53 protein-coding genes, 2 pseudogenes and 1 riboswitch (2 of these 56 only partly in view) are annotated in these 56,064 nt (G+C 72.2%); of the genes and pseudogenes, 6 read left to right on the plus strand and 49 right to left on the minus strand.

Annotated features, from left to right (window positions below):
* The 5 genes from JSQ78_RS04800 to JSQ78_RS04820 form a co-directional block, all read right to left on the minus strand.
* On the minus strand, positions 1–2,855 hold the 5' portion of the coding sequence (locus tag JSQ78_RS04800) for a fibronectin type III domain-containing protein (RefSeq protein ID WP_211449818.1). Its footprint begins 2,836 nt before the window's first position; only the first 2,855 of its 5,691 coding nucleotides appear in the window; the start codon lies at positions 2,853–2,855; its stop codon lies off the left edge, out of view.
* The gene (locus JSQ78_RS04805; protein WP_211449820.1) at positions 2,852–4,213 is read right to left on the minus strand and encodes a serine/threonine-protein kinase; all 1,362 of its coding nucleotides are present in this window, start codon (positions 4,211–4,213) and stop codon (positions 2,852–2,854) included. Before JSQ78_RS04805 ends, JSQ78_RS04800 begins: the two co-directional genes overlap by 4 nt.
* Positions 4,213–5,055, minus strand: coding sequence for a PP2C family protein-serine/threonine phosphatase (locus JSQ78_RS04810; RefSeq protein ID WP_249295926.1), 843 nt, complete (start codon positions 5,053–5,055; stop codon positions 4,213–4,215). The genes JSQ78_RS04805 and JSQ78_RS04810 overlap by 1 nt, the downstream gene beginning before the upstream one ends.
* Positions 5,056–5,125: 70 nt before the next feature.
* Positions 5,126–6,316 carry an NAD(P)/FAD-dependent oxidoreductase gene (locus JSQ78_RS04815; RefSeq protein WP_211449822.1) on the minus strand — a complete coding sequence of 397 codons (1,191 nt, stop codon included), beginning with the start codon at positions 6,314–6,316 and terminating at the stop codon, positions 5,126–5,128.
* Positions 6,317–6,325: 9 nt separating this feature from the next.
* Positions 6,326–7,396 (minus strand): DUF4192 family protein, encoded by a 1,071-nt coding sequence (locus tag JSQ78_RS04820; protein WP_211449824.1) that lies wholly within the window; start codon positions 7,394–7,396, stop codon positions 6,326–6,328.
* Between the two features lie 112 nt (positions 7,397–7,508).
* Between JSQ78_RS04820 and JSQ78_RS04825 the strand changes: the two genes are divergently transcribed.
* Positions 7,509–9,752, plus strand: a complete 2,244-nt coding sequence (locus tag JSQ78_RS04825; protein ID WP_211449826.1) for a heavy metal translocating P-type ATPase — start codon at positions 7,509–7,511, stop codon at positions 9,750–9,752.
* Between the two features lie 74 nt (positions 9,753–9,826).
* A pseudogene (locus tag JSQ78_RS04830) lies at positions 9,827–11,425 on the plus strand (gamma-glutamyltransferase family protein); the annotation flags it as partial.
* A 72-nt stretch (positions 11,426–11,497) separates the two neighbouring features.
* Here the strand turns inward: JSQ78_RS04830 and JSQ78_RS04835 are convergent.
* From JSQ78_RS04835 to prmC, 19 genes are all read right to left on the minus strand, one after another.
* Positions 11,498–12,451, minus strand: coding sequence for an aldo/keto reductase (locus JSQ78_RS04835; protein WP_211449827.1), 954 nt, complete (start codon positions 12,449–12,451; stop codon positions 11,498–11,500).
* A gap of 42 nt (positions 12,452–12,493) precedes the next feature.
* Positions 12,494–12,841 (minus strand): TfoX/Sxy family protein, encoded by a 348-nt coding sequence (locus JSQ78_RS04840; protein WP_211449829.1) that lies wholly within the window; start codon positions 12,839–12,841, stop codon positions 12,494–12,496.
* A gap of 32 nt (positions 12,842–12,873) precedes the next feature.
* Positions 12,874–14,565 (minus strand): RecQ family ATP-dependent DNA helicase, encoded by a 1,692-nt coding sequence (locus JSQ78_RS04845; protein ID WP_211449831.1) that lies wholly within the window; start codon positions 14,563–14,565, stop codon positions 12,874–12,876.
* Between the two features lie 69 nt (positions 14,566–14,634).
* Positions 14,635–14,967, minus strand: coding sequence for a hypothetical protein (locus tag JSQ78_RS04850; RefSeq protein ID WP_211449833.1), 333 nt, complete (start codon positions 14,965–14,967; stop codon positions 14,635–14,637).
* Between the two features lie 105 nt (positions 14,968–15,072).
* Positions 15,073–16,671, minus strand: coding sequence for a transposase (locus JSQ78_RS04855; RefSeq protein ID WP_211449835.1), 1,599 nt, complete (start codon positions 16,669–16,671; stop codon positions 15,073–15,075).
* Positions 16,595–18,106: an HNH endonuclease signature motif containing protein gene (locus JSQ78_RS04860; RefSeq protein WP_211449836.1), complete on the minus strand. Its 1,512-nt coding sequence runs from the start codon at positions 18,104–18,106 to the stop codon at positions 16,595–16,597. The genes JSQ78_RS04855 and JSQ78_RS04860 overlap by 77 nt, the downstream gene beginning before the upstream one ends.
* Before the next feature lie 54 nt (positions 18,107–18,160).
* A complete protein-coding gene (yaaA, locus tag JSQ78_RS04865) occupies positions 18,161–18,880 on the minus strand; it encodes a peroxide stress protein YaaA (RefSeq protein ID WP_211449838.1) in 720 nt (239 codons plus the stop codon).
* Positions 18,877–19,134, minus strand: a complete 258-nt coding sequence (locus JSQ78_RS04870) for a F0F1 ATP synthase subunit epsilon (protein WP_021011161.1) — start codon at positions 19,132–19,134, stop codon at positions 18,877–18,879. The genes yaaA and JSQ78_RS04870 overlap by 4 nt, the downstream gene beginning before the upstream one ends.
* Entirely contained in the window at positions 19,134–20,594 is a 1,461-nt protein-coding gene (gene atpD / locus JSQ78_RS04875) for a F0F1 ATP synthase subunit beta (RefSeq protein WP_211449840.1), read from the minus strand. The genes JSQ78_RS04870 and atpD overlap by 1 nt, the downstream gene beginning before the upstream one ends.
* Before the next feature lie 17 nt (positions 20,595–20,611).
* Positions 20,612–21,496, minus strand: coding sequence for a F0F1 ATP synthase subunit gamma (locus tag JSQ78_RS04880; protein WP_211449842.1), 885 nt, complete (start codon positions 21,494–21,496; stop codon positions 20,612–20,614).
* 23 nt (positions 21,497–21,519) lie between these two features.
* Positions 21,520–23,154, minus strand: a complete 1,635-nt coding sequence (atpA, locus tag JSQ78_RS04885; RefSeq protein WP_211449844.1) for a F0F1 ATP synthase subunit alpha — start codon at positions 23,152–23,154, stop codon at positions 21,520–21,522.
* 27 nt (positions 23,155–23,181) lie between these two features.
* On the minus strand, positions 23,182–23,964 hold the full coding sequence (locus tag JSQ78_RS04890) for a F0F1 ATP synthase subunit delta (RefSeq protein ID WP_211449846.1): 783 nt from the start codon (positions 23,962–23,964) through the stop codon (positions 23,182–23,184).
* Positions 23,964–24,515, minus strand: coding sequence for a F0F1 ATP synthase subunit B (locus tag JSQ78_RS04895; RefSeq protein WP_211449847.1), 552 nt, complete (start codon positions 24,513–24,515; stop codon positions 23,964–23,966). The genes JSQ78_RS04890 and JSQ78_RS04895 overlap by 1 nt, the downstream gene beginning before the upstream one ends.
* 7 nt (positions 24,516–24,522) lie before the next feature.
* Positions 24,523–24,759 (minus strand): ATP synthase F0 subunit C, encoded by a 237-nt coding sequence (atpE, locus tag JSQ78_RS04900; protein WP_092667153.1) that lies wholly within the window; start codon positions 24,757–24,759, stop codon positions 24,523–24,525.
* A 34-nt stretch (positions 24,760–24,793) separates the two neighbouring features.
* A complete protein-coding gene (atpB, locus tag JSQ78_RS04905; protein WP_211450517.1) occupies positions 24,794–25,615 on the minus strand; it encodes a F0F1 ATP synthase subunit A in 822 nt (273 codons plus the stop codon).
* Positions 25,616–25,781: 166 nt separating this feature from the next.
* Entirely contained in the window at positions 25,782–26,243 is a 462-nt protein-coding gene (locus tag JSQ78_RS04910) for a Cg1360 family ATP-synthase-associated protein (RefSeq protein WP_211449849.1), read from the minus strand.
* Positions 26,240–27,427, minus strand: a complete 1,188-nt coding sequence (locus JSQ78_RS04915) for an MraY family glycosyltransferase (RefSeq protein ID WP_211449851.1) — start codon at positions 27,425–27,427, stop codon at positions 26,240–26,242. Before JSQ78_RS04915 ends, JSQ78_RS04910 begins: the two co-directional genes overlap by 4 nt.
* Positions 27,428–27,431: 4 nt before the next feature.
* Complete coding sequence (locus JSQ78_RS04920; RefSeq protein ID WP_211449853.1) at positions 27,432–28,100, minus strand: L-threonylcarbamoyladenylate synthase; 669 nt, start codon at positions 28,098–28,100, stop codon at positions 27,432–27,434.
* A gap of 42 nt (positions 28,101–28,142) precedes the next feature.
* A complete protein-coding gene (prmC, locus tag JSQ78_RS04925; RefSeq protein ID WP_211449855.1) occupies positions 28,143–29,003 on the minus strand; it encodes a peptide chain release factor N(5)-glutamine methyltransferase in 861 nt (286 codons plus the stop codon).
* Positions 29,004–29,127: 124 nt separating this feature from the next.
* Between prmC and cysK the strand changes: the two genes are divergently transcribed.
* A complete protein-coding gene (gene cysK, locus JSQ78_RS04930; RefSeq protein ID WP_211449857.1) occupies positions 29,128–30,057 on the plus strand; it encodes a cysteine synthase A in 930 nt (309 codons plus the stop codon).
* 8 nt (positions 30,058–30,065) lie between these two features.
* Positions 30,066–30,620, plus strand: coding sequence for a serine O-acetyltransferase EpsC (gene epsC / locus JSQ78_RS04935; protein ID WP_211449858.1), 555 nt, complete (start codon positions 30,066–30,068; stop codon positions 30,618–30,620).
* Between the two features lie 323 nt (positions 30,621–30,943).
* Here epsC and JSQ78_RS04940 read toward each other — a convergent pair whose 3' ends face one another.
* The 12 genes from JSQ78_RS04940 to lysA form a co-directional block, all read right to left on the minus strand.
* Complete coding sequence (locus tag JSQ78_RS04940) at positions 30,944–31,336, minus strand: DMT family transporter (RefSeq protein ID WP_211449860.1); 393 nt, start codon at positions 31,334–31,336, stop codon at positions 30,944–30,946.
* A gap of 1 nt (position 31,337) precedes the next feature.
* A complete protein-coding gene (locus tag JSQ78_RS04945) occupies positions 31,338–31,652 on the minus strand; it encodes a DMT family transporter (RefSeq protein ID WP_211449862.1) in 315 nt (104 codons plus the stop codon).
* 11 nt (positions 31,653–31,663) lie between these two features.
* Positions 31,664–31,727, minus strand: a riboswitch (guanidine-III (ykkC-III) riboswitch).
* 21 nt (positions 31,728–31,748) lie between these two features.
* Positions 31,749–32,114 (minus strand): hypothetical protein, encoded by a 366-nt coding sequence (locus tag JSQ78_RS04950; protein WP_211449864.1) that lies wholly within the window; start codon positions 32,112–32,114, stop codon positions 31,749–31,751.
* Positions 32,115–32,131: 17 nt separating this feature from the next.
* Complete coding sequence (locus JSQ78_RS04955) at positions 32,132–32,779, minus strand: carboxymuconolactone decarboxylase family protein (protein ID WP_211449865.1); 648 nt, start codon at positions 32,777–32,779, stop codon at positions 32,132–32,134.
* Between the two features lie 15 nt (positions 32,780–32,794).
* The gene (locus tag JSQ78_RS04960) at positions 32,795–33,256 is read right to left on the minus strand and encodes a P-loop nucleotide/nucleoside kinase family protein (protein ID WP_211449867.1); all 462 of its coding nucleotides are present in this window, start codon (positions 33,254–33,256) and stop codon (positions 32,795–32,797) included.
* 39 nt (positions 33,257–33,295) lie between these two features.
* On the minus strand, positions 33,296–33,538 hold the full coding sequence (locus tag JSQ78_RS04965; RefSeq protein WP_211449869.1) for a PLDc N-terminal domain-containing protein: 243 nt from the start codon (positions 33,536–33,538) through the stop codon (positions 33,296–33,298).
* A gap of 150 nt (positions 33,539–33,688) precedes the next feature.
* Positions 33,689–34,768 (minus strand): peptide chain release factor 1, encoded by a 1,080-nt coding sequence (prfA, locus tag JSQ78_RS04970; protein ID WP_211449871.1) that lies wholly within the window; start codon positions 34,766–34,768, stop codon positions 33,689–33,691.
* A gap of 1 nt (position 34,769) precedes the next feature.
* On the minus strand, positions 34,770–36,848 hold the full coding sequence (rho, locus tag JSQ78_RS04975; RefSeq protein ID WP_249295928.1) for a transcription termination factor Rho: 2,079 nt from the start codon (positions 36,846–36,848) through the stop codon (positions 34,770–34,772).
* A gap of 139 nt (positions 36,849–36,987) precedes the next feature.
* Positions 36,988–37,962 carry a homoserine kinase gene (gene thrB, locus JSQ78_RS04980; protein WP_211450519.1) on the minus strand — a complete coding sequence of 325 codons (975 nt, stop codon included), beginning with the start codon at positions 37,960–37,962 and terminating at the stop codon, positions 36,988–36,990.
* A 17-nt stretch (positions 37,963–37,979) separates the two neighbouring features.
* Positions 37,980–39,065: a threonine synthase gene (thrC, locus tag JSQ78_RS04985; RefSeq protein ID WP_211449873.1), complete on the minus strand. Its 1,086-nt coding sequence runs from the start codon at positions 39,063–39,065 to the stop codon at positions 37,980–37,982.
* Between the two features lie 11 nt (positions 39,066–39,076).
* On the minus strand, positions 39,077–40,384 hold the full coding sequence (locus JSQ78_RS04990) for a homoserine dehydrogenase (RefSeq protein ID WP_211449874.1): 1,308 nt from the start codon (positions 40,382–40,384) through the stop codon (positions 39,077–39,079).
* Positions 40,381–41,844, minus strand: a complete 1,464-nt coding sequence (gene lysA / locus JSQ78_RS04995; protein ID WP_211449876.1) for a diaminopimelate decarboxylase — start codon at positions 41,842–41,844, stop codon at positions 40,381–40,383. The genes JSQ78_RS04990 and lysA overlap by 4 nt, the downstream gene beginning before the upstream one ends.
* Before the next feature lie 220 nt (positions 41,845–42,064).
* On the opposite strand from lysA, the gene JSQ78_RS05000 reads away from it, so the two are divergent.
* Positions 42,065–42,730, plus strand: a complete 666-nt coding sequence (locus JSQ78_RS05000; RefSeq protein WP_211449878.1) for a DNA-3-methyladenine glycosylase — start codon at positions 42,065–42,067, stop codon at positions 42,728–42,730.
* Between the two features lie 82 nt (positions 42,731–42,812).
* On the opposite strand, the gene argS is transcribed toward JSQ78_RS05000, so the two are convergent.
* A complete protein-coding gene (gene argS, locus JSQ78_RS05005; protein WP_211449879.1) occupies positions 42,813–44,471 on the minus strand; it encodes an arginine--tRNA ligase in 1,659 nt (552 codons plus the stop codon).
* 62 nt (positions 44,472–44,533) lie between these two features.
* Between argS and JSQ78_RS05010 the strand changes: the two genes are divergently transcribed.
* Positions 44,534–45,124, plus strand: coding sequence for a hypothetical protein (locus JSQ78_RS05010; protein ID WP_211449881.1), 591 nt, complete (start codon positions 44,534–44,536; stop codon positions 45,122–45,124).
* 71 nt (positions 45,125–45,195) lie between these two features.
* On the opposite strand, the gene JSQ78_RS05015 is transcribed toward JSQ78_RS05010, so the two are convergent.
* The 12 genes and pseudogenes from JSQ78_RS05015 to JSQ78_RS05065 form a co-directional block, all read right to left on the minus strand.
* Complete coding sequence (locus JSQ78_RS05015) at positions 45,196–45,987, minus strand: transglutaminase-like domain-containing protein (protein ID WP_211449883.1); 792 nt, start codon at positions 45,985–45,987, stop codon at positions 45,196–45,198.
* A 39-nt stretch (positions 45,988–46,026) separates the two neighbouring features.
* Positions 46,027–46,710 (minus strand): hypothetical protein, encoded by a 684-nt coding sequence (locus JSQ78_RS05020; RefSeq protein ID WP_211449885.1) that lies wholly within the window; start codon positions 46,708–46,710, stop codon positions 46,027–46,029.
* Positions 46,707–47,465, minus strand: a complete 759-nt coding sequence (locus JSQ78_RS05025; protein ID WP_211449887.1) for a PilN domain-containing protein — start codon at positions 47,463–47,465, stop codon at positions 46,707–46,709. Before JSQ78_RS05025 ends, JSQ78_RS05020 begins: the two co-directional genes overlap by 4 nt.
* Complete coding sequence (gene pilM / locus JSQ78_RS05030) at positions 47,462–48,496, minus strand: type IV pilus assembly protein PilM (RefSeq protein WP_211449888.1); 1,035 nt, start codon at positions 48,494–48,496, stop codon at positions 47,462–47,464. Before pilM ends, JSQ78_RS05025 begins: the two co-directional genes overlap by 4 nt.
* A gap of 10 nt (positions 48,497–48,506) precedes the next feature.
* Complete coding sequence (locus JSQ78_RS05035; protein WP_349305142.1) at positions 48,507–49,103, minus strand: prepilin peptidase; 597 nt, start codon at positions 49,101–49,103, stop codon at positions 48,507–48,509.
* Positions 49,104–49,112: 9 nt separating this feature from the next.
* Positions 49,113–49,379: pseudogene (locus JSQ78_RS14060) on the minus strand (prepilin peptidase); the annotation flags it as partial.
* Positions 49,331–51,037, minus strand: a complete 1,707-nt coding sequence (locus JSQ78_RS05040) for a Rossmann-fold NAD(P)-binding domain-containing protein (protein WP_211449892.1) — start codon at positions 51,035–51,037, stop codon at positions 49,331–49,333. The pseudogene JSQ78_RS14060 and the gene JSQ78_RS05040, both read right to left, overlap by 49 nt.
* A gap of 5 nt (positions 51,038–51,042) precedes the next feature.
* Positions 51,043–51,666 carry a hypothetical protein gene (locus tag JSQ78_RS05045; protein WP_211449894.1) on the minus strand — a complete coding sequence of 208 codons (624 nt, stop codon included), beginning with the start codon at positions 51,664–51,666 and terminating at the stop codon, positions 51,043–51,045.
* 47 nt (positions 51,667–51,713) lie between these two features.
* Positions 51,714–53,048 (minus strand): prepilin-type N-terminal cleavage/methylation domain-containing protein, encoded by a 1,335-nt coding sequence (locus JSQ78_RS05050; protein ID WP_211449895.1) that lies wholly within the window; start codon positions 53,046–53,048, stop codon positions 51,714–51,716.
* A 66-nt stretch (positions 53,049–53,114) separates the two neighbouring features.
* On the minus strand, positions 53,115–53,567 hold the full coding sequence (locus tag JSQ78_RS14005; RefSeq protein ID WP_283245034.1) for a type IV pilin protein: 453 nt from the start codon (positions 53,565–53,567) through the stop codon (positions 53,115–53,117).
* Positions 53,568–53,636: 69 nt separating this feature from the next.
* A complete protein-coding gene (locus tag JSQ78_RS05060) occupies positions 53,637–54,863 on the minus strand; it encodes a type II secretion system F family protein (protein ID WP_211449897.1) in 1,227 nt (408 codons plus the stop codon).
* On the minus strand, positions 54,860–56,064 hold the 3' portion of the coding sequence (locus JSQ78_RS05065) for a type IV pilus twitching motility protein PilT (RefSeq protein ID WP_283245035.1). The gene runs 34 nt beyond the window's last position; 1,205 of the gene's 1,239 nt are visible here — the last part of the coding sequence; the start codon falls outside the window, past its right edge; it ends in the stop codon at positions 54,860–54,862. Before JSQ78_RS05065 ends, JSQ78_RS05060 begins: the two co-directional genes overlap by 4 nt.

The following is a 56,064-nucleotide window of genomic DNA, read 5'->3' on the forward strand; positions in this document are numbered from 1 at the left end:
ACGAGCGTCGAGTCTGGCCGCATGGCAGCGGAGTCGGCGCCCAGGACGGGCGGCAGCGCGGGCCCCGGCTCGACGACGATGACCCGCACGACGCCCTCACCGGTCGCGCCGAGGTCGTCGGTGATGCGGTAGCGGAACTCGTCGGTGCCGCGCGAGTAGTCCCCCGCCTGGTAGCGGAGCGTCGAGCGCCCGAGCTGCGTGACGAAGCCGCGCGTCGGCGCGGTCGAGGGGCCGAGCAGCTGCACGGGATCGCCGTTCGGGTCGGCGTTCGAGAGCGGCAGCGCGAGGTCGACGCTCGCGCCCGCGACGACGCGCGCCTCGATTGCCGGCGCGGTGGGCGCCGCATTGGTCGTGCGCGCCGCCGCGGCGACCTGCATCGTGATGCCGGCCGTCGACGACTGGCCGTCCGGTCCGCGCACGGCGTAGGTCGCCGTGAACGTGCCAGGCTCGTCGGGCGCGACGAACCGCATCCGGTCGCCGTCGACGAACAGCAGGCCGGCCTCAGGCGGCGCGACGATCGCGGGATCGAGCTCGAGCGCGAGCCCGTCGGGCTGCTCGTCGTTGACGAGCACCGGGATGTCGACGAGCCCGCCGGGGCGCACGGTCACCTCGTCGTCGCGCGCGATGGGCGCCTGCACCGACGCCGTGCCGGTCGACGAGACGCGCAGCTCGCCCTCGGCGCTCTGCACGCCGTTCGTGACGGTGTAGCGCACGCTCGCCTGCTGCGCGAGCTCGTCGGTGAGCGTGAGCCGCAGCTGCTCGGCATCGACGACCTCCGCGCGCACGGCGGTGTCGTCGCTCGCGGCGTTCAGGAGCGCGACGACGCCGCCGGAGGGGTCGAGCGCGAGGTCGTCGACGTCGAGCTCGACCGTGCCGAGCGCCGGGAGCGCCGCGCGCGCCGGCATCGTGATGGGCGGGCTCGACGCGTCGGCGGCCTCGAGCACCCGCACGACGACGCGCCCCTCCTGCGTCGCGGTGCCGTCGGTGACGACGTAGGAGAAGCGCATGAGCCCCGCGTCGGTCGGCTGCACCCGGATGGTGCCGTCGGCGAAGCTCGGCTCGACGGGGTAGTTCGGTGCGACGACGTTGTGGAGGCTCAGCTCGCCCGCGCCGCCCTGGGCCGCGAGCAGAGGCTCGAGCACGAGCTGCTGCCCCACGCGCGTGACGGCCGTGACGGGCTGCGCCGAGATCGGCACCGCGCCGGCGTGCACGGTGAGCACGATCTCCTCGGTCGCCTCCGCTTGCCCGTCGGTGACCGTGACGAGCACCCGGCGCTCGGTGCCCGTACCGCCGTCGGTGAACTCCAGCCGGCCATCGGCGCGCACGCTCACGCGGTCTGGGGCGGCGGCCTCGGCGCTGACGAGCGCGAGCGCGTCGCCCTCGGGGTCGACCCAGCCGTCGAGCGCGTCGAGGGCGATGGTCCTGCCGGCCTCGAGCGTCGCGCGCACGGGGCGCTCGAGCACGGGCGGCTCGTTGCCCTCGCGCAGCGCCACGGTCGCGACCGCCCGATCGCTCTCGGCGCCGTCCGAGATGCGGTAGTCGATGCGGGTGGGCCCGGCCGCGGGCGCCTCGAAGCGGATGCCGCGCCCGTCGGGGGTGATGGCGGCGGATGCGTCGGCCCGGTCGAGCTCGACGCTGGTGATGAGGATGGGGTCGCCGTTCGCGTCGCTGTCGTTGAGCAGCACGGGCAGCACCGTCACCTCGCCCGGGCGCGCGCCGAGCTCGTCGTCCTGCGCGACGGGCGGCTCGGGCGCCGCCTCGACGGCCTCCTCGACGGCCTCGTCGTCGATCGGCGCCTCGGGCGCGGGCTCGTCGTCCTCGAGCTGCCAGCCCGTGATGCGGCGGCCGTCGCGGTCGATCGACCACGCGTCGCCCGAGCCGACGTCGGTGACCGCCGTCGCGCTCCCGCGCTGCAGGATCCGCAGGCTCGCGTCGATCGGCACGCCTTGCAGCGAGAGGACGACGGGCTCCTCCCCCTCGCACGAGCGCCAGCCGGTGCCGCCCTGCCAGGCCGCGTACGCGCATCCGTCGCTCACGACCGGCCTCGCCGGCTCGCCGCTCGCGCCCGACGCGAGGGTCGTCGCGGCCGGCACGCCGAGCTGCTGCCGCACGAGGGCTGTGTCGGTCGCGTAGAGCACGGCGGATGCGCTCGGTCCGGGCTCCTGGAGGCGCACGCCGGTCTCGTCGAGGGCGCGCTGCCACGAGCTCGTCGAGAGCACGCCCGAGCCGGCGTCGTAGAGCACCCACTCGTCGCCGAGCGCCGTGAGCTGCAGCTCGGGCGCGGCGGGCGAGACGGGGGCGCGCTCGCTCGAGACGGTCTCTCCCGCGTCATCGACGCGCAGCACCCGGCCGAGGCCCGGTGACGCGGCGAGCAGGCTCTCCTCGCCGAGCACGGCGACGCCGCCGCGGCCGAGCGCCACGACGGGTTCGTCGAGCGGCGTGCCCTCCGCGATCGCGCCGGTCGTCGTGCGCCACACGTCGCCGGTCGCGGGCGACGTGATGACGACGCGGTCGTCGCGCGCGGCGACGGCGGCCCCCGCGACGATCGGCACCGCCGGGCCGGCCTGCGCCTCCCCCTCGCGCACGACGCGCACGGTGGATGCGCTGCGGTCGACGACGACGGTGCCCGACGGCGTCTGCAGCGCCTCGTGGACGCCGCCGACCTGGACGGTGCGCTCGATCGTGCTGTTCGCGGTGTTGGCGAGCCCGATCGCGCCGGCGCTCGAGTTCGCGATCCACACGCTCGAGCCGTCGAGCTCGGGCTCGAGCGCCTGGTAGCCGGGGGCGACGACGGCGCCGACGACGATCCCCGCGGTGAGGAGTCCGCCGAGGACGAGGCCGGCCCGCGCCCTCACGGCAGCGGCTCTCCGCAGGCCTCGGTCGGCTCCCCGGTCGAGCCGTCGCGGTTGACGGCGACCCAGATGCACAGCTGCTCGCCAGCCGCGCCCGTGAGGGTGAACTCGCGGCCGCCCTGGATGACCGCATCCCCCGTCGAGGTGCGCACGTGGAAGGTGTCGGTGTCGACGAGGCCCGGGTCCTCCCAGCCGAACACGACCCGGCCCTCCGCGGGGCTCACTGCGATCTCCTGCACGACCGGGATCTGCGACGAGACGCTCGAGAGCGCGAACGCCGCGACGGTGATGAGCCCGAGCACGACGACGGTCGCGGCGGCGATGCCGAGGCCGATCGCGAAGCGCTTCGGCTTCGGCGGCTGGCGACGGCCCGTCGACTGCGAGATGTCGACGCGGCTGCCCGTGATGCCGGGAGCGCGACGCGACCTGCGCTGGCGCAGCCGCAGCGCATCCGAGTCCTCCTCGACCTCGTCGCCGTCGACGATGGGCTCGGCGGCCCACGCGTCGACCTCGACCTCGATGGGCGTGACGTCGAAGCCGAGCTCGCGCTGCACGCGCTGCAGCTCACCCAACAGCTCCTCGACGCTCCCGTGACGATCGCCGGGCCTCGCCGCGAGCGCCTTGTCGAGCACGGGGCGCAGCGCCGCGGGGATCGCGCGCGAGGGCAGCAGGTCGTGGGCGATGATGCGGTCGGAGAGCGCGGCGTGGTCGTTCGCCCGGCCCGGCTGCTCGGCGGGGCTGCGACCCGCGATGAGCGAGAAGAGCGTCGCGGCGAGCGACCACACCTCGGTCGCGATCGTGCCACCGGTCTCGCCGCGCAGCATCTCGGGCGCCGCCCACGGCACCGAGACGCCCGCGGCCTCGCTCGCGTCGTGCTGGAGGCCGGCGATCCCGAAGTCGCTCAGCACCGGGTGCCCGAACGAGGTCGTGAGGATGTTGGCTGGCTTGATGTCGCGGTGCAGCACGCCGGCCCGATGCGCGGTCTCGACCGCCGCGCCGATGCGGATCGCGACGCGCAGCGCCGCCTCGGGCGCGAGCGGGTCGGTGCGGAAGCGCTCGCCGAGCTCGGGGTTCGCGAGCTCCATCACGAGGTAGGGGCGGCCGTCGCTCGCGACCGAGGCGCCGTAGACGGTGAGGATGCTCGGGTGCGACGAGAGGCGACCCATGAGGTTGACCTCGGTGCGGAACGAGCGGCGCACGTCCTCGTCGACGAGCTCGGCGAGCAGCACCTTGACCGCGACGGGGCGGCGGGGCAGCGCCTGCTCGTAGAGGAAGACGTCGGCGTACCCGCCCGTGCCGAGCACGTGGAGATGCGAGAAGCCGGGCAGGACCGGCGGCGCGGAGGGGAGCCGCCTGGCCATCAGGACCGCCGCGGCTCCTCGTCGCGGAGCGTCGTGCGCGGCACGGTCCGGTCGACGTCGTCGACGCTCGGCGCGCGCGTGACGTCGATGACGATCACCGAGACGTTGTCGCGCCCCCCGGAGTCGAGCGCCGCGGCGACGAGTGCCTGCGCCGCGGCGGCCGGGTCGTCGTGCTCCCACAGCAAGCGCTCGATGTCGACGTCGTGCACTTCCTTCGTGAGGCCGTCGGAGCACACGAGCAGGCGCAGCTGCGGCATGATCGGCAGCAGGAAGTAGTCGGGCACGGGGTCGATGCCGGCGCCGACGCCGCGCGTGACGACGTTCGCCTCCGGGTGCGTCTCGGCCTCCTCCTCGGTGAGCAGGCCCGCGTCGATGAGCTCCTGCACGACCGAGTGGTCGACGGTGATGCGCGTGAGTCGCTCGCCGAGCATCGCGTAGGTGCGCGAGTCGCCGACGTTGAAGACGGCGAAGTGGGGCGCGCCCTCGTGCAGCGCGAACGCGCAGCCCGTGACCGTCGTGCCCGCGGAGCCCTCGCCGACGCCGAGCAGCTCGATCGCGTCGGTCGCGCGGCGGAGCGCGTCGACGACGTCGACCGGTTCGACGGCCGGGAGCTCCCGGAGGTCTGCGAGCTGCTCGACGACCGCCTTGCTCGCGAGGTCGCCGTGCGAGTGACCGCCCATCCCGTCGGCGACCGCGAAGACCGGCGGCTGCGTGATGAGCGAGTCCTCGTTGTGCTGGCGGCGGAAGCCGGTGTCGGTCATGCCTGCCCAGCGCACCGCGAACTGCTGGGCCTCTGGCCCCTGGGTTGCGTGCTCGCCGCTCGCCGCTCCGATGTGGGTCACGTCCTCCAGTCTCCCACGCCGCGCGCCCGCTGCTCGCACCGCGCGCTCAGCGGCAGCGGCCGAGGAACGCTCACAAGCGGCCCTTGAGGATGCGGTGCCAGTAGATCTGCGGGAGCGCGTGGCGATCGAGCAGGTACCAGAGCGGGCTCGAGCGGATCTCGCCCCGTGCCGGGATCGGGAGCGAGCGGCGCAGGCTGAGCTCCCGGTCGTACTCGCCGAACGAGAGGCTGCTGCGCGAGGTGGCGATCGGCGCGACGGTGTAGCCGTCGTAGCGCTCGAGCGGCTCGCCGGCGCGGGCGCGACGGATGTTCTCGACCGCGATCTTCACCTGCTCGCGCAAGCCGCCGCCGGTGCGCGCGTCGCCGATGTCGGCGACGTCGCCGATGACCCAGACGCGCGGATGCGCGGGGTGACGGAGCGTCTCGGGGTCGACGGCGGCGAATCCCCCGGTGCCGTGGGCGTCGAGGCCGGAGGCCCCGATGACGTCGGGCGCGCGGTACGGCGGGTGCAGGTGGACGAGGTCGGCGCGCTCGGCGATCGTGCCGCGCGGCCCGGCGAGGTCGACCTCGTCGCCGCGCAGGGCGACGACGTGGGTCGCGGGTCGCGCCTCGATGCCGTAGCGGTCGAGGTGGCGGCGGATCTCCACCGCGATCGCGTCGACGGGGTGCAGCTCGTCGCCGTCGTGCACGAGGATCACCTCGATCGCGTCGAGCACGCCGTTCGCGCGCCACGTGTCGCACGCGATGAAGAGCGGCTTGAGCGCCGTCTCGCGACCCGAGACCGGCTGCCCGCGCAGCTCGAAGATCGCGCGGCCCGAGGTCAGGCCCGCGATGCGCTCGCGGGTGCGGGCGAGCTCGGTGTCGACGTAGGTCGTGATGGCGAGGCCGCTCGCGAGCGCCTCCGCCGCGCCGGGCAGCAGGCTCCAGTCGATGACCGCGCCGGTCGCGATGATGAGGTCGCGCCCACGGACGACGGAGCCGTCGGCGCAGCGCACCTCGCGCCGTGCCGGGTCGATCGCGACCGCCGATGTGCGATGCCACTCGACCCCGTCGGGGATGAGCGACGCCTGCGGCCGGGACAGCTCGTCGTCGCTCGCGAGGCCGGTGGCGACGTAGTTCTGCAGCGGCTTGTAGACGTGCCGCTCGGAGGGCTCGATGAGCCCGACGTCCGGAGAACCGCGCCGCCGCAGGTGCGCGGCTGCCGAGAGTCCGCCGTTGCCCCCACCGACCACCAGGACGTCGTGCACTCGCTCTGCCGCCATGGCCCGACGCTACTCCCGCGTGGCTGGGCGTGCACCGGCCTCCCCGCCCGACCACAGCACCCAGTCCGGCGCGCCCTTCGCGTCGACGATGTCGCGCAGCAGCGGAGCCATCGTGAGCGCGGGGTCGATGGCCATCGCGAGCTCGGCGCACCGCCCCGCGGACCGGCCGCGACCGAGGAAGAAGTGCAGGAAGCCGACGATGACGAGCACCGGCGCGCGCAGCTCGAGCGGCGTCGCCTCGGCGATCGCCGTCCAGCGCTGCAGCCGGTCGCGGAGCCGATCGACGTCGGGAGCCGGCCCGACGCCGAGGAAGCGGTTCGCCGCGGCCTCCGTCGCCGCATCGCCCTCGATCGCGTCGAGCGTGCGCTCGGCCGACGAGGTGCCGTCGATCGCGAGCTCGATCGCGAGATCGCGCTGCGCGGGGCTCACGACGAGTGCGATCGCGAGCGCCGCTGCCTTCGTCGGGTCGATGCCGAGCGCGGTCGGCCCCTCCTCGAGGCGGTCGGCGAGCGAGACCGCGAGCTCGAGCGCGGCGATCGGGTCGTCGCGCGCGGCAGCGACGACGCCGCCCTCCAGCGCGCCGAGCCACGCGGCGACCTCGAGCGCGGCGGCGCTCCCCCGGCCCTCGGGCACGCCGGGGATCGGCGGCAGCTCCGGCACGCCCGGCGCGGGGTCGTCGAGCAGCTCGAGCTCGGCGAGCGGGCCGCGCGCGCCCGCGGGCGCCGAGTAGTCGCCCCACGCGTCGGGCGCGAGCGCGAGCACCTCGAGCACGCGCATGCCCGCCCGCTCGAGCCGTCGGGCGACGTGCCCGAGCTCGTCGGCGAGCGGCAGTCGGCCGGCACCGAGCGGCTGCGCGAGGCACGCGACGAGCACGACCGCGTCGGCCCTGCGCGCGCCTCGGCGCACCGCGTGGGCGATCGGCGCGGCCGAGCGGCGGTCGGGCAGGTCGAGCGCCATGGGCATGCCCGAGCGGCCGCGCGAGAAGGGCAGGGCGACGAGCGACGGCGCCTCCGTGTGCCCGACGAGCCGGGGCAGCATGCGCAGCAGCGACTGCGGGGTGCGGATCTTGACGGTCTCCATGCGCGCAGGGTGCGGCATCGCGCCGTCGGGCCGAGAGCGTTCCCCGCGGACCTGTGGAGAGCCGCGGCGAGCGCGCCTTGCCAGATACCCCCAGGGGGTATAGGTTCGCAGCATGAGCGGGATTCGACGAGACGAGCACGAGGCGCACGAGCACGGGGGCGCGCCGCAGCCGCACGAGCGCCACCAGCATCAGCACGCCGCGCACCACCAGCACGAGCACGCGGCGCACGCCCAGCGCCCGCAGCACGAGCACGCAGCGCATGCCCAGCACCCGCAGCACGCCGAGCACCGCGATCACGGCGACCACACCGGACACGCGGGCCATGCCGGCCACGGCGACCACGTCGCCCTCTACCGGCGCCTGTTCTGGTGGATGCTCGCGCTCGCGATCCCGACGGTGCTGCTGAGCGGCATGTTCGCGTCGATCGTCGGGTACGCCCTCCCGGACGCGCCCGGGCTGCGCTGGGTCTCCCCCGCGCTCGGCACCGTCATGTTCGTGGTGGGCGGCCGGCCCTTCCTGACCGGCGCGGTCGACGAGCTGCGCTCGCGCCGGCCGGGGATGATGCTGCTGATCGCGCTCGCGCTCACGACCGCGTTCATCGCGTCGTGGGCGGCGTCGCTCGGCTTCGCCGACCACCACCTCGACTTCTGGTGGGAGCTCGCGCTCCTCGTCGTCATCATGCTGCTCGGCCACTGGCTCGAGATGCGCTCGCTCGCGCAGACCTCGTCGGCGCTCGACTCGCTCGCGGCGCTCCTGCCCGACGAGGCGGAGCGCGAGACGCCGTCCGGCATCGAGCGCGTCGCCCCGGCGGCGCTGCGCGTCGGCGACGTCGTGGTCGTCCGCCCTGGCGCTCGCGTGCCGGCCGACGGCGCGATCGTCGAGGGCAGCGCGAGCTTCGACGAGTCGATGATCACGGGCGAGTCGCGCCCCGTCGCGCGCGGCGCGGGCGAGCGGGTCGTCGCCGGCACGGTCGCGACCGACTCGGGCGTGCGGGTGCGGGTCGACGCCGTCGGCGACGCGACGGCGATCGCGGGCATCCGCCGGCTCGTCGCCGACGCGCAGGCGTCGACCTCGAGGGCGCAGCGGCTCGCCGACCGGGCTGCGGGCTGGCTCTTCTGGTTCGCGCTCGGCGCCGCCGCGATCACCGCCGTCGCGTGGAGCGCGCTCGGCGCCCCGGACGACGCGATCGTGCGCACGGTGACGGTGCTCGTGATCGCGTGCCCGCACGCGCTCGGCCTCGCGATCCCGCTCGTCGTCTCGATCGCGACCGAGCGCGCCGCGCGCGGCGGCGTCCTCGTCGCCGATCGGCTCGCGCTCGAGACCATGCGCCGCGTGGACGTCGTGCTGTTCGACAAGACCGGCACGCTCACGGCCGGCGAGCCGACGGTGCTCGACGTGCTCGCCGTCGACGGCGACGCCGACCGGGTGCTCGCGCTCGCCGCGGCGGCGGAGCGGCCGAGCGAGCACCCGCTCGCCCGCGCGATCGTGCGCGCGGCCGAGCGCGCCGCGCTCGACGTGCCCGACGCATCCGACTTCTCCTCCTCCCCCGCGGTGGGCGTCACGGCCGTCGTGGAGGGAGCGCGCGTGCGCGTGGGTGGCCCGCATCTGCTCGACGAGGAAGATGTCGCGGAGCTGCCCGCCGTCGAGGCGTGGCGCGCGGAGGGCGCGATCATCCTGCACGTCGTCGTCGACGGGGAGGTCGTCGGCGCGCTTCGGCTCGCCGACGCGATCCGGCCCGAGTCGAGGGAAGCGGTGGATGCGCTCCATCGGCTGGGCGTCGAGGTCGCGATGGTCACGGGCGACGCCGACGCGGTCGCCCAGTCGGTCGCGCGCGAGCTCGGCATCGACCGCGTCGCCGCGAATGTGCGCCCCGAGCACAAGGAGCGCGAGGTCGCGCGGCTGCAGGACGAGGGGCGCACCGTCGCCTTCGTCGGCGACGGCGTGAACGACGCGCCCGCGCTCGCGCGCGCCGACGTGGGCCTCGCGATCGGTGCCGGCACCGACGTCGCGATCGCCTCTGCCGACGTGATCCTCGCGAGCTCGGACCCGCGGAGCGTGCTCTCGGTCGTCGAGCTCTCGCGCGCGAGCGCCCGCAAGATGGTGCAGAACCTGTGGTGGGCTGCGGGCTACAACCTGCTCGCCGTGCCGCTCGCGGCCGGCGTGCTCGCCCCCTTCGGCTTCGTGCTGCCGATGTCGGTCGGAGCGCTCCTCATGTCGCTCTCCACGATCGTCGTCGCCCTCAACGCGCAGCTGCTCCGCCGCCTCGACCTCGACCCGGCGGCGAGCGCCGCCCGCGTGCTCGACGCAGCGCCCTGGGCCGCCGCTCGGCAGGAGGCGGCTACCGTGTCGGCATGATGCGCACCCGACCCCCGCTGCAGGGATCGTTCGGAGCCGTCGCCTCGACGCACTGGCTCGCATCGTCGAGCGGCATGTCGGTGCTCGAGCGAGGCGGCAACGCGGCCGACGCGGCCGCGACGGCGGGCTTCGTGCTCCACGTCGTCGAGCCGCACCTCAACGGCCCCGGCGGCGACCTGCCCGCGATCGTGCGCGTGCCCGGCCGGGAGCCGCGAGTGCTCGCCGGGCAGGGCCCGACGCCCGCGGCCGCGACGATCGAGCGGATGCGCGCCGAGGGCATCGAGCACATCCCGGGCACCGGCCTCCTCGCGGCCGTCGTGCCCGGCGCGGTGCCCGCGTGGCTCACGCTGCTGCGCGACCACGGCACGTGGACGCCCGGCGACGTGCTCGCCTACGCGATCGAGCTCGCCGAGCGCGGCCACCGGGTGCTGCCGCGCGTCGCCCGCACGATCGCGGGCCGCGCCGAGTTCTTCCGCGAGCACTGGCCCGCGTCCGCCGACCTCTGGGCCGACCCGGCGCCCGAGCCGTGGGACGTCATCCGCAATCCCGTGCTCGCCGGCACGTACCGCCGGCTCGCCGACGCGGGCAGCGGCCTCTCGCGCGAGGCAGCGTGCGACGCGGCGATCGCCGCCTGGAGCGAGGGCTTCGTCGCGGAGGCGATCGACCGGCACTCGCGGCACGCGGCGATGGACTCCTCGGGCGCGGCCCACGCGGGGCTCCTCACGGGCGACGACCTCGCCGCGTGGCGCCCCTCGTGGGAGCCGACGACGTCGATGCCGTGGCGCGGCACCACCGTGCACAAGGCGGGCGCGTGGTCGCAGGGCCCCGCGATGCTCGAGGCGCTCGGCATCGTCGAGCCGCTCCTGCCCGAGCGGTCGGATGCGTTCACGGCCGACATCGTGCACGTCGCGGCCGAGGCGATGAAGCTCGCACTCGCCGATCGCGACGCGTGGTTCGGCGACGGCGCCGACCTCGAGCGCCTCCTCGACCCCGCCTACCTCGCCGAGCGCCGCGCGCTCATCGGCGACCGCGCCTCGCTCGAGCTGCGGCCCGGCGCGCTGCGGGGCGAGGCGCGCCTCGCGGCCGTGCGCGTCGCCGAGGAGGCGCCCCGCACGCCCCGCTCCGGCACGGGCGAGCCCACGCGCGGCGACACGTGCCACATCGACGTCGTCGACAAGGACGGCATGGTCGTCTCGGCGACCCCGTCGGGCGGCTGGCTGCAGTCGAGCCCGACGATCGGCGAGCTCGGCTTCTGCCTCGGCACGCGCGCCCAGATGCTCTGGCTCGAGGAGGGCCTGCCCACGAGCCTCGCCCCGCGCATCCGCCCCCGCACGACCCTCTCGCCGACGATGCTCGTCGACCACGACGGTGCGGTCGCCGCGCTCGGCACGCCCGGCGGCGACCAGCAGGACCAGTGGCAGTTCGCGATGCTGCTCGGCATGCGCGTGCTCGGCCTCGACCCGCAAGCATCGATCGACGCGCCCTCGTGGCACCTGACGCACCTCGTGTCGTCGTTCGAGCCGCGCGTGTGGGAGCCGGGCGGTCTGCACGTCGAGTCGCGGCTCGGCGAGGCGGTCATCGACGACCTGCGCTCGCGCGGGCACGTGGTGACGGATGCGGGGCCCTGGTCGCTCGGTCGCCTCTCGTTCGCGTCGCACGAGCCTGGCGGACCGGGCGAGGGCGGCACGATCCGCGCCGCCTCGAACGCGCGCGACGAGCAGGGCTACGCCGCGCTGCGCTGCGCGCTAGGCGAAGGTCTCGGAGATCGCCTCGACCGTCGCGGCGTCGAGCCGGCCCTCGCCGGCCGCCGCGTTCTGCGCGACCTGCTCGGGCTTCGTGGCGCCGGCGATGACGCTCGTGACCGCCTGCTGCGCGAGCAGCCACTGGAAGGTCACCTCGAGCATCGAGCGACCGGTGCCGCGCACGACCTCCTCGTAGCGCTCGAGGCGGGCCCAGTCGGTCTGCTCGAGCAGCTGCGGCTTGAGGCGCGTGAGGCGCGCGTCGGCGGGCGACGACGCCTGCGAGTACTTGCCCGTGAGCAGCCCGTTCGCGAGCGGGAAGTAGGGCAGGAAGCCGAGCCCGGCTTCGAGCACCGCGGGCAGCACCTCGCGCTCGACGCCGCGCTCGACGAGCGAGTACTCGTCCTGCGCCGTCGAGAAGCCGTTGGGGGTTGCGACGGCGGCCGCGTCGCGGATCTGCTCGGCGGAGAGGTTCGAGTGGCCGTAGGCGCGGATCTTGCCCTCGGCGACGAGCTCGTCGAGCGCCTCGACGGTCTGCTCGATCGGCGTCACCGGGTCGGGCGTGTGCAGCTGGTACAGGTCGATGTGCTCGACCTGCAGGCGGCGCAGCGACGCCTCGACGGCCTTGCGGATGTAGCCGCGGGCGCCCTTCGCGCCCCACTCCTCGGTGCCCTCGATCGCGAAGTCCTGGTGGCCCCACTTCGTCGCGAGCACGATCCTGTCGCGCGCGGCGCTCCCGGCCTTCGAGAGGGCGACGCCCATGAGCGACTCGGAGGTCGTCGCGGGGTTGCCGTAGATGTCGGCGGTGTCGAAGAGCGTGATGCCGTGGTCGATCGCCGCGTGGATGACGGCGTCGGTGCCCGCTTGGTCCTCGGTGACCGTGCCCTTGCGGCCGAAGTTGTTGCAGCCGAGCCCGATGGGCGAGACCTCGATGCCGGAGTTGCCGAGAGTGCGCGTCATGCGCTCAAGCCTAGATCGCGCGCGGGCGGCGATCCTGCACGGCTACCGGCCGGGCTTCGCGCTCCGCGCTGCCGACGGCTTGCGTGGCTTCGGCACCTGCGTCGCCGCGATCGTCTGCACGGTCTCGAGCAGCCACTCGAGGTCGCCGAGCCGGTCGACGTCGACGATCCCGTAGGGCTTCGAGCCCGGGTACGCCTCGCCGCGCGCGAGCGGCTCGGTGAGCTCCGCCGCCTCGGGCACGAGCTTGAGCAGCAGCGTGTCGTCGCACACGAACGCGAAGACGCGGTCGTCGCAGTAGAGGGCGTGCTCCCCGAACATCGGCTGCAGGCGGATCGGCAGCGGGTCGAGGGCATCGAGGATGCGCTCGAGCGTCTCGGGCCGGTTCGGCATGCGTCGATCATGGCACCGGCCGCTGCCGGGCGTCAGAGCTGCTGGAGCACTCCGGAGCGCTCGACGACCTCGAGCGCGAGGGTCTTGTAGCCCTCCTCGTCGAAGAGCACCGTGATGCGGTCGCCGTCGTCGCTCACGACGCCGCCCTCACCCCACGACTCGTGCCGCACGCGCTGGCCCACGGTCCAGTCCCCCGCGGTGTCGGACGACGCATCCGCCGACTCGCGCGCCTCCTCGATGCGCTCGGCCGAGCCCGAGCGGCACGTGTCGCACGCGCCGCACAGCTCGGGCAGCTCCTCGCCGAAGTAGCCGAGCAGGAACCGTCGCCGGCAGCCGCTCGTCTCGGCGTAGCCGCGCATCATCTCGACGCGCGAGCGGTCGACGCGGCGCCGCGCCTCGGCGATGCGAGCCGCCTCCTCGACCGCGGGCTTGACCGTGCCCTCCCGCCACACGAGGTCGCCGTCGTCGGTCGTCTCGACCGCCCCCGCTTGCTCGAGGAGGTTGACCGCCGAGGTGAGCCGGCTCGCGCCCACGTCGAGCCGCTCGCGCAGCCGCTCGGGCGGAACGGGCTGCTTCGCGCGCCGGACGCGCGCGGCGACCGCCGAGAGCATGTCGACATCGGCTCCGCCGCCCGTCCGGAAGCGGTGCACGCCGAAGTCCTCCTGGCGGTGGAAGAGCGCCGCGAGCGCTGGTTCGCCGTCGCGGCCGCCGCGCCCGATCTCCTGGTAGTACGAGTCGAGGGAGTCGGGCGGCGCGGCGTGCAGCACGAAGCGCACGTCGGCCTTGTCGATGCCCATGCCGAACGCCGACGTCGCGGCGACGACCTCGGCGCTGCCGTCGCTGAACGCGTCGTGGACGCGCTCCCGCTCGACCCGCGACATCCCCGCGTGGTACGACTCGGCGCGCACGCCGGCCTCGGCGAGCGCAGCGGCGTAGCGCTCGGCGTCCTTGCGCGTCGCGACGTAGATGAGCCCGGGCTTCGCCTCGGCGATCGCTCGCTCGACGATCGCGTCGCGCTTGGCGTCGTCGTCGCTGTGCCGCTGCACCTCGAGGAAGATGTTGGGGCGGTCGAAGCCGCGCACGACCTGGCGCGGCTCTCGCATGCGCAGCCGCTCGACGATCTCCTCGCGCACGGGCGGTGCGGCGGTCGCGGTGAGCGCGACGGTCGTCGGGTGCCCGAGCGCCTCGACGACGTGGCCGAGCCTGAGGTACTCGGGCCGGAAGTCATGGCCCCACGCCGAGACGCAGTGCGCCTCGTCGACGACGAGGAGCGACGGCTGCAGCTCGCGCAGCCGCTCGAGCACCTCGTCGCGCGCGAGCTGCTCGGGGGCGAGGAAGACGAACTCGGCGTCGCCCGCCTCGAGCTCCTCCCACGCCTCGCGGTTCTCGCCGACGCGCTGCGAGGAGTTGACGGCGACCGCGGGGTCGGCGCCCATCTCCTCGAGCTGCTCGACCTGGTCGCGCTGGAGGGCGATGAGCGGCGAGACGACGACCGTGAGCCCCTCGAGGAGCTTCGCGGCGAGCTGGTAGATCGCCGACTTGCCGTGACCCGTCGGCATGACGGCGAGCACGTCGTGCCCTTCGAGGGCGGCTTCGACCGCCTCGCGCTGCCCTGGCCGAAGGTCGTCCCAGCCGTACTCGCGGGCGGCGGCGAGGATGCGGTCCCCCGCGCTTCCCCGATCGGTTCCGGCGGTCTGATCGGTGCGCGAGGAGCGGGGAGGCATGCGGCGATGCTAGATCGCCCGCCTGATCGCGGGCCGCGCGGCGGATGCGTCGGGAGGGCCCGCGCCGGGTCAGAACGGCGCTGGCGGCTCGTGGTCGGGCCAGGGCTCGGGCGGCGGCGGCGGGTCATCGCCTCCGACGGGCGTGAGGAAGTACGCCATCCACTCGTCGAGCGGGACCTTGCCCGACATCATGCGGACCAGCTCGGGGTCTGGCGGGGGTCGATCGGCCCACGGGTGCCGAGACGGTGGCCCCGCGGGCGGGGGCAGCGCGGGCTCGAGCTCGGCGAACGTCGGCCCGATCGGCCGAGGCTCGTCGACGATCACCTCGCCGAGCGGCGACGTCCACTCGATGACGCCGTGGTCGAGCTGGCGCATGCTCCAGCGCGAGGCGTGCTTGAGCATGTGATCGCTGCGGCAGAGCGGAGGCTGTCGCGCGAATGTCGTCCGGGTCGACGGCGACGGGTATCGGCAGTCGCGGCGAGCGCGCGGGGCGTGCCCGCCGGGCAGCTATGCCCCTGCGGTGCGCAGCTTCAGGAGGTTGTGTGCGGCGCAGATGAGGCGCCATTCGCTCTGGACTGCGTCGATGCCTCGGCGGGTGAATCGTCGGTAGCCGAGGTTGCCCTTGATGTTGCCGAAGACCGGTTCAATCGTGTGCTGGCGCTGGGCGTAGAGGGCGGAGCCGCGTGGCTCGGCGAGCTTCTCGTCCATCACGGCCCTCGCGATCGACGGTTCGACGGCCTCGCCGCGGACGTGGGCGAGCATGGAGTTGATCCGGGTGCCGGAGACCATGAGCTCGCCGGCGGCTTCTCGCTTGTTGATCTCGCCGCGATTCAGGCGCTCGATCACGGGCAGCCATTCAGCCGGCGTCGGTTCCGCAGCGCGCCCAGCTCGAGGTCCGTCCTTGCCGAAGTAGCGCTTGGTCATGTCGCCGACCCACGTGTAGGAGACGCCGAGGATCTCGCCCGCCTTGCGCTGGGAGAGCTCGCCCCGGTTGACCTTCGCCAGCACTGACAGCTTGTGGTCGTCGGGTCGCTCGGCACGGTGATCGGCGGGCTTCTTCGTCGCGATCAGCACCTCGGCGCCGACATCGGCGGTGCCGTTCGCGGCGGTCCAGTAGCCGGCGTCGGCGACGAACGTGCCGACCGGCTCGTCGTGGCCGGCGTCGGCGAGGTTCTCGGTGACCGCGGTCGCCATCGGCACGAAGTGCGGCTGGTCATTGGTGGTGACGGTGACCTCGGCGGCGACCACGATCTGGCCGCCCGCGGTCGCCGCGGTCTGCGCGTTGTAGCCCTGCATCGCGCCGCGCCCGGTGTTCGGGATGATCCGCGAGTGCGGGTCGGTGGTGTTCGCCCGTCGCGGCTTCGCCCGCCGCGCCGTGTCGGGCCGCGGTTTCGGGCCGGTCAGTTGCTTGCCTGAAGCGGCCTCCTTCCGCTCCCGCTCCGCGACCCGCGACTCGTAGTCGCGCGCCTTCTCCCGCTCCAGCTCGTCCAGCGCGGCCCGAATCCGCTCGCGCCGGTCCCGGCCGCCGGACCATGCCGCGGGCAGCTCGTCGCCGCGGCGATCGCCGAACAGGGCGTCCTCGGCCGCGTCGGTCTGCTCCGCCTCGTCGAGGATCTCGGCGGCGAGATCCTCGCGCGAGCGGTTCGCGAAGAACGACGCGTCCGCGGCGATCTTCGTCCCGTCGATCGCGATCATCCCCGCATCGACGATCCCCGCCTTCACGCAGAGCCCGAGCACCTGCCCGAACAGCGCCGCGATCGCCTCCTGGTGCCGCGATCGGAACCGCGCCAGCGTCGCGTGATCCGGCGTCTGGTTCACCGCCAGCACGCGGTAGGCGACGTCCTCGACCAGCTTCCGCTCGATGCGCCGAGAGGAGCGCTCGCCGGTGCAATAGGCGTAGAGCAACACGCCCAGCATCAGCGCCGGATCGTAGACCGCGCCGCCGCGACCATCGGCCCGGTACGACGCGTAGAACGCTGTGAGATCGAGCTCCGCGACCGTGTCCAGCACGAAGAACGCGAGGTGGTCTTCAGGGAGCCACTCCCGCACCGACGGCGGCATCAGGAACAGCTGATCGAGATCCCCAGAGCGCACGTTCACGGCCATGGCCCATTCTCCCGCGACCCCTCCGCAGACCCACGCAGGCACGCCATTCATGCGACAGCCTCAGCGTCGCGAGGTTGTCGATCGAGGTCGGGCCGCCCTGCGCCCACGCGATCGTGTGGTCGAGGTCGGCGCGACGCCCGCTGCACGCGCAGCCCGGCGTGCGACACCCGCCATCGCGCGCACGCAGCCAGCGCAGCTGCTCAGCGCTCGGCCGCCGGGAGTCGACCGTCACCGCGACGCCCGAGACCGGATCGGTGAAGAGCCGCTCCCACACGGTCACGCCGAGCGCGAGTCGCCGCGCGGTCTCGGGGTCGACGAGCACGCGGCCGTCGAGCGCCGCGGGGAACCGCAGCGCTGCCGGGTCGAGTGCCGGGCCGTCGCCGGGTGCGCCCGCGGCGATGAGCGTCGTCGCCGGGATGAGCACCGAGACGTTGCCGGTGAGGTTGTCGAGCCCGTGCACGCCGTCGGGTACGACGCCGCCCATGACGACCTCGCACAGCGCGTCGGCGCAGAACTGGTCGAACGTGCGCGGGTCGTCCTTCGGCTTGCTCCGCGCGGCCTGCGCGAGGCGGTCGAGCATCGCCATGCCGCGCACGACGGGCACGCGCGCGATGAGGTCGCCCATGCCGTCGCCGACGTCGACGAACCGGACGCTCCGCTGCTCCCTGGCTCTGTCGTAGCGCTGCTGCAGCGGCTCGGTGAGCGCCGAGTCGACGATGCGCTTCGAGCGAGCCCGCAGCCGGCCGGGCGAGGTGGTCTCGGCGAGCGCGACGAGCTCTCGCTCGACCCGGCGCCGGTCGTCCTCGGGGGTGTCGCCACTCGCGCGGAGGCCGCGCGTCTCGCCCTCGATCGCCCGCAGGTGCGCGAGCGTCATGCGGCCGGCAGCCGCCGACTCGTGAGCGGCAGGCAGCTCGGTGACGATCTGCCACGCCTCCTGCATGCGGGCCTCGACGCTCCGCCGCGACAGGCCCAGGGCGACGGCTGCGATCGACGCGAGCTCGCGCACGGCCATCGCGGTGTCTCCCGGGCCATCGAGGGCCCGCTGGACGTGCCGCGCCATGAGCGCGCGGCGCTCCCCCTCGATGCGCGCGGAGCGCAGCTCGATCGCGCGCATTCGGTGCGCGAACTCGTCGTCAGCGGCGAGCCGCGCGAGCTCCGGCGGCAGCGGCTCGTCGACGTGCGACAGCTCCCACTCGAGCATCGCGACGAGCTTGCCGCTGCGCACGAGCCCGAACGAGGCGCGCATCACGCGGAAGCCGCGTGCCTCCGCGTCGCGGTCGCGCAGCTCGAGCGCGAGCTCCTCGCCCGAGCGCCCGAGCGGATCGAGCACGGCGCCTGCCCGGATGAGGGCGATCACCGCCCGGGCATCGACGCCGGCGGCAGCGAGCGCGGCGGCATCGAAGATGCCCTCCTCGTGCTCCGTGCCCTCGTGCATGCGCGCATCACATCACGGGCCACTGACATCGCCTCGCGCCAGTGGAGGACCGCCTCAGCCGGCCGCGACGAGTCGCGGATCCTGCACGACGAGCCGCAGCCCGCGCTCGCCGCGCGTGAGCGGCACGGACGCCGACGCCGCCCACTCGAGCAGCGCATCCGCCGTCTCCGCCTGCACGCCGGCGAGCGCGAGCGAGCGCACGAGCGCGCCCTTGCCAGCCTTGTTCCAGTGGTTGAGCGCCTTGCCCTCGGGCGAGACGATCTCGACCGGCTCGGCGCCCGGCACGGGCGCGATCGCGGCGTAGGCCTTCGAGCGCAGGTCGAGCGCGAAGCCCTCGATCGCATCGCCCGCGCCCGACCACAGGTCGCGCATCCGCTCGCCCGGGAGCTTCGAGTGCTCCGACACCTTGTAGGCGGGGATGGCGTCGGATGCGCGCACGAAGCCGAGCAGGGCCGACTGGATGACGACGTGGTCGTCGACCCATCGCCGCGCGGCAGCGGGCAGGTCGGCTGCGGCGAGCGCGTCGTAGAGCACGCCCGTGTAGCGCTCGATCGCGGGCATCGTCGGCGCCGAGCGGACGGCGGCGTTGTCGGCCGCGGCGCGCGCCTTCGCGGGCGTCGAGACGTCCTGGCCCTCGGCGACGAGGCGGTCGAGGGCGGCCAGCGCCCGGGAACGGCCGACGGCCAGCCCGGGGAATCCCAGACTGGCCGTCGAGAGCGGCGCTCCCGTCCCCCCTGCCGCCTTCGTCTCGCTGGGCGGCAGCAGGACGATCACGCGAGCTTGGCGTTCCGCGCGACGATCTCGACCCGGTCGTGGTCGACCGAGAGGAAGCCGTCCTCAGCATCGACCGCGTGCACCGTGCCGGAGGCGTCGGTGACGCGCACCTGGCCCTCGGCGAGCACGGCGAGCACCGGCTCGTGACCCCGCAGGATGCCGATCTCGCCCTCGGTGGTGCGGGCGATGACCTGCGTGGCCTCGCCCGTCCACACCTCGGCCGCGGCCGACACGATGCTGACGGTCAGAGCCATCAGCCGTTCTCCTTCTGGATCTGCGCCCACTTGGCCTCGACGTCCGAGATGGCGCCGACGTTGAAGAACGCCTGCTCGGCCACGTGGTCGAACTCGCCCTTGGCGATCGCGTCGAACGACTCGATCGTCTCCTTGAGCGGCACCGTGGAGCCCTCGACACCGGTGAACTTCTTCGCCATGTAGGTGTTCTGCGAGAGGAACTGCTGGATGCGGCGCGCGCGGTTGACGACGATCTTGTCCTCTTCCGAGAGCTCGTCGACACCGAGGATCGCGATGATCTCCTGCAGCTCCTTGTTCTTCTGGAGGATCTGCTTGACCGTCGTCGCGACGCGGTAGTGGTCCTCGCCGAGGTAGCGGGGGTCGAGGATGCGGCTCGTCGACGTGAGCGGGTCGACGGCCGGGTAGAGGCCCTTCGACGCGATCTCGCGGCTCAGCTCCGTCGTCGCGTCGAGGTGCGCGAACGTCGTGGCCGGAGCCGGGTCGGTGTAGTCGTCGGCCGGCACGTAGATCGCCTGCAGCGAGGTGATCGAGTGGCCACGCGTCGAGGTGATGCGCTCCTGCAGGATGCCCATCTCGTCGGCGAGGTTCGGCTGGTAGCCGACGGCGCTCGGCATGCGGCCGAGCAGCGTCGAGACCTCCGAGCCGGCCTGCGTGAAGCGGAAGATGTTGTCGATGAACAGCAGCACGTCCTGGCCCTGCACGTCGCGGAAGTACTCCGCCATCGTGAGTGCCGAGAGGGCGACGCGGAGGCGCGTGCCCGGGGGCTCGTCCATCTGGCCGAAGACGAGGGCGGTCTTGTCGAAGACGCCCGCCTCCTCCATCTCGTGGATGAGGTCGTTGCCCTCACGGGTGCGCTCGCCGACACCCGCGAAGACCGAGACGCCGCCGTGGTCCTGCGCGACGCGCTGGATCATCTCCTGGATGAGGACCGTCTTGCCGACGCCTGCGCCGCCGAAGAGGCCGATCTTGCCGCCCTGCACGTACGGGGTGAGGAGGTCGATGACCTTGATGCCGGTCTCGAACAGCTGCGTCTTCGACTCGAGCTGGTCGAACGAGGGCGCCTTGCGGTGGATCGACCAGCGCTCGGTGACCTCGAGCGTCTCGCCCTCGCCGAGGTTGAGCGGCTCGCCGATGACGTTGAAGACCTTGCCCTTGGTGACGTCGCCGACGGGCACCGTGATGGACTCGCCGGTGTCGCGCACCTCCTGGCCGCGGACGAGGCCGTCCGTCGGCTTGAGGGCGATGGCGCGGACGAGGTCGTCGCCGAGGTGCTGCGCGACCTCGAGCGTGATCTCCTGCGGCTCGGAGCCGTCCTGGAAGTCGACGGTCGTCTTGAGCGCGTTGTAGACCTCGGGGAGCGAGTCGTGCGGGAACTCGATGTCGACGACGGGCCCGGTCACTCGAGCGACGCGGCCGACGGCAGCCTGCTGCTGCTCGACGGGGGTGTCAGTGATGGTCATGTGCTTGCCTTTCGTGGCTACTTCGCCGAGGCGAGGGCGTCCGCGCCGCCCACGATCTCGGAGATCTGCGTCGTGATCTCGGCCTGGCGCGCGTTGTTGCGCAGGCGGGTGTAGTCGATGATGAGCTTGTCGGCGTTGTCGGACGCCGACTTCATCGCCTTCTGCGTCGCGGCCTGCTTGGCGGCGGCCGACTGGAGCAGCGCGTTGAAGATGCGGCTCTCGACGTAGACGGGCAGGAGCGAGTCGAGCACGAGCGCGGGCTCGGGCTCGAACTGGTAGAGCGGGAAGTGCTCAGCCGAATCGGCGCTCTCGGCCTCGACGATCTCGAGCGGCAGCAGCCGCACCGTCGTCGGGTCCTGCGTCATCATGCTGACGAAGCGGTTGTAGACGACGTGGATCTCGTCGACCTGCTCGGAGACGTAGGCCTCGAGCACCGCCTCGGCGATCTCCTGCGCGAGCTCGGGCGACGGCACGTCCGACTGCCCCGTCCACTCCCGGATGTACGGGCGCTGGCGGAACTTGAAGTAGCCGACGGCCTTGCTGCCCACCAGGTAGTGGTCGACCTCCTTGCCCTCCGCCTCGAGCTTCGCGCGCAGCTCACCCGCCTCCTTGAGGATCTGCGAGTTGAACGCTCCCGCGAGACCGCGGTCCGATGTGACGACGACGATCGCCGCGCGCTTGAGCTCGGTGCGCTCCACCGTGAGCGGGTGCGGCTCGTTCGAGAACGTGGCCACCGCGCTCACGGCGCGCGTCAGCGCCCGTGCGTACGGGTTCGACGCCTGCACGCGGGCGAGCGCCTTCTGGATGCGCGACGCAGCGATGAGCTCCATCGCCTTCGTGATCTTCTTGGTCGACTGCGCAGACTTGATCTTCTGCGTGTAGACCCGGAGCTGGGCTCCCATTCCGCCTCCTCAGCGATCTCGCGTCAGCGACGGCCCTTGACGATCTGCTCCTGGTTGACGTCCTCGACCATCGGGTTGTTCGCCTCGGTGCCGGGGTCGGTGATGCTCGACGCATCCTTGCCCTGCCAGTTGCGAGCGAACTCGTCGACCTCGGACTCGAGCGTCGCGAGCGTCGCGTCGTCGAGCACGTTGGTCTCGCGCAGCGTCGCGAGCACCGTGCTGTTGCCCCGCAGGTGCTCGAGCAGCTCGCTCTCGAACTGCAGCACCTGGTTGACCGGCACGGCGTCGAACTTGCCGTTCGTGCCGGCCCAGATCGAGACGACCTGCTCCTCGACGGGGTACGGCGAGTACTGCGGCTGCTTGAGCAGCTCGGTCAGGCGCGCACCGCGCTCGAGCTGACGGCGCGAGGCCGCGTCGAGGTCCGAGGCGAACATCGCGAACGCCTCGAGCGAGCGGTACTGGGCGAGCTCGAGCTTGAGCGTGCCGGAGACCTTCTTGATCGACTTGACCTGCGCGTCGCCACCGACGCGCGAGACCGAGATGCCGACGTCGACCGCGGGACGCTGGTTGGCGTTGAAGAGGTCGGACTGCAGGAAGATCTGGCCGTCGGTGATCGAGATCACGTTGGTCGGGATGTACGCCGAGACGTCGTTGGCCTTCGTCTCGATGATCGGGAGACCCGTCATCGAGCCGGCACCGAGCTCGTCCGAGAGCTTCGCGCAGCGCTCGAGCAGACGCGAGTGCAGGTAGAAGACGTCACCCGGGTAGGCCTCGCGGCCCGGCGGACGACGGAGGAGCAGCGACACGGCGCGGTACGCCTCGGCCTGCTTCGACAGGTCGTCGAAGATGATGAGGACGTGCTTGCCCTCGTACATCCAGTGCTGGCCGATGGCCGAGCCCGAGTAGGGCGCGAGGTACTTGAAGCCGGCCGGGTCGGATGCCGGGGAGGCGACGATCGTCGTGTACTCCATGGCGCCGGCGTCCTCGAGCGCGCCCTTCACCGAAGCGATGGTCGAGCCCTTCTGGCCGATCGCGACGTAGATGCAGCGCACCTGCTTGTTGACGTCGCCCGACTCCCAGTTGGACTTCTGGTTGATGATCGTGTCGATCGCCAGCGCGGTCTTGCCGGTCTGGCGATCGCCGATGATGAGCTGGCGCTGGCCGCGGCCGACCGGGATCATGGCGTCGATCGCCTTGATGCCCGTCTGGAGCGGCTCGTGCACCGACTTGCGCTGCATGACGCCGGGCGCCTGCAGCTCGAGGGCGCGGCGGCCGCTCGAGGCGATCTCGCCGAGGCCGTCGATCGGGTTGCCGAGCGGGTCGACGACGCGGCCGAGGTAGCCCTCACCGACGGGGACGGAGAGGACCTCGCCCGTGCGGGTGACCTCCATGCCCTCCTCGATGCCGTCGAACTCACCGAGCACGACGACGCCGATCTCGGTCTCGTCGAGGTTCTGCGCGAGGCCGAGCGTGCCGTCCGCGAAGCGGACGAGCTCGTTCGCCATGACGCCGGGCAGGCCGGAGACGTGCGCGATGCCGTCGGCGGCGTCGACGACGTGGCCGACCTCGGCGGTCGTCGAGGTCGAGGCCTCGTAGGACGAGACGAAGTCGGCGAGGGCGCCCTTGATCTCGTCGGGGCTGATGGTGAGCTCTGACATGTGTCTTCCTGTTCGGGTTTCTTCGACCTAGGCGAGCGACAGGCGCAGGTCGGTGAGCTTGGAACGGACGGTGCCGTCGATGACGTCGTCGCCGATCGAGACGCGCAGCCCGCCGAGCACGGCCGGGTCGACCACTTGCTGCAGCTGCAGCGTGCGGCCGTACTGGCGCTCGAGACCGGCGCGGAGCCGGTCGAGCTGGTCGGCGGGGATCTCGCGAGCCGTCGTGACCGTCGCGAGCGAGCGACCGGCCGCGGCGGCGACCTGCGTCGCAGCGGAGCGCAGGCGCTGACCGATGCGGCGGCCACGAGGGGCGCGCACGAGGTGGTCGAGGATCGCGAGCGTCGTCTCGCTCGCGCGGCCTGCGAGCAGTCGCTGCACGAGCTGCGCCTTCTCGTCGAACGAGCCCTGCAGGCCGCCGAGAGCCAGCTCGAGCTGCGCGTCGGCCGAGACGATGCGGCCGAAGGAGGCGATCTCCCCCGCGACGTCGTCGCTCGTCGAGCGCACCGCGACCCGCACGGCCGCCTCGTCGATCGCGGCGAGCAGGTCGTCCGGCTCGGACCAGCGCTGGCGCGCGAGGTGCGCGACGATCGAGACCGCCGCTCCACCCAGCTGCCCGAGCACGCGCTGCGCGAGCGCGGCGCGGGAGTCGGGCGTCGAGACGGGGTCGCCGAGCGAGGAGAGCACCTGCGGGCTGCGCTCGAGTGCGCGCGATGCCCGGAAGAGATCCCGCGCGTCCTCGAGCCCTGCCTGCGGCTGGGCCCGGACGGCCTCGTCGATGCCGGCTCGCGCCTGGCTGGTCGCGCTGCCCACTAGCGGTTCGCTCCCTCGCGCTCGAGGTCGGCCAGGAAGCGGTCGACGATCGCAGCCGAGCGGGCGTCGTCCATCGATTCGCCGACGACCTTCTCGGTCAGGTCGAGGGCGAGCGAGCCGACCTCGGTCTTGAGCGACGAGAACGCGGCCTGGCGCTCAGCCTCGATGCGCTGGTGCGCCTGCGCGGTGATGCGCTCGGCCTCCTCGTTGGCGCGAGCCTTGAGGTCGGCCTCGATGCGCGCGGCGTCGGCGCGAGCCTGGTCCTTGATGCGAGCTGCCTCGGCGCGAGCCTCGGCGAGCTGGGTGTTGTACGACTCGAGCGCCGCAGCCGCCTCGGCCTGCGCCTCCTCGGCCTTCTTGATGCCGCCCTCGATCGCGGCAGCGCGCTCGTCGAGCAGCGCCTGCACGCGAGGCAGGACGACCTTCCAGAAGACCAGCAGGAGGACGACGAAGATGACCGCCGACCAGATGATGTCGTACGGGGCCGGAAGCAGCGGGTTCTGAGTGGTCTCCCCCGCTTCTTCCGCGAGGAAGAGAGGAGTGGTGAGCATCAGGGCGTCAGACCATGAAGAAGAACGTGGCGATGCCGATGAACGCCAGTGCCTCGGTGAAGGCGATGCCGATGAACATGAGGACCGTCAGGCGGCCCTGCAGCTCGGGCTGGCGGGCGACGCCCTCGATCGTCTTGCCGACGACGATGCCGACGCCGATGGCGGGGCCGATGGCGGCGAGGCCGTAGCCGACGGTGCCGATGTTGCCGTTGATCTCGGCGAGGATGGTCGTGGCGTTGTCCACGGTCGTTCCTTTCGGTTGTCCGGAGGGTCCGGGGTCAGTGCTCTTCAGCCAGCGCGAGCTGGATGTAGACAGTGGTCAGGATGGCGAAGACGTAGGCTTGCAGCACCGCGACGAGGATCTCGAAGACGGTGAAGGCGAAGCCGAAGGCGAGCGTGCCCACGCCGAAGAGCGTGTAGAAGCCGCCGGCCGAGAAGAAGAAGAAGTGCGTCGCGGCGAAGAACAGCACGAGCAGCAGGTGGCCGACGAACAGGTTCATCATGAGTCGCAGCGTCAGCGTGACGGGGCGCAGGACGAAGGTCGAGACGAACTCGATCGGCGTCACGATGATGTAGAGCGGCCACGGCACGCCCGAGGGGAAGAGCGAGTTCTTGAAGAACGCGCCGGGGTGCTTCTTGACGCCCGCGTAGATGAACGCGATGTACGAGACGATCGCGAGCACGAGGGGCACGCCGATCACCGAGGTGCCCGCGATGTTGAGGAACGGGATGATGCCCGTGATGTTCATCGCCAGCACCATGAAGAAGATGGTGGTGATGATCGGCAGGAAGCGCCGGCCGTCCTTCTCGCCGAGCAGGTCGTAGACGATCCCGTCGCGGACGAAGCCGAGCCCGAGCTCGATGATGCTCTGGCCGCGCGTCGGGACGAGCTTCATCTTCCGCGTGCCGAGCACGAAGATCAGGATGATCGCGAGCGCCGACAGGATGCGGATGAGCATGATGCGGTTGATGCCGAAGATCGGCTCTTCGCTCCCGAGCCACGCGACCGTCGGCTCCATGAACAGGAAGACCTGCGGGAAGAACTCCGCGATCGACGGCGGGTGGAACGGCTCTGGCTCGTTGGCAGCGGAGGCCAGCATCGACAACACGGCGTTCAGCGTCTCTTCCTCAAGCTCGTGGCGCCTGGCGCCTTCTTGACGTCGGTGCGCCCCCTCGCGCAGACGCGCTCGGAGAAGAGCGGCGCAGTTGGGGGAACGGTAACGACTCTATCAGAGGGGATCGGGATGGCTCGACGTCCTGCGGCGCTCACGCGCGGGTGCCGGAGGCCGGCCGGCCCTGGGTCTCGTCGTCGGCGGCGCTGTCGATCACGGGCTGCCGGCTCGTGGCGATCACGACGCAGTCGATGACGAGCGAGCCGATGACGGCCGCGACGAGCGCGCCGAACGCGACGCCGCGGTGCAGCCAGTCCTGGTCCCCGAGCACGAAGACGAGCACGATGAACAGCACGAACTTCAGCAGCCAGCCGCCGAGCACGATCCCGAAGAACGCCCCGGAGACCATCTGGCCCCGCGACGCCTTGAGGGCGAGCAGGATGCTGCCGGCCGTGAGCATGCAGAAGACGATCGCGAGCGCGGTGCCCACGAGCGCCGAGGCGAGGCCCGCACCCTCGGCGAGCACCCAGCCGACGACGCCGCCGATGACCGCGACCGCGGCCGCGAGGACCGCGCCCCACACGAGGATCCGCTGCATGATCTGGGTGGTGTTCACCGGGAGTCCCCCTGGGAGTCGATGCTGGCGCTGGTCGGCTGGAGTCCGGAGCGGCGAGCGCGGCGTTCGCGCATCACCCGCAGGAACGTGCGCCAGACCCTGCGACCGACGGGCGCGGCCGTGAGCAGGGCGCACACGAGGAACCCGAGCACCATGATACCGACGGCCACCCACCACTGGACGATGAGGAAGAGCAGGCAGCCGATCGAGACGACGGCGGTCCACGAGTAGAAGATGAGCACTGCGCCGAGGTGCGAGTGGCCCATGTCGAGCAGCCGGTGGTGCAGGTGGCGCCGGTCGGCTGCGAACGGGCTGTTGCCGTTCGCCACCCGGCGGATGACGGCGAGCGCGAAGTCGGTGAGCGGCAGCAGCAGGATCGCGAGCGGCAGCAGCACCGGGATGAAGGCGGGCAGGATCTGGCTCCGGCCGCCCATCGTGCCGACGTCGATCTGGCCCGTGACGGCGATCGCGCTCGCCGCGGTCAGCAGCCCGAGCATGAGCGCGCCGCCGTCGCCCATGAACATCCGCGCAGGGTGCCAGTTGACTGGCAGGAAGCCGACGCAGACGCCGACGATGATCGAGGTGATGAGGCTCGCGAGCGAGAAGTAGGCGTTCTGCTGCGCGAAGTTCTGGCTGATCATCCAGATGTAGCCGAAGAAGGCCGTCGAGCCGATGATCGTCGTGCCCGCCACGAGCCCGTCGAGGCCGTCGATGAAGTTCACCGCGTTCATGACGAGCACGATGATGAGCACGGTGAGCGAGATCGCCATCGTCGCCGACGGCACGACGATGCCCGCGATCGGCAGGCTCACGATCTGCACGCCGAAGAGCGCGACGCCCGTCGCGACGAGGATCTGGGCACCGAGCTTCAGCATCCAGTCGAGGTCGACGAGGTCGTCGAGCACGCCGATGGCGCAGATGGCGATCGCGCCGCCGAGCAGCGTCCACACGCGCACGGGCTCGGCGAACACGCCCGCGAACTCGGGCACGAACGACGCGACCGCGAGTGCGGCGATCACGCCGATGCACATCGCCGCGCCGCCGAGCCGCGGCGTGGGGCGCGAGTGCACGTCGCGCTCGCGCACCGGCGGGTGGATGCCGTGGCGGAGCGCGAGACGGAGCACGACACGGCTCGCGACGAACGTCACGACGGCCGCGACCGCGGCGATCAGCAGGAAGATCACGGCATCACCCCGAGGCGAGCAGGTCGCCGAGCGCGGCGGCGATCGTCGCGCGCGGCAGCACCCCCTGGCGCACGATGCGGGCGACGCCGTCGGTCGAGCAGTCGAGGATCGTCGAGCCGTTCTGCTCCCCCGGCGCTGCCGCTCCGCCGACGGTGCCGGCGTCGAGCACGAGCGCCACGCGGTCGCCGAGCATCTCGGCGGCCGCCGCGGCCTCGGTGGGCGCGGGCATGCCGTGGAGGTTGGCGCTCGAGACGGCGAGCGGGCCTGTCTCGCGCAGCAGGCCGATCGCGATGGGGTGGTCGGGCACGCGGATCGCGACGGTGCCGCCCGTGTCGCCGAGGTCCCACGTGAGCGAGGGCTGGGCGCGCAGGATCACCGTGAGCGGGCCGGGCCAGTGCGCGTCGAGCAGCGGCTCGAGCTCGGCAGGCACCCGCTCGGCGAGCGCCGCCGCCATGTGCCGGTCGGCGACGAGCACGGGCGGCGGGAAGCCGCGGTCGCGGCCCTTCGCGGCGAGCAGCCCCGCGACGGCCTCGTGCGAGAACGCGTCGGCCGCGATGCCGTAGACCGTGTCGGTCGGGATGACGATGCTCTTCCCCGCCGCGATGGCTGTGCGAGCCGCGCGGATGCCGTCGAGGAGGGACGCGGGGTCGGAGCAGTCGTAGAGCGCGGGCACGCTCCCATGGTAGTTCGCGCGGTGGAGCTGGAAGCCGCCGCCTCAGCGGATCGCGGTCGTCACCCGGTCTCGACCGGCGAGATCCTGGAGCGTCCTCGCCTGGGTGAAGCCCGCATCCGCGAGCATCTCGCGGATCGCCTCCCCCTGGTGCTCGGCATGCTCGAACGCCACGAGCCCGCCGGGCGCGAGCAGGTCGGCGGCGAGCGGCGCGAGGCTGCGGATGAGGTCGAGCCCGTCGGCACCGGAGTAGAGGGCGGCGTGCGGGTCGAAGCCCCGCACCTCGTGGTCGAGGGGCACGGATGCGTCGGGCACGTAGGGCGGGTTGCTCACGAACGCCGTCAGGGAGCCGGGCGTGACGCCCACGGAGGCGAGCGCCGCGAGGTCGCGCGCGTCGGCGTGCACGAGCGCCGCGTCGGGCGCGAGCTCATCGAAGTTGCGGCGCGCCCAGACGTACGCAGCGGGGCTCCGCTCGACCGCCACGACGCGAGCGCCCGACTCCCGCGCGATCGCGATCGCGACGGCGCCGCTGCCCGTGCCGACGTCGAGCACGAGTGGCGCCTCGGCCCGGCGGAGGTGGCGGAGCGCGACGTCGACGAGCAGCTCCGTCTCGGGCCGTGGCGTGAAGACCCCGGGGCCGACGAGCAGGTCGACGTGGCGGAACGGCGCGGTGCCCGTGATGTGCTGGAGCGGCTCGCGGGCCTCGCGACGCGCGACGGCGCGCGCGAACCGCGCGAGCGCATCCGCCTCGAACGCACGGCCCATCGCCATGTCGACGCGCAGCTCGCCGAACGACGAGCCCGACGCCCACGCGGCGAGCAGCTCGGCGTCGGGACCGTCGATGCCGACCGCGGAGAGCCGGGCGCGGGCGTCGCGCACGGCGTCGGAGACGGAGGAGGGATGCACGCCATCACGCTAACCCGAGCAGCCATCAGCGACGTGCGGGAATGCGCAGGGCGGTGCGAGCGGTTGCTCAGCGTGAGGCCGATACAGTGAGAACCCTGGCTTCAACCCGATGAAAGGAAAGCGAATGGCGCGCATCTTCGACGACATCACGGCCACGATCGGCGGCACTCCCCTCGTGCGGCTCGGCCGCACGAACGACACGCACGCGACCGTGCTCGTCAAGATGGAGTCCTTCAACCCCGCGGGTTCCGTGAAGGACCGCATCGGCCGCGCGATCATCGACGCCGCCGAGGCGTCGGGCGAGCTGCAGCCGGGTGGGACGATCGTCGAGGGCACGAGCGGCAACACGGGCATCGCACTCGCCTTCGTCGGCGCGGCCCGCGGCTACCGGGTGATCCTCTCGATGCCGGAGACGATGTCGGTGGAGCGGCGCAACATCCTCAAGGCCTACGGCGCCGAGCTCGTGCTCACGCCCGGCCCCGACGGCATGCGCGGCGCCGTGGAGCGCGCGCAGCAGATCGTCGCCGAGACGCCCGGCGCGATCCTCGCGCGCCAGTTCGAGAACGAGGCGAACGTCAAGGTGCACCGCGAGACGACCGCCGAGGAGATCTGGGCCGACACCGACGGCGACGTCGACGTCTTCGTCTCGGGCGTGGGCACGGGCGGCACGGTCACGGGCGCGGGCGGCCGCCTCAAGGAGCTCAAGCCCGAGCTGCACCTCGTCGCCGTCGAGCCCGCGGATTCGCCGCTGCTGACCAAGGGCCAGGCGGGCCCGCACAAGATCCAGGGGCTCGGCGCGAACTTCGTGCCGGCGCTGCTCGACACCGACGTCTACGACGAGGTGATCGACGTCGAGCTCGACGACGCCGTGCGCGTCGGCCGCGAGCTCGCGGCGCGGGACGGCATCTTCGCCGGCATCTCCTCGGGCGCGATCGTGTGGGCCGCGCTCGAGATCGCGCGCCGCCCCGAGTCGGCCGGCAAGACGATCGTCGCGGTCGTGTGCGACACGGGCGAGCGCTACCTCTCGATGCCGATCTTCGCCGACCTGGCCTGAGGAGCACGGTGGGCCTGCTCAACATCCGCGAGGACATCGAGAACGCGAAGCGGCACGACCCCGCCGCTCGCGGCGCGCTGACGATCGCGCTCACCTACTCGACCCTGCACGCGGTGTGGGCCCACCGCATCCATCACCGCCTCTGGCACGCCGGTGCGCGCTCGCTCGCGCGCGCCGGCAGCCAGGTCGCGCGGTTCATGACCGGGGTCGAGATCCACCCGGGCGCGCGACTCGGGCGGCGGTTCTTCATCGACCACGGCATGGGCGTCGTCATCGGCGAGACGGCCGAGACCGGCGATGACGTCATGCTCTACCACGGCGTCACGCTCGGCGGCACGGCGAACGCTGCGGTCAAGCGCCACCCGACGCTCGGGCACCGCGTGCTCGTCGGGGCCGGCGCGAAGATCCTCGGACCGATCGCGCTCGGCGACGACGTCAAGGTGGGCGCGAACGCCGTCGTCCTGAAGGACGCGCCGTCTGGCGTCACGCTCGTCGGCATGCCCGCGAAGCCGGTCGGCGGCACGTCGCCCGCGGAGCTGCCGCACATCGAGTACTCGATCTGAGCGCCTGCCGCTCCTCGAGCGGTCACTTCCGCCCGCGAACGGTCACTTCCGCCCGCGAACGGTCACTTCCGCCCGCGAACGGTCACTTCCGCCCGCGAACGGTCACTCCGGCCTGCGAGCGGTCAACTCCGCCTGCGAGCCAGCAGCTTGTGGCGGACGCAGCCTCGCCACGCGTCGCGGCGGCGGCTCAGATGGGTGACCGCTCAGACGCGGAAATGACCATTCGCACGCGGAAGTGACCGCTCAGACGCGGAAGTGACCTGTCAGACGCGGAAGTGACCGCTCAGACGCGGAAGTGACCTGTCAGACGCGGAGCTGACCGCTCACGGGCCTGCGGCGCCGGACGGCCGGGCGGTGGCGGCGGACGCGGTGGCCTCGGCTGGGTCCGAGCGCTCGGTGAGCGCGAGGCCGGCGACCGCGACGAGGATGCCGGCGAGGAAGAGCAGCATGAGCGGGTTCCAGGGCTGCGCGCCGGTCGCGAGCGCCCAGATCACCGTGAGCGCGCCACCCACGCCCGTCCAGACGGCGTAGCCCGTCGCGAGCGGGATCGTCTGCACCGCCCGCTCGAGGCCGATGAAGCTCGCGACCGCCGCGATCGCGAACACGACCGTCGGCACGGGCCGCGAGAAGCCCTCCGACTGCCCGAGCGCCGTCGCCCAGACGGCCTCGAGCACGGCGCTCACGAGCAGCACGGCCCACGCGGTTCCGCGGCGCATGTCAGCTCACCAGCTTCAGGCCGACGAGGCAGCCGACGAGCAGCACGAGCAGCAGCGAGCGCACGAGCGTCAGCCGCTCCTTGCCGCGCGCGACCTGCAGGACCACGGTCGCGACCGCTCCCACGCCGACCCACACCGCATACGCCGTGCCTGTCGCGATCTCGAGCATCGCCCACGCGAGCCCGCCCATCGACGCGGCCATCGCGACGACGAACAGCACGGTCGGCCGCCACTTGCGGAAGCCCTTCGACGACTGCATCGCAGCCGCCCAGACGGCCTCGAGGAGGCCGGAGGCGATCAGGATCACCCAAGACATGACGAGTCCCCACTGGCCGTCTTGTCGCGCTGCGGGTACAGCTCCCTCGTCCGCGGATCCGGCGTCGGATCCAGCCTCCAGGGTAGCAACCGGGGCTCAGTCGGGCCGGTCGGCGGCGAGCGACGCGTGCGCCCGCCAGGTCGCGAGCACGAGCCCGACGACGAGCACGATCGCGGCGAGCACGGCGAGCACCGCCCACTCCTCGACGCCTGCCGCGAAGGCCGCGACGAGGGCGCCGATGGCCGCGACGGCGGCGACCGAGCCTGCGAGCCAGGTGAGCGGCGTCGCCGCGCGGTGCGCGCTCCGGTAGGTGAACGCATCCGCCCGCAGCCGCTTGCCCGGCAGGCCGAGCACGCCCGTCGAAACGACGCGGCCGAGGCCGATCGCGTGCACGACGATCGCGATGGCGATCGCGCCGAGCGCGAGCAGCACCGAGCCGACGGCCATCAGGGCGACTTCCATGCCTCGATCCTGGCACGTCAGCTCGCGGGCGCCCTCCCCCACGTGATCGCGTCGCGCACGGCACCGGGGGCGGATGCGTGCAGCTCGGCATCAGGGAGCGCGCCGAGCGCGTCGTTCACGGTCGAGAACGCGATGCGCGCGGCGATGTAGGCGGTGAGCGCGACGATCGTCCGGTCGTCGAGGCCGACGTCGCGGAGCGCGGCGACGTCGTCCGCGGTCGTGCTGTTGGGGTCGCGCGCGAGCCGGCGCGCCCACGCGGCGATCACGCGCTCCGAGACATCGAGCGCGCTGCCGCCGGCCGCCTCCTCGCCGCGCAGCACCGCGGCCGCGGTCGCCGGATCGCTCGCACGCGCGAGCCTGCCTCCCCAGGCGAACGAGCAGTAGGAGTCGCGCAGCGCCCCCGCGAGCGCGCTGACGACGACGCCCTTGAGCCGGAAGCCGAGCCTCGCCGCCTCGGCGGAGGCGGTCGCGAACGCCGTCCACGCGTCGTGCACCTCGGGCGCGTGCGCCCACACGCGCGTGAGGTTCATGACGTAGCCGTCGCCCTCGAGGTCGTCGCCGTACATCGCCTCGACCGCCGCGCTCGGCGCCGGCTCCCCCACGAACGCGCCCATGCCGCCTCCTCGCTCGGCGCCAGCGTAGGGCGCGGCGGATGCGTCGTCCATGCCTGGGGCACCGGATCAGCCGGTCTCGACGAGGCGGTGAGCCTCTCCGGGCCCCGGCCACTCGAAGCCCTCGACGTAGGCGCGCAGCGCCTCGTCGTCCAGCACGACGGAGTCGGGGCCCGGCTCGCGCTCGTGGAGGCGCTCGAGGAGCCTCGGCAGCGGCGCGCGCACGACGACGATCTCGACGCTCACGCCCATCGCGCCGCAGCGCATCCGCCACCGATCCCGCACCGCCCGCGTCGAGAGCGACGCGTCGAGCACGACGTCGCGGTCGGCGAGCACGGCGCCCTCGAGCCGCCGCAGGAAGTCGGCGTCGATCTGCTCGACGAGCTCGCGGGTCGGCTTGCCGTCTCGCACGCCGCGAGCCCACGCCTCGCGGTCGTAGGAGAGCACGCGCGCGCCGGCGGCCTCGAGGCCGCGCGCGATCGTCGTCTTGCCCGCGCAGGCGGGGCCGCACAGCAGCGTGACGAGCGCCATGCGCGCGAGCCTAGCCGCGCGCGCCGCCGAGGCGGCGGCTCAGGCTCGGAGCGCGCGCTCTGCCCGTCGGTGCGGCCGCACCGCGAACCACGCGATCGGGCCGACGACCGGCAGCGCGAGGATCACGAGCACCCAGATCGCCGCCTCGGTGCCGCGGATCTCCGCGGCCCGCACGAGCTGCGCGATCGCGACGACCGCGAGGCTCGCGATCGCCAGCAGCGCGATCGTCCACACGACGTCGTAGCCGGCGGGGAGGAGCGGGTTCGCGGCGGTGGTGAGCATGCCGTGACGCTAGCAGCCGCACGCCCCGGTGGTCCGCCTCAGCGCACGTCGACCCGGATGACCGAGCCGATGTCCGCGGACGTCGAGTCGATCGTGACGCATGCCGAGCGGTCGTCGCGCGGTCATGCCCGCGACGCTCGCAGCGGCGGGTCAGGCGTCGCCGCCGAGGGCCGCGAGCCGCGCCTCCTCGTCGGCCGCGATGCACGAGTCGATGACGGGCTGCAGCGCGCCGTCCATGACCGTGTCGAGGTTGTAGGCCTTGAACCCCGTGCGGTGGTCGGCGATGCGGTTCTCGGGGAAGTTGTAGGTGCGGATGCGCTCGGAGCGGTCCATGCCGCGGATCTGCGAGCGGCGCGCGTCGGACGCGGCCGCGTCGAGCTCTTCCTGCTGCTTCGCGAGCAGGCGGGCGCGCAGCACGCGCATCGCCGCCTCGCGGTTCTGCAGCTGGCTCTTCTCGTTCTGCATCGACACGACGATGCCGGTCGGCACGTGCGTGATGCGCACCGCCGAGTCGGTCGTGTTGACCGACTGGCCGCCGGGGCCCGACGATCGGAAGACGTCGATCTTCAGGTCGTTCTGGTCGATCTGCACCTCCTCGGGCTCGTCGACCTCGGGGAAGACGAGCACGCCGGTCGTGGAGGTGTGGATGCGTCCCTGCGTCTCCGTCGCGGGCACGCGCTGCACGCGGTGCACGCCGCCCTCGTACTTGAGCGACGCCCAGACGCCCTCGGCGGGATCGTTCGAGGAGCCCTTGATCGCGATCTGCACGTCCTTGAAGCCGCCCATGTCGGAGGGCGTCGACTCGAGCATCTCGACCTTCCAGCCGCGGCTCGTCGCGTAGTGCGAGTACATGCGCACGAGGTCGGCCGCGAAGAGCGCCGACTCCTCGCCGCCCTCGCCGCCCTTGACCTCCATGATGACGTCGCGGCCGTCGTCGGGGTCGCGCGGGATGAGGAGGCGGCGCAGCCGCTCCTCCGCCTCGTGCGCGGCCTCCTCGAGCGCCGGCACCTCCTCGGCGAACGCCTCGTCCTCGCGGGCGAGCTCTCGCGCCGCCGCGAGGTCGTCGACGCTCGCGCGCCAGCGCTCGTGCGCCGCCTTGACCTGGCTGAGCTCGGCGTAGCGCCGGTTCACCCGGCGCGCACGCCCGGCATCGGCGTGCAGCGCCGGGTCGGCGAGCTGCGACTCGAGGTCGGCGTGCTCGGCGAGGAGGCCCGAGACCGACTCGAACACCTCAGTCCTTGTCGTGCTGGCCGGGCACCGACTTCGAGACCTTCATGAGGAACTCGACGTTCGACTGCGTCTCCTTGAGCTGCTTGAGCACGAGCTCGAGCGCCTGCTGCGTCTCGAGGCCCGCGAGCGCGCGCCGCAGCTTCCACATGACCTTCGTCTCCTCGACGCCCATGAGCATCTCCTCGCGGCGCGTGCCGGAGGCGTTGACGTCGACGGCGGGGAAGATGCGCTTGTCGGCCATGTTGCGCGAGAGGCGCAGCTCCATGTTGCCGGTGCCCTTGAACTCCTCGAAGATCACCTCGTCCATCTTCGAGCCCGTCTCGACGAGCGCGGTCGCGAGGATGGTGAGCGAGCCGCCGTGCTCGATGTTGCGCGCGGCGCCGAAGAACTTCTTCGGCGGGTAGAGCGCGCTCGAGTCGACGCCACCCGAGAGGATGCGTCCCGACGGCGGGGCGGAGAGGTTGTAGGCGCGGCCGAGCCGCGTGATGCCATCGAGCAGCACGACGACGTCGTGGCCGAGCTCGACGAGCCGCTTCGCGCGCTCGATCGCGAGCTCAGCGACGATCGTGTGGTCCTCGGCGGGCCGGTCGAAGGTCGACGCGATGACCTCGCCCTTGACGGTGCGCTGGAAGTCGGTGACCTCCTCGGGGCGCTCGTCGACGAGCACGATCATGAGGTGCACCTCGGGGTTGTTCTCGGCGATCGCGTTCGCGATGGCCTGCATCACGAGGGTCTTGCCGGCCTTGGGCGGCGAGACGATGAGGCCGCGCTGGCCCTTGCCGATCGGCGCGACGAGGTCGATGACGCGCGTCGAGAGCTTGTTCTGCGTCGTCTCGAGGCGCAGGCGCTCCTGCGGGTACAGCGGCGTGAGCTTCGAGAACTCGACGCGGTTCAGCGCATCCTCGCTCGACATGCCGTTGATCGAGTCGACGCGCACGAGCGCGTTGAACTTCTGGCGGCTCGAGTGCTGCTCGCCCTCGCGCGGCTGCTTGATGGCGCCGACGACGGCGTCGCCCTTGCGCAGGCCGTGCTTCTTCACCTGCGCGAGCGAGACGTAGACGTCGTTCTGTCCCGGGAGGTAGCCGGAGGTGCGCACGAACGCGTAGTTGTCGAGCACGTCGAGGATGCCGGCGACGGGCAGCAGCACGTCGTCCTCGCGGATCTCAGGCTCGGCGTCCTGGCCCAGCGTGCGCTGGCGGTCTCGACCTCGGCCACGGCCGCGGCGCGAGCCCTCGTCGTCCTGCTGCTGCTTGGGCTGCTGGCCGCGCTGGTTGTTCTGGTTGTTCTGGCCGTTCTGACCGCGGCCCCGGCCGCGGCGCGACGACTCGTCGTCGTCGTCCGAGTCCTGCTCGTCCTGCTGCTGCGAGCCCTTGCCGCGCGAGCGGCGGCGGCGGGAGGTGCCCTCGCGCTGCTGCTCGCCATCCTGACGGCTCTGCTGCTGCTCGTCGGCGTCGGATGCGTCGTCCGTCGTGCCGCTCTCGGCATCGGCTGCGGGGGCGACCTGCTCGGCGTCGCCCGCGGGTGCGTCGGCCTGCTCGGCGGGCGCGTCGGCGGCCTTGCGCGAGCGGCTCGCGCGCGGCGAGCGGCGGCCGCGCGCGGGCGCCTCGGCCTGCTCGTCGGCGGACTGCTCGGTGGTCTCCTCGGCAGCGCTCTGCTCGGTCGCCTGCTCGGCGGCGGGCGCCTCGGGCTGCTGCTCGGTGGCCTGCGCGTCCGAAGCCGGGGCGTCGGCGGGCGCGGCGTCGGCGGGCGCTGCCTCGGCCGTCGCCTCCTCCTCGGCGGCGGGAGCCGCCTTCTTGCGGCGTGCGGGCGCGCGGCGCTTCGTCGCGGCGGGCGCCTCTGCCTCGCCGGTCGGCTCGGCACCGGACTCGGCTGCAGCAGGCTCGGCGGCCGGCTGCGCGTCAGCGGCGGGCGCCTCGGCGGGGGCGGCGTCGGCCTTGGCCGGCTCTGCGGTCACGGTCGCCGTCGACGCGCGACGCGAGCGGCGCTTGGGCGCGGCGGGCGCCTCGGCGGACTGCTCGGATGCGGAAGCCTCGGGTGCGGCCTCTGCCGCGGCAATGCTGTCGGTGATCTCGCTCGTCATGTGCGAGTGCTCCTTACGATGTCGGCCCGCGCGCGATGGTCGCGGGCGTGGGACCATGTCTCGCGCTGCGCTCACGGCCGGTTCGGTCGACGGGCGCTTCAGATTGCGGAGAGTGGAGTCAAGAAGTCCCCCCGCGCGGCTAGGCCGCGGCGCTGGTGGGGATGGCGTCCACTGTACCACCGCGGATGTCGACGGCCAGCAGGCGCGCGTGCCAGCCGGTACCCGGCGCGGCGGAGCGCTGCTCGACGATCCGCGCGGCTTCGAGCCGGGCCGCGGGGTCGGAGGCGAGCACGAGCACCGAGGGTCCCGCGCCCGAGACGACGGCAGGGTGGCCCGCGGCCCGCAGCTCGCCGATGAGGGCGCTCGTCTCGGGCATCGCGCTCGCGCGGTAGGTCTGGTGCAGCCGGTCCTCGGTCGCGTCGAGCAGCAGCTCGGGGCTCTGCGTGAGCGCCGCGACGAGCAGCGCCGAGCGCGAGAGGTTGAAGACGGCGTCGGCGTGCGGCACGGCCTCGGGCTGGAGGCTGCGCGCGAGCTTCGTCGACATCGTCGCCTCGGGCACGGCGACGAGCAGCGAGACGCCGCGGTGCACGGCGAGCTGCTTGTGGCGCGGGCCGGTCTCGTCGACCCACGCGATCGTGAGGCCGCCGAAGATCGCCGGCGCGACGTTGTCGGGGTGGCCCTCGAGCTCGGTCGCGAAGCGCAGCACATCCTCGTCCGAGATGTCGACGACGCCCTCGAGGAGTCCCTTCGCGGCGAGCACGCCCGAGACGATCGCGGCGCCCGACGACCCGAGCCCACGGCCGTGGGGGATGCTGTTGGTCGCCTCGAGCGCGAGGCCCGGTGCGGGCACGCCCACGCGGTCGAAGACGTGCAGCGCGGCGCGCGCGACGAGGTTCGACTCGTCGGTCGGCACGGCGCCCTCCCCCGAGCCCTCGCCGACGCCGGAGACCTCGACGGTCACGCCCGACGCCGTCGCCGTGACCTCGAGCTCATCGTGCACGTTGAGGGCGAGGCCGAGCGTGTCGAAGCCCGGGCCGAGGTTGGCGCTCGTGGCGGGGACGCGCACGCGCACGGCCCGGCCCACCGGAACCACGCGACCCGACGCATCCGCCATGCCCGAGACCGCGTCGCTCACGACAGGCCCAGGAGCGCAGCGACCTGCGCGGTGTCGGCGTCGGCCGACTCGGGCGCGGCGTCGGAGCCGTCGTCGAGCTTGAGGCCCCACTGCGCGTCCTTGAGGCCGTGGCCCGTGACCGTGAGCGCGACCGTCGAGCCGGCCGGGATCTGCCCCGCGGCGTGGCGCTCGAGCAGGCCAGCGACCGAGATGGCCGAGGCGGGCTCGACGAAGACGCCGGTCGAGGAGGCGAGCAGCCGCTGCGCGCGGAGGATCGCGGCGTCGTCGATCGCGCCGATGTGGCCGCCCGAGGCGTCGCGCGCCTCGAGCGCTTGCTGCCACGAGGCGGGGTTGCCGATGCGGATCGCGGTCGCGACCGTGTCGGGCTCGCGCACGACCTCGCCGCGCACGATGGGGGCGGCGCCGGCGGCCTGGAAGCCGAGCATCTGCGGGCGCTTCGTCGCCCAGCCCTCGGTCTCGGCGAGCGAGTAGCCGCGCCAGTAGCTCGAGATGTTGCCGGCGTTGCCGACCGGGATGCAGTGGATGTCGGGCGCGTCGCCGAGCACGTCGACGATCTCGAGCGCGGCCGTCTTCTGCCCCTCGATGCGGTCGTCGTTCACCGAGTTGACGAGGTGCACGGGGTAGCGCTCGGCGAGCTCCTTCGAGATCTCGAGGCAGTCGTCGAAGTTGCCGCGCACCTGGACGATGCGCGCGCCGTGCACGACCGACTGGGCGAGCTTGCCCATCGAGATGCGGCCCTCGGGCACGAGCACGATCGCCTGGATGCCCGCGGCGGCGGCGTAGGCGGCGGCCGAGGCCGACGTGTTGCCGGTCGAGGCGCACGCGATCGCCTTCGCGCCGCGCTCGATCGCGCGCGAGATCGCGACCGTCATGCCGCGGTCCTTGAAGGAGCCGGTGGGGTTGAGGCCCTCGAACTTCACGAGCACGCGCGCGTCGGTCATCGCCGAGAGCGCCTTCGACTCGATGAGCGGGGTGCCGCCCTCGCCGAGCGTCACGACCGTCGACGCGTCGCCCACGTCGAGCACGTCCGCCCACTCGCGCAGCACGCCGCGCCACTGGTTGCGCTGGCCCTGGTTCGCCATCGTCATTCCTCCTAGTCGATGAGCCGGATCACGCTGTCGATCCGCTCCACGTCGGGGTGCGCCTCGAGCGCGTCGAGCACGGCCGCGATGCGGGCCTCGCTCGCGGTGTGGGTGCCGAGCACGAGCGATGCCTCGCCGTCGGCCGGGTCCTGCCGCACCGACTCGACCGAGACGCCATGCTCGGCGAAGAGCCCGGCCACGCCCGCGAGCACGCCGGGGCGGTCGACGACGGTGAGCGCGAGCTCGTGCCGCGCGAGCACGTCGCCGAACGGCGCGACGGCCAAGTCGGCGTGCGTCGACGCCGCGGTGCCCGGGCCGCCCAGCACGTGCCGGCGTGCGATCGAGACGAGATCGCCGAGCACGGCCGAAGCCGTCTCGGGGCCACCCGCGCCCGCGCCGTAGAACATGAGGTCGCCCGCCGACTCGGCGGTGACGAAGATGGCGTTCTTCGCCTCGCGCACGGCGGCGAGCGGATGCGTCGCCGGCAGCGAGACGGGATGCACGCGGGCCGAGACGGCCTCGCCGCCCTCGCCCGCGAGCCGCTCGCAGATGGCGACGAGCTTGAGCACCCGGTCGTTCCGCTCCGCCTGCTCGACCATCGCATCCGTCACGCCCGTGATGCCCTGCCGGTGCACGACCTCGACGGGCACGACGGTGTGGAACGCGAGCGAGGCGAGGATCGTCGCCTTGCTCGCCGCGTCGAAGCCCTCGATGTCGGCGGTCGGGTCGGCCTCGGCGTAGCCGAGCTCCGTCGCGATCGCGAGCGCCTCCTCGAGCGTCGAGCCCTCGGTGTGCATGCGGTCGAGGATGAAGTTCGTCGTGCCGTTGACGATGCCCATGACGCGCATGACGCGGTCGCCCGCGAGCGACTGCTCGAGCGGGCGGATGATCGGGATCGCGCCGCCGACCGCGGCCTCGTAGTTGACCTGCGCGCCGACGGTCTCGGCGGCCCGGAAGAGCTCGGGGCCGTGCGCGGCGATGAGCGCCTTGTTGGCGGTGACGACGTCGGCGCCCGCGGCGAGCGCGTCGAGCAGCAGCGAGCGGGCAGGCTCGATGCCGCCGAGCAGCTCGACGACGATGTCGGCGCTCGCGACGAGCGTGCCGAGGTCGTCGGTCAGCAGCGCTGCGGGCAGGTCGACGTCGCGCTTCGCGGCGACGTCGCGCACGCCGATGCCGATGAGCTCGAGCGGCGCGCCGACGCGCGCGGCGAGCTCGTCGCGGTGCTCGAGCAGCAGGCGCGCGACCTGGGAGCCGACGCTGCCGGCGCCGAGCAGCGCGATGCGGAGCGATCGGTAGTGGTCGGTGCGGTCGTGGTTCATGCGGATGCGGCTCCGGTGGTGTCGTCGTCGGGTCGCGGGGCTTCGGTGCCGGCGGGCGGGGAGGCGGCCAGCGGCGCCGACGGGTGCAGTCCCTCGTCGCGCGAGAGCACGTCGTCGATCGACTCGCGGCGCACGAGCACGCGGACGGCGCCGTCGGTGACGGCGAGCACGGGCGGGCGGGGCGTCGCGTTGTAGTTCGAGGCGAGCGAGTGGCAGTAGGCGCCGGTCGCGGCGACGGCGAGCAGGTCGCCGGGCTCGACGTCGGTGGGCAGCCACTCGGCGTCGACGACGATGTCACCTGACTCGCAGTGGTGGCCCGCGACGCGCACGAGCGTCGGCTCGGCGACGGAGACCCGGTTCGCGAGCCGCGCAGAGTACTGCGCGTCGTAGAGCGCGGGGCGCGCGTTGTCGCTCATGCCGCCGTCGACGGCGACGTAGGTGCGGGCGCCGTCCGCGAGCCGCACGGGCTTCACGGTGCCGACCGAGTAGACGGTGACGCCGGCGGGGCCGACGATCCAGCGGCCCGGCTCGATCGCGATCCTGGGCACGGGGATGCCGAGCTCGCCCGCGGTCGTGCGCACCGCATCCGCGAGCCTCGACGCGATGGCCTCGATCGGCTCGGGGCTGTCGGCGGCGGTGTAGGCGATGCCGAAGCCGCCGCCGAGGTTGAGCTCGGGGAGCGGTGCGCCCTCGCCCAGCGCAGCGTGGAGCGCGAGCATGCGGCGCGCCGACTCGGCGAAGCCCGAGTGGTCGAAGATCTGCGAGCCGATGTGTGTGTGGAGGCCCGCGAGCTCGAGGCTCGGCAGCTCGCGGATGCGCGCGACGATCGCAGGCGCCTCGTCGATCGGGATGCCGAACTTCTGGTCCTCGTGGCTCGTCGCGAGGAACTCGTGGGTCGAGGCGTGCACGCCGACCGAGATCCGCAGCCGCACGCGCTGCACGCGGCCCGCTCGCTCGGCGGCGGCGGCGATGCGCTCGACCTCGATGGCCGAGTCGATGACGAAGGTGCCGATGCCGGCGGTGACGCCCGCCTCGATCTCGGCGAGCGACTTGTTGTTGCCGTGCGAGCCGATGAGGGCGGGCTCGACGCCGGCGCGCAACGCGATCGCGAGCTCGCCGCCCGTGCACACGTCGATGCGGAGGCCCTCGCCCCGCATCCAGCGGGCGACGTCGCCGGTGAGGAGCGCCTTGCCGGCGTAGTAGACGTCGACGCCCGCGCCGCCGGCCTCGGGCGAGAACGCGGCTTCGAAGGCCTCGCGGATGCGTCGCGCCCGGGCGCGCACCTCGGTCTCGTCGACGAGCAGGAAGGGGGTGCCGTGCTGCGCCGCGATCGCGCCCAGGTCGACGCCGCCGACGCGGAGCGCGCCGTCGACGCGCTCGGCCGACGCGGGCCAGACGCCCTCGGCGAGGGCGTTGGGGTCGCCCGCGTCGGTGAGGTGCGGGGCGAGCGGATGCGGCACGGGACTCCGTCCGGGTGGGGGGCTGTGGGCCTGACGGGCAGGCGGCGTCGGCGCTTGTGGCGCTCTGCCTCCATCCTAGGCAACGGTCGGGTGCCGCTCGGCGCCTGCGCGCCGCGCGGCCGTCGCGAGCAGCGGCGATCCTGCCGCTCGGCGGCGACTCCCTGCGCGGCCCACCGCATCCGCAAGCCGACGCTCGGATGCGCCCGCTACGGTGCCGATCGTGCCCACCCCTCCCCCGAGCTGGTTCGAGCGCGACCCTCTCGAGCTCGCGCCGCTGCTGCTCGGCGGCGTGCTGCGGCGGGCGGATGCTTCCGGCGCGGTCGCGGTGCGGATCACCGAGACCGAGGCCTACCGCGGCAGCGACGACCCGGGTGCGCACACGTTCCGCGGGAAGACGGCGAGGAACGCGACGATGTTCGGGCGGGGCGGCCGCGTCTACTGCTACTTCACCTACGGCATGCACCACGCGGTGAACATCGTCGCGGGGCCGGAGGGTCGCGGCTGGGGCGTGCTCGTGCGCGCGGGCGAGGTCGTCGAGGGGCACGGACTCGCGCTCGAGCGGCGCTCGGCGCGGCGCCGCACGACGCCGACGGGCGAGCTCGCGCGGGGCCCGGGAAACGTCGCGCAAGCGCTCGGCGCGACGCTCGTCGACGACGGCGCGGCGCTCGGCGACGCGGAGCTGGGCGATGGCGTGACGGCGGCCGACGGCGTCGAGGCGGCGACGTGGTCGTTCGCGCCGGCCGAGGTGCCGCCGCCATACCGCACCGGGCCTCGCGTCGGTGTCAGCGGACCGGGTGGCGACGCGTACGCCTATCCCTGGCGCTTCTGGGTGCCGGGCGAGCCGAGCGTCTCGGCCTACCGGCCGGCCGTGCAGCGGCAGCGCTGAGCCGCGGGCGCCGAATCGCGCCCTTCGCGCGGCCGTCGCCCCCTTGCGGCGCGAGGAGGCGAGTGACGGCGCTCCGGGGAGGCTACATCCGCTCGGGCGCCGACACCCCGACCGTCGCAAGCGCCGTCCGCAGCACCTGGCCCGCGGCGTCGTTCAGCCACAGGCGCGTGCGGTGCAGCGCCGTGACCTCCTCATCGCCCTGCGGCGCGACGCGCGTCGCGTCGTACCAGCGGTGGTAGAGCCCGGCGAGCTCCTCGGCGAAGCGCGCGACGCGGTGCGGCTCGCGCAGCTCCGCGGCCTGCGTCAGCACGCGCGGGAAGTCCGCGAGCGCGCCGAGCAGCGCCGACTCGGTCTCGTGCGAGAGCAGCTCCGGCTGGAACTCCGAGCGGTCGACGCCCGCCGCGACCGCGTTCCGCGCGACCGCCGACATCCGGGCGTGCGCGTACTGCACGTAGTAGACGGGGTTGTCGTTCGTGCGCTGCGTGAGCAGCTCGAGGTCGATGTCGAGCGGCGTGTCTGCACTCGAGCGCACGAGCGCGTATCGAGCGGCGTCGACACCCACCGCATCCACCAGGTCCTCCATGGTCACGACGGTGCCCGCGCGCTTCGACATGCGCACCGGCTTGCCCTCGCGCAGCAGGTTGACCATCTGGCCGATGAGGATCTCGAGGTGCTCGTGCGGGGTGTCGCCGAACGCCGCGCACATCGCCATCATGCGGCCGACGTAGCCGTGGTGGTCGGCGCCGAGCATGATGATGTTCTGCTCGAAGCCGCGCTCGCGCTTGTTCTGGTAGTAGCCGAGGTCGCCCGAGAAGTAGGCGGGGGCGCCGTTCGAGCGCACGATGACGCGATCGCGGTCGTCGCCGAACGTCGTCGTGCGCAGCCAGAGCGCGCCGTCCTCCTCGAAGACGTGGCCGCGCTCGCGCAGCACCTCGATCGCGCGCTGCACCGAGCCGTCGGACTGCACCTGGTGCTCGTGGAAGAAGACGTCGAAGTCGACGCCGAAGTCGTGCAGGTCGCGCTTGATCTCCTCGAACATGAGCTGCACTCCGCGCTCGCGGAACGTCTCCTGCAGCGCGGCGTCATCGAGGTCGAGCAGGTCGCCGTCGTAGCCGTCGTCGACGCGCCCCGCGATCTCGGCGATGTAGGCGCCGCCGTAGCCGTCCTCGGGCGTCGGCTCGCCGCGGAAGGCGGCGACGAGGCTCTTCGCGAAGCGGTCGATCTGCGCGCCGTGGTCGTTGAAGTAGTACTCGCGGGTGACGAGCGCGCCCTGGCGCTCGAGCACGCGGCCGAGGCTGTCGCCGACGGCGGCCCAGCGCGTGCCGCCCATGTGGATGGGTCCGGTCGGGTTCGCCGAGACGAACTCGAGGTTGATCTTCACGTCCTTGAGCGCGTCGCCCGAGCCGTAGGCGTCGCCCGCCTCGACGATCGTGCGGGCGAGCTCGCCCGCGGCACCGGCCGCGAGCGTGAGGTTGATGAAGCCGGGGCCGGCGACCTCGGCCTTCGCGATGCCGTCGATGGTCGCGAGCTCCGCCGCAACCTCATCGGCGAGCTCGCGCGGCGAGGTGCCGACGCGCTTCGCGAAGCGCATCGCGGCGTTGGTCGCCCAGTCGCCGTGGTCGCGGTTGCGAGGGCGCTCGAGCACGATGTCGGCCTCGCGCACCTCGACCTCGGCCGTTCGTCGGCCCACGGCGCCCTGGACGGCGGCGAGCACGGCGGACGAGAGCGAGGAGGGCTGCATCCCTCTAGGGTACTGCGCGCGCCTCGACCGCCTCGGCCCTGGAGCGCCCGTAGTCTGACAGCATGCCGAGCCGTACCCAGCGCATCCGTCGTCTCCTGCCCGCCGCGATCATCGCCTCGGCGACCGCGCTCGCGCTGACGGGGTGCGAGCCGGGCGTGCTCGCGCCGAGCGAGTCGCCGACGCCGTCGGCCTCGAGCTCGCCCACCGCGACGCCCTCGCCCTCGGCGACGACGACGCCGGTCGAGAGCCCCGAGCCGACGCCCGCGCCGACCGGCTCCGCGCTGCCGACGACCCCGCCCGTCGCGGGCGACGTGCCGTGCTCGCAGGTCTACACGGCCGACCAGCTCTACGCGTTCAACCCGAACTTCGCCCCGTCGAGCGACGCCGGCTCACTGCCGGGCGCGATCTCGGACATCGTGGATGCGGGCGGCACCGTCTGCGCATACCAGCACGTCACGGGCGGCGACCGACTCGTCGTCGGCGTGCTGCAGGAGGCCGCGGGCTTCCAGGCGCCCGCGTTCGAGACGGTCGGCGACCTCGGCGTCGCGACAGCGCCGTCGGGCGGCACGGTCGTGAGCGTCGCCTCGCAGTACTTCACGAGCGAGCAGGACGCGCGCGAGGTGCTCGACCAGGTGATCGCCAACCTGGGCTGACGCCCACCGACTCCCGCTGGTTGAGCCGCTCCGCGCGCGCCAGCGCGCTGAGCGAGTCGAAACCCGCCGAGTCAGCCGATCTTGACGAGCGCCTTCACGTCATCCACCGCACCATCCTCGAGCGCCTCATCCTCCGCCCGCACCGCCACCGACCGCAGTGTGATCGGGTTCCGCGCCGTCGTCGCCCAGGCCGTCTCGAGCGCATCCGCCCCCGTCGCGATGCGGATGAGGCTCTGCCTCGGCGCGAGCCCGGTCGGGTCGACGACGAACCACTCCCCGTCGATGAGCACTTCGGCGACGGCGTGGAAGTCGGGCGGCTGCAGGCCCGGCGCGTAGACGCCGACGTAGCGCGCGGGGATGCCGGCCGCGCGCGCGAGGCTGATCATGACGTGCGCGTAGTCGCGGCACATCCCGCCGCTCTTGCGGATCGTGTCCACCGCGGTGTCGTCGATCTCCGAGAGCGAGGGCGAGTAGGTGAAGCCGCGCGCGATCCAGTTGCGCATCGCGGCGATCTGCTCGTGGCCGCTCGCGCGCCCGAAGCGCTCGTCGACGAAGCCGCGCAGCGCGCTCGCCTCGACGTAGCGCGAGTCGTCGAGGTAGCGCGCCGGGTCCCCCTCCTCGATCGGCCGCTCGAGCCCCGAGACGGCCGATCGGATCTCGACCTCGAGCTGCCCTGCGGGTGCGGTGAAGACGAGCTCGCGGGTGTCGTGCTGAGCCGGTTGGATGCGCCACTCGACGGGCGCGTCGTCGACGGTGACGTCGATGTCGTCGTCGGATGCGTAGGCCGCGGCGGGCAGGACGAGGAGCGTGACGTCGGTCTCACCCACGAGCGACATCGAGAAGGTGGCGTGGGTGGTGCGCATTGCACCGATTCTCCCACACCGCCCTCTCGAGGACGCGCCTCACGGACCGGCGAGCGAGCTGCGGAAGACGTAGAGGTAGCCGACGATCTCTGCCGTGCCGGGCTGGTCGTCGACCGCTGCGGTCAGCGTCGTGCTCGTCACCGAGGCGAGGCGCGTGCCCATCTGCAGCTGCTGCATGAACTCGCCGAGTTCCGTCGTGCCACCGCTCGCCGAGATCGTGAAGGGCAGCGCCGCGAAGTTCTGGTCGTTGATGAGCGGGTTCGTGTGGGGCGTGGGTGCGCTCGGCTCGGAGGGTGCGGCTGCGGGATCCGCGGCCTGGTCGCTCGACCCGTCCGCTGGCTCAGCAGGCTCCGCCGGCGCCTCCTGCACGGGCGGCACGTAGGCGATGGCATCGCTGTTCGTCACCGACTGCAGCGTCACCTCGGTCTCCTCCGCAAGTGCCTCGAGCTGTCGCATGAACTCGGCGTAGCCGGCCTCTGCGGGGATGCCCTCGGCGAGCGAGGCGAGCTCGACCTCGTACTGCGGCAGCTTGGCGGCCGACTCCTCGAGCACCGTGATCCGCGCCTGGTGGATGGCGTTCTGCTGCTCGACCATCGCGAGGTCATCGCGCGCGGTCGCCGCGGCCTGCAGGTCGGGCGAGATGACGCCGAACCACGTGCCGGCCGCGATGCCGACCGCGAGGAGGCCCGAGCCGAGGCTCCAGAGCCGATCCGATGCCTTCACTGCTGGCCCTCCTCGCCGCTGGCTTCCGCATCCGTGCTGCCCTCGGCGCCGGCGGCGGGCTGGCCCTGTTCCGGCTGCGCCTGCACGGTCGGCGGGAAGCGGTTCGTGTAGGCGCCCTCGTCGAGGTGCACGACGAAGGTCGAGTCGACGATGCCCTCCTCAGGTGTCACCGTCTGCGTCGGCACCTGCGCGTCGACGAATCCGGGGATCCCTTCGAGCGCATCCACGACGTCGGGCAGCATCGCGGTGCTCCGCACGGTGAACGTCACCGTCGCGACGCGTGCACCCTGCAGCGGCGCCACCGGCTGCGCGTGCCCGGCCATGGGCGAGCTGCCCTCGGCCGAGACGCTCACGAGCGTCGCCCCCTCCGGCAGGGTCGCGACGATCCCGTCGATCACGCTCCGCCAGTCGATCTCGGTGCCGGTCGCGACCTCGCGCGCCGCCTGGCGCGCCTCGATCTCCGCCTCGACCGCGAGCACGTCGGCGAACTCGGCCTGACGGGCGAGCAGCTCGACGGTCCGCGCCTCAGCGACGGCGAGCTCGACCTCGGCCGCGAGGGCCTGGAGCTTCGCGGCGGCGGTGCCGCCGCCTGCGCTCACGATGAGCACGATGGCCGCCGCGACGATGCCGCGCCGCACCCCTCGGCTCTTGCGCGCGGCCAGCACTTCGCCCGGCAGCAGGTTGACGGCCGGCTGCGTGCCGAGCATCAGCGGAGCGGGCTCGCCGCTCCCGATGGTGATCCCGAAGACCTTCATGCTGCACTCCGCATCGCCAGGCCGAGCGCGACGGCCGCTCGGTTCGCCGCGCCGCTCGTGCGAGGACGGTCGCGCTCCTTCGTCAGCACCGAGGCGAGCGGGTCGCCCCAGTCGATGGGCATGCGCATCACCTCGCCCAGCGCAGCGGGGAACCCGCCGAGGCTCGCGCCGTCGCCCGTCAGCACGACGCGGCGCACCGGCAGGTCGGGTCGCGAGCTCGCGAAGTAGGAGACGGTGTTGCGCACGCCGGTGACGAGCTCGCCCGTCACCTCGCGGATCGCCTCGATGACGGGCTGGTCGTGCGGCATGAAGCCGTTCATGCCGAGGCCGAGCGTGCGCTTCGCGTCCTCCGCGATCGGTCGCTCGAGATGCAGCCGCGTGTGCAGGGTCTGCGTCACCTCGTCGCCGCCGGTCGGGATGATGCGCACGAAGTGCGGCACACCGGCCCGTGAGATGACGACCGTGGTCGTGTGGGCGCCGACGTCGACGACGGCGATCGCGTCGCCGTCGTCGGCCCGCTGCGGCAGCGCCCTCGTGAGCGCGAAGGGCACGAAGTCGACGGCGACCGTCTCGAGCCTCGCGCGCCTGACGGCCTCGATCGTCGAGAGCACGCCCTCCTTGACGGCCGCGACCAGGAGCCCGTGCACCTGGCCGTGGCCAGCGTCGCCGATCGGGTAGAAGTCGAGGATCGCCTCCGAGATCGGCACCGGCAGCAGATCCTGCACCTGGAAGGGCAGCGACTCGCGGATCATCGGCAGTGGCGCGGCCGGCACCGTCAGCTCGCGAGCGAGCACGCGGTCGTTGCCGACGCCCAGGACGACGCGCTTGCTCGTGAACTTGCCGCGCTTCCAGAGCTCACGCAGAGCGCCGGTGACGACGTGCGGCTCCATCACCTCGCCGCGCACGACGGCACCGGGCGGGAGCGCGATCGAGTGGTAGCGCGCGAGCGCCATGCCCTTTCGGGTGCGCGTGACCTCGGCTGCGCGGATGCCCGTCGCGCCGATGTCGAGTCCGACCATGCGGTTCGCCATCGGATCCCCCTTATTCCAGTCCTACGAGCTGCAGGTATCCGTGCCAGATCGGCTCGCCTGCGAAGACGGCCACCGCGGCTGCGAGCAGCATCCACGGGCCGAACGGGATGCCGCTGCCGCGCTTGGCGCGGCCCAGTGCGACGAGCACGAGTGCGAACGCACCGCCGAGCAGGAAGGCGCCGAACCCGCCGACCGCGAGCTCACCCCAGCCGAGCCAGCCGAGCGCCAGGCCAAGAAGACCGGCGAGCTTGACGTCGCCGAGTCCCATGCCGGCCGGGTAGGCGAACGCCATGGCGAAGTAGGCGGCGAAGAGGATGCTGGCGCCCGCCGCGGCGCGGAGCAGCGCTCCCCACTCGCCCGTGACCGCCGCAGCGGTGGCGAGGAGCGCTCCGACGACGATGTACGACGGCAGCACGATGACGTCCGGCAGCCGCTGGGTGTCGAGGTCGATCCAGGCGAGCGCGATGCCGACCGCGGCCAGCACCGCGAACGCGAGCGTCTCGGCGACCGGACCGATCGCAGTGATCGACGGCTGCTCGAGCGCCGCCCACGGCGCGAAGCGCAGCGCGACTGCAGCGAACACGACCCCGGTGAGCAGCTCGATCATCGGATAACGCGGCGAGATCCGCACGCTGCAGTCGCGGCAGCGGCCACGCAGCACCAACCAGCTGACCACGGGCACGTTGTCGAAAGGCCGGATGCGGATCCCGCACCCGCCGCACGCGCTCGGGGGGCTCACGATCGAGCGCCCCGCCGGCACCCGGAAGATAACGACGTTGAGGAACGATCCGATCAGAAGCCCGAACGCACCGGTGACGCCCGCGACCGCCGCGCTCACCGCCAGCTCCCGTCGGCGTTGACCGCGGGATCGACCTCGAACCATGTGGAAACGCCATAGTTGGAGTTCATGGGCGACAGGAAGTGTGGCGGTGAGCGGTAGAGCAGGCGATCGTCGTAGACGTACCTCTTGATGTAGCCGCTGTATTGCGCGACGGCACCTCGATACCGCTGGACGATAGAACCCCGTACGTTCAGCAGTCCGTTCATGTCACCGCCCTTCGTGAAATTCTGGACGGTGAAGCTGCGAAGAGCCATGATCGCGCCATCGATGTGTCGATCAGGACTGTCGATGGAGCAACGGTCTCGACCGCTCACCCTGGTGCAGGAATAGGCGGGGTTGTGCACCCAGACGGTGTTGCCGATAAGTCCCAGGAGGTCGCGATCAGGATCGCCGTACCTGAGGTCCCCCACCACATAGGCATAGTTCTCCGCCGCCAGGGTCACCTGACCGTTCAGAGTGCCCTCGACGAACAGATCGCCATTGGTGCAGCCGTAGGCCGCAACGGTGCCTATCGCGGCGGGTACGATCTCGTTCGGAAGTGGGTAGCCCACACCGTTGCTGTTCGTCGCGTTCGAGCAGTAGGCCGGTTGCGACGCCAGGTAGTTCGGGTCGCCAACGGGACGCGACGCATTCTGCACGTAGATCGCGCCGTTCTCGGGTACGCGCATCCGAGCACCATCGGCGTGGCCGAGCTGGCCGGCGTTCTTGCCGACCGCGCCGCAGCTGGTCGGGTTCGGTGTGCTCGTGAGCGGCCTCGTCGACTTTGTCAACGGCGAGCGCACCTGCATATAGCCATCCCCGGTCAACGTGATCCGGGTGGGACCGGTGAACACGCAACCCCATTCGAGCGCGTCCGTACGGATGTCGGTGTTGGTCTGAGGCATCTCCAGTCGATTGCGATAGAACGGGCCGCCCCATTGCGGATCGCCGCGGTTGAACGTCGCTCGGTCCGTCGAGTCGCACCCAGTGCGCTTGAAGCGCATGCCGGTCGCCGAGTCGCGCTGGGTCCAGGCCGAGGAGACCTCGTCGTTGAAGGTCGCCGTACAGACGACGATCACATCATTGGAGTGCACCCTGCCGGTGACCACGTCGCCGTTGTCGAAGTTGATGTTGGTGCAGGTCGAGGGCCGCGCCCACTGGTAGTTGCTGCACGTGGACGACTGGCCGCTCTGCCACGGATCGAGGGTCTCGAAGTCGGTGAAGTACAGGTACCTGAGGAAGCCATCCTGCCGAAGGTCTGCGATGACAGTACGGATCTCTTGCCCGACCATGCCGGTGGAACGCAGCCGGACCGTCCCGTGAGCGTCGTACTGACTGGCGTCGACCTCGTAGCGGAACAGGGCAGCGCCGTCGCTACCAGCGACGGTTGCCCAGCTGCCGTCGAACCCGAACGCCGGGTTCGAACGGTCGGGGCGTAGGACCGCCGCGCTCGTGCGACTGAACGGCGCGCTGACGTTACCCTTGTACACGTAGTCCCACTGCGCGGTGATGCGACTGGAGTACTCCTCAACTCCCGCGTACGCAGCGGCGAGCGCTCCATTCGTGGAGACATCTTGGCGCGCATGCCGTTGACCCGCCGCGACGAAGGCGATCATGGTCGCGAGCAGAGCGATCGCGAGCGCACCGACGCCCAGCACCATGATGAGCGCGGCGCCGCGCTCGCGATCCTCAATCGGCCGTCGAAGTTGCTGGTACATCATGTTCCCTATCTCGTGGCGTCCAGATTGGGGAGCCCGAGGGTGCGCTCGATGCGGGTGGGAGCGACCCGACCGGTCGAGTCGGCTCGCACCGAGAGCGAAACGCGCACCGCCACGACGAGACCGAGCTCAGCAGACGTGAGCGGACGGTCGATGAGTGAGCCGTCCGCGAGTTCGTAGCGGAACAGCGATCCGACACTCGTTCCGTTGACTCGGCTGCCGGGTACGAGCACATCTCGCGTGATCGTCTGCCGGCTGACGGCCGGTCGATCGAAGACCCAGCGGCCGCTCACGACGCGTCCCATCACGCGGGTCTCGACCAGCTCACCGGACGAAGTGACCTCCAGGGTCACGCGGGTCGGCGTCGTCGGCCCCGACGCGACGTCGGTGTCAAAGAAGGCGTGCAGGGATACGGAGCGCTGATTGCCGGCCTCGAATGCAGGGAGCACTTGCGTACCCCGGCTGACGATCGAGCCCGCGTGGATGACTCGTTCGATGCGCTGCATGCCGACTGAGGCGCCGCCGGTGCTGTCGTGCTGAGCCTCCTGACGCGTGAAGGTACTCGAGAGCGCCACGAAGAGCATTGTCAGGAGCGTCATCACCACAGCTAGCACCGAGATCGCGACGAGCATCTCGATGAGCGTCAGCCCGCGATCCCCTGGACGCGCATTCCGCCGGCTCATGGCGTGCTCGGCAGACGCGGGTCGAGTGTCACGACGTTGGTTCCGCGCACTCTCGCGCCGAATGAAGAGGCCGAGATGGGCACTGGCGTATCGGATCCCACGCGCGTGGCTTCCCACGCACCGAAAGGCAGTGCAATGTAGGTGTTCGCCTCCACGCGGCTTGAGAAGACGAACTCCTGATGACTACTGCACTGCGGGTCACCGGAGCGTCCCTCTGCGCGTCGGACGCGCAGGTTGTTGACTGTGCTGTCTACGCGGATCAGCCCCATTGGCACTTGCAGCGACGCTCGACCGTTCGGTGCGACGCTCACCTCGGGAGATGCGCCTGCAGCGAGTTGTCGGCCCTCGACGACCGCCGTCGGCCAGGACATCGGATCGACCGAGGCGCAAGCGGCCGCTGCCTCGTCGCTGTAGACGCCCGCGAACATGCGATAGGGCACGCGCGGATGGACCTCGATGGCTTGCGCAGTAGTGACTCGCTGTGGGGTCACGTAGCGCGGCCCGTACGTGCTCGCCAAGGTTGCCTGCAACCCACTCGGAATAGTGATGGACGAACCGCGCGGCAATGGGGCGACGGGCACTGGAGTCAGGGTTACGTCGAGCCTCCCACCCAAGTCGTACTGGAACTGGAAGCTCTGCGTGCCGCCGGCTTCGACAACCACGCCGGTACGACTCGGAGTCTTTTCGAAGACGCCAACGTAGTTGGGCTTCGAAAGCGCCACGGTATAGGTGCCCTTGGTGACTTGTAGGAAAAAGGCGCAGCCGAAGGCGTCGGTCTGCGTCGCCGCGATGGGGGCGCCGTCAGCGGTCGGAGTGAGGCTAACGGAGATGCCGGGCGCACCCTCGCCGAGAGAATCGATGACCGACACGAGCACGGTGCCCTTGGTGGAGTCGTTTAGCCGGTCGGGCGAGTCCAGGACAGTGTCGGCGCGAACTGGGGCCCCGCCCGGCCAGGTCACCGTCACGTTCACCCGCTTGTAGCTCAGCGTCTCGCGACCGGTTCCGCAGCTGACGTCTGCGCCGGTCGCGCTCACCCATTCGGTCTCGCGCGTCACGGTGAAGGTCGTGTCGTTGAGCGTGACTGGCCGAGTTACGTCGTTTACGCCGAATAGGTCTCCAGCGTCTCGCACGAGGTCGATCTCTTCGGCGGCGATGTTTGCCGCCACATGCTGATTCTGCGAAGCACGCGTGATGCCGACGAGCTGCACGAGAGAGGAGAGCACCAGGGTCGAGATGATCGCGAAGACGAACATCGCGACCAGCACCTCGATGAGCGTCATCCCGCCTTCGCCAGAGTTGACGAAGCGGACTCGCTCGTTGAGATGGCCCACGGTGCCCTCCTCTCAAGTCATTGGGGCGATTGCAGCCGTCGACCAGCTGCGAACCGAGCCTTTAGCTCACGGGTTGGGGGTTGCCCCGGTCGGCCACGGCTGCAGGCCACCACGGGCGCTGTCGTACTTGAGGTCCTGCGGCAGGTCGGGGTGGTTGACGGTGATGGTGAAGTTGTTGCCGTCCGCGCTCGGCGCGATCGTGATGTAGTTCGACTCCGAACGCGAGGGCTGGAAGCCCTGCGCCTGCAGTTCAGCGAGTGTGTCCAGATCGGTGTACTTGCCGTTCTTGGCGACCGCATACGTCTCCGCCGCAAGCGCCGCGTTCTTCGCGTCCGACTCCGCCTCGGCCTGCCAGGCGCTGGTGCGCTGGTTGAGGAAGACGGGGATCGCGATGCCGGCGAGGATGCCGATGATGATGACGACGACGAGGAGCTCGACGAGGGTGAAGCCGCGCTGCGACTTGCCCTCCTCCTGCAGCATTGCGCGGCGGTCGCCGAGCAGCTGAAGCATCTTCTGCATGATGGGTGGTTCCTTACTTGTTGGGGTTGGGGTTGGGACAGGGGAAGGGATACGTGTGGGTCGAGCGGGTCAGTTGATCTGCTCGAAGATGGAGAAGACAGGCATGTAGAGGGCGATGATCATGCCGCCGATGAGTGCGCCGACGCCCGCGATGAGGATGGGCTCGATGATCGACGTCATCTGCGCGGTTGTGGACTCGATGTCGCTGTCGTAGGAGTCGGCGATCTTCGAGAGCATGAGCTCCATCGAGCCGGCGTCCTCGCCGACCGCAACCATCTGCACGACCATCGGCGGGAAGACGGGCTCCTGCGCGAGCTGCTCGGCGACCGGGCGCCCCTCCCGCACGGCGTCGGCGATGCGGTTCGACGCCTGCAGGATGACGCTGTTGCCCGAGATCTCGCCCACGACCTGCAGCGCGAGTACGATCGGCACGCCCGCCTTCAGCAGCGCCGCGAAATTGCGGGTGAACCGGGTGAGGGCGATCTTGCGCAGCAGGTCGCCGAAGACGGGGAGCTTCAGCAGCGCCGGGTCGAGCACCGCTCGCACCTCGGGCGCGTGCTTGTTCTTGCCCCACCAGACGCTGAAGGCGATCGCCGCGACGATGAGCAGCGGGCCGAGCCACACCATGTTCGCCGAGATGGTGACGAGGATCTGCGTCGGCAGCGGCAGCGCTCCCCCGAGGTCGGCGAACATGCCCTCGAAGATCGGCACGATGAACCAGATCATCGCGATGACGGCGACGATCGCCATGCCGACGACCACGATCGGGTAGGCCATCGCCGACTGCACGGTGCTCTTGAGCTTGACCTCCTTCTCGAAGGCCGTCGCGACCGCGTCGAGCGCGTCGTCGAGGAAGCCGCCCGTCTCGCCCGCGGCGATGAGGTGGATCATGAGCGGCGGGAAGACGTTCCGGTGCTTGCCGAACGCCTGCGAGAGCGTGCCGCCGGTCTCGATGTCGCCGCGCACCTCGGTGAGCACCTTCGCGAGCGTCTTGTTGTCCGTCTGCTCCGAGAGGATGTGGAGGGTGCGGAGGAGCGACAGGCCGGCGCCGATCATGGTCGACATCTGTCGCGCCATGACCGAGAGGTCCTTGAGCTTGACGGCCTGACCGATGTTGAGGTTGATCTCGCGGTTGAGGCCAGTGCCCATCGCCGACTCGTCGACGCTCACGGGCGAGAGGCCCATGTCGCGCATGCGCGAGAGCGCCGCCGCCTGCGTGGGCGCGTCGAGCTTGCCCTTGACGAGCTTGCCGTCGCGCTCGCGGCCCTTGTAGGCCCACGTCTTCGTCGAGGTCATCGCTGCCCCCTCGAGAAGGAGTCGCCGAAGTCGACGCCCGTGTCGAGCGCGGGAGCGATGCCGCCGGTCGCGAGCATGCCGCGCAGCTCGTCGACGTTGTGCGCCTTCTCGCGCGCCGCATCCTCCTTGATGACCCCGCGGTTCACGAGCTCAGCGAGGTGCTGGTCGAGCGTGCGCATGCCGAGCGAGGCGCCCGACTGCAGCGCGCTGCCGATCTGGTGGATCTGGCCCTCGCGGATGAGGTTCGAGACCGCCGACGTGGCGATGAGGATCTCGCTCGCCGCGACGCGGCCCTTGCCGCTCGCGCGCGGCACGAGCGTCTGGCAGACGATGCCCTGCAGCGTCGCGGCGAGCTGCGCACGCACCTGGCCCTGCTGGTGCGGCGGGTAGACGTCGATGATGCGGTCGATCGTCTGCGCCGCCGACTGCGTGTGCAGGGTCGCGAAGACGAGGTGGCCGGTCTCGGCCGCGGTGAGGGCGACCGAGATCGTCTCGAGGTCGCGCATCTCGCCGACGAGGATGACGTCGGGGTCCTGGCGCAGCACGTGCTTGAGCGCCGCCGCGAACGAGTGGGTGTCATGCCCGACCTCGCGCTGGTTGACGACCGCCTTCTTGTGCTGGTGCATGAACTCGATCGGGTCCTCGACCGTCACGATGTGCTCCGCGCGCGTGCGGTTGATGAGGTCGATGAGCGCCGCGAGCGTCGTCGACTTGCCCGAGCCGGTGGGACCGGTGACGAGCACGAGCCCGCGCGGCAGGGTCGCGAAGCGCGTGATGCCCGCCGGGAGGTCGAGCTCCTCCACCGTGCGGATGCGCGTGGGGATGAGGCGGAAGGCCGCGCCCCGCGCGGAGCGCTGCTGGTAGATGTTGACGCGGAACCGCGCCTCGGCGCTCAGGTCGTAGGCGAAGTCGAGCTCGAGCTCCTGCTCGAAGATCTCGCGCTGCTCGGGCGTCATGATGGCGGTGAGCGCCGCCTGCACGCGCGCGGCCGCCCAGACGCCGTACTCCTCGAGCGGCAGGAGCTTGCCGTCCAGGCGCATCGTCGGATGCGCATCCGCCGTCACGTGCAGGTCGGACGCGCCGGCGCGCACGACGGCCTCGAGCGCGAGCAGCAGGTCGCCGTCGCTGCCGGTCGGGGTCGGGAAGGCGGTCGAAGCGGGAGCCGGCGACTCGGTCTGCGCCCACTGCTGGCGCAGCGCCG

The sequence above is a fragment of the Agrococcus sp. Marseille-Q4369 genome (assembly GCF_018308945.1).
Taxonomy (GTDB): domain Bacteria; phylum Actinomycetota; class Actinomycetes; order Actinomycetales; family Microbacteriaceae; genus Agrococcus.

Bases quoted from the DNA above. Each gene is read 5' to 3' on its own strand.
- JSQ78_RS04860 (WP_211449836.1), bottom strand. From the start codon at position 18,106: ATGCACGAGGGCACGGAGCACGAGGAGGGCATCTTCGATGCCGCCGCG.
- JSQ78_RS05025 (WP_211449887.1), bottom strand. From the start codon at position 47,465: ATGAAGGTCTTCGGGATCACCATCGGGAGCGGCGAGCCCGCTCCGCTG.
- JSQ78_RS04855 (WP_211449835.1), bottom strand. From the start codon at position 16,671: ATGGCCGTGAACGTGCGCTCTGGGGATCTCGATCAGCTGTTCCTGATG.
- JSQ78_RS04945 (WP_211449862.1), bottom strand. From the start codon at position 31,652: ATGTCTTGGGTGATCCTGATCGCCTCCGGCCTCCTCGAGGCCGTCTGG.
- atpB (WP_211450517.1), bottom strand. From the start codon at position 25,615: ATGCTGGCCTCCGCTGCCAACGAGCCAGAGCCGTTCCACCCGCCGTCG.
- JSQ78_RS04990 (WP_211449874.1), bottom strand. From the start codon at position 40,384: ATGAACCACGACCGCACCGACCACTACCGATCGCTCCGCATCGCGCTG.
- JSQ78_RS04955 (WP_211449865.1), bottom strand. From the start codon at position 32,779: ATGGACGACGCATCCGCCGCGCCCTACGCTGGCGCCGAGCGAGGAGGC.
- thrB (WP_211450519.1), bottom strand. From the start codon at position 37,962: ATGGCGGATGCGTCGGGTCGCGTGGTTCCGGTGGGCCGGGCCGTGCGC.
- rho (WP_249295928.1), bottom strand. From the start codon at position 36,848: ATGACGAGCGAGATCACCGACAGCATTGCCGCGGCAGAGGCCGCACCC.
- JSQ78_RS04805 (WP_211449820.1), bottom strand. From the start codon at position 4,213: ATGGCCAGGCGGCTCCCCTCCGCGCCGCCGGTCCTGCCCGGCTTCTCG.
- thrC (WP_211449873.1), bottom strand. From the start codon at position 39,065: ATGGCGAACCAGGGCCAGCGCAACCAGTGGCGCGGCGTGCTGCGCGAG.
- JSQ78_RS04850 (WP_211449833.1), bottom strand. From the start codon at position 14,967: ATGCTCAAGCACGCCTCGCGCTGGAGCATGCGCCAGCTCGACCACGGC.
- JSQ78_RS05010 (WP_211449881.1), top strand. From the start codon at position 44,534: ATGCCGAGCCGTACCCAGCGCATCCGTCGTCTCCTGCCCGCCGCGATC.
- JSQ78_RS04950 (WP_211449864.1), bottom strand. From the start codon at position 32,114: ATGGAAGTCGCCCTGATGGCCGTCGGCTCGGTGCTGCTCGCGCTCGGC.
- argS (WP_211449879.1), bottom strand. From the start codon at position 44,471: ATGCAGCCCTCCTCGCTCTCGTCCGCCGTGCTCGCCGCCGTCCAGGGC.
- JSQ78_RS05040 (WP_211449892.1), bottom strand. From the start codon at position 51,037: ATGATGTACCAGCAACTTCGACGGCCGATTGAGGATCGCGAGCGCGGC.
- JSQ78_RS04880 (WP_211449842.1), bottom strand. From the start codon at position 21,496: ATGGGAGCCCAGCTCCGGGTCTACACGCAGAAGATCAAGTCTGCGCAG.
- JSQ78_RS04960 (WP_211449867.1), bottom strand. From the start codon at position 33,256: ATGGCGCTCGTCACGCTGCTGTGCGGCCCCGCCTGCGCGGGCAAGACG.
- JSQ78_RS04820 (WP_211449824.1), bottom strand. From the start codon at position 7,396: ATGGAGACCGTCAAGATCCGCACCCCGCAGTCGCTGCTGCGCATGCTG.
- JSQ78_RS04845 (WP_211449831.1), bottom strand. From the start codon at position 14,565: ATGCCTCCCCGCTCCTCGCGCACCGATCAGACCGCCGGAACCGATCGG.
- atpA (WP_211449844.1), bottom strand. From the start codon at position 23,154: ATGTCAGAGCTCACCATCAGCCCCGACGAGATCAAGGGCGCCCTCGCC.
- JSQ78_RS05015 (WP_211449883.1), bottom strand. From the start codon at position 45,987: ATGCGCACCACCCACGCCACCTTCTCGATGTCGCTCGTGGGTGAGACC.
- JSQ78_RS04815 (WP_211449822.1), bottom strand. From the start codon at position 6,316: ATGGCGGCAGAGCGAGTGCACGACGTCCTGGTGGTCGGTGGGGGCAAC.
- JSQ78_RS04870 (WP_021011161.1), bottom strand. From the start codon at position 19,134: ATGGCTCTGACCGTCAGCATCGTGTCGGCCGCGGCCGAGGTGTGGACG.
- JSQ78_RS04965 (WP_211449869.1), bottom strand. From the start codon at position 33,538: ATGCTCACCACCGCCGCGAACCCGCTCCTCCCCGCCGGCTACGACGTC.
- atpD (WP_211449840.1), bottom strand. From the start codon at position 20,594: ATGACCATCACTGACACCCCCGTCGAGCAGCAGCAGGCTGCCGTCGGC.
- pilM (WP_211449888.1), bottom strand. From the start codon at position 48,496: ATGGCGAACCGCATGGTCGGACTCGACATCGGCGCGACGGGCATCCGC.
- JSQ78_RS04940 (WP_211449860.1), bottom strand. From the start codon at position 31,336: ATGCGCCGCGGAACCGCGTGGGCCGTGCTGCTCGTGAGCGCCGTGCTC.
- JSQ78_RS04825 (WP_211449826.1), top strand. From the start codon at position 7,509: ATGAGCGGGATTCGACGAGACGAGCACGAGGCGCACGAGCACGGGGGC.
- JSQ78_RS04840 (WP_211449829.1), bottom strand. From the start codon at position 12,841: ATGCCGAACCGGCCCGAGACGCTCGAGCGCATCCTCGATGCCCTCGAC.
- JSQ78_RS05035 (WP_349305142.1), bottom strand. From the start codon at position 49,103: ATGATCGAGCTGCTCACCGGGGTCGTGTTCGCTGCAGTCGCGCTGCGC.
- JSQ78_RS04895 (WP_211449847.1), bottom strand. From the start codon at position 24,515: ATGCTCACCACTCCTCTCTTCCTCGCGGAAGAAGCGGGGGAGACCACT.
- JSQ78_RS14005 (WP_283245034.1), bottom strand. From the start codon at position 53,567: ATGCAGAAGATGCTTCAGCTGCTCGGCGACCGCCGCGCAATGCTGCAG.
- cysK (WP_211449857.1), top strand. From the start codon at position 29,128: ATGGCGCGCATCTTCGACGACATCACGGCCACGATCGGCGGCACTCCC.
- JSQ78_RS05060 (WP_211449897.1), bottom strand. From the start codon at position 54,863: ATGACCTCGACGAAGACGTGGGCCTACAAGGGCCGCGAGCGCGACGGC.
- JSQ78_RS04835 (WP_211449827.1), bottom strand. From the start codon at position 12,451: ATGACGCGCACTCTCGGCAACTCCGGCATCGAGGTCTCGCCCATCGGG.
- JSQ78_RS05045 (WP_211449894.1), bottom strand. From the start codon at position 51,666: ATGCTCGTCGCGATCTCGGTGCTAGCTGTGGTGATGACGCTCCTGACA.